The 54,053-nt window shown below is 65.9% G+C and carries 60 protein-coding genes and 2 tRNA genes (1 of these 62 running past the window's edge); 34 read left to right on the top strand and 28 right to left on the bottom strand.

Annotated elements, in window-relative coordinates; translation table 11 throughout:
* From ACZYSP_RS31795 to ACZYSP_RS31775, 5 genes are all read left to right on the top strand, one after another.
* Window positions 1-295, top strand: partial view of a glycoside hydrolase family 73 protein gene (locus ACZYSP_RS31795; protein WP_489018458.1) — the 3' portion only. The gene continues 2,975 nt to the left of window position 1, outside the view; the window shows 295 of its 3,270 coding nt (coding positions 2,976-3,270); its start codon lies beyond the left edge, outside the window; its stop codon occupies window positions 293-295.
* A gap of 181 nt (window positions 296-476) precedes the next feature.
* On the top strand, window positions 477-1,130 hold the full coding sequence (locus ACZYSP_RS31790; protein WP_489018456.1) for a hypothetical protein: 654 nt from the start codon (window positions 477-479) through the stop codon (window positions 1,128-1,130).
* 113 nt (window positions 1,131-1,243) lie between these two features.
* Window positions 1,244-1,375 (top strand): hypothetical protein, encoded by a 132-nt coding sequence (locus tag ACZYSP_RS31785; protein ID WP_489018454.1) that lies wholly within the window; start codon window positions 1,244-1,246, stop codon window positions 1,373-1,375.
* Between the two features lie 451 nt (window positions 1,376-1,826).
* A complete protein-coding gene (locus tag ACZYSP_RS31780) occupies window positions 1,827-2,564 on the top strand; it encodes a hypothetical protein (protein WP_489018452.1) in 738 nt (245 codons plus the stop codon).
* Window positions 2,564-3,004 carry a hypothetical protein gene (locus tag ACZYSP_RS31775; protein WP_489018450.1) on the top strand — a complete coding sequence of 147 codons (441 nt, stop codon included), beginning with the start codon at window positions 2,564-2,566 and terminating at the stop codon, window positions 3,002-3,004. Before ACZYSP_RS31780 ends, ACZYSP_RS31775 begins: the two co-directional genes overlap by 1 nt.
* A gap of 138 nt (window positions 3,005-3,142) precedes the next feature.
* Here the strand turns inward: ACZYSP_RS31775 and ACZYSP_RS31770 are convergent, their stop codons facing one another.
* Both ACZYSP_RS31770 and ACZYSP_RS31765 read right to left on the bottom strand, forming a co-directional pair.
* Window positions 3,143-3,739: a DUF2569 family protein gene (locus tag ACZYSP_RS31770; RefSeq protein ID WP_489018448.1), complete on the bottom strand. Its 597-nt coding sequence runs from the start codon at window positions 3,737-3,739 to the stop codon at window positions 3,143-3,145.
* Between the two features lie 9 nt (window positions 3,740-3,748).
* Window positions 3,749-4,243: a hypothetical protein gene (locus ACZYSP_RS31765; RefSeq protein ID WP_489018446.1), complete on the bottom strand. Its 495-nt coding sequence runs from the start codon at window positions 4,241-4,243 to the stop codon at window positions 3,749-3,751.
* Window positions 4,244-4,402: 159 nt separating this feature from the next.
* Between ACZYSP_RS31765 and ACZYSP_RS31760 the strand changes: the two genes are divergently transcribed.
* The 3 genes from ACZYSP_RS31760 (at window position 4,403) to ACZYSP_RS31750 (ending at window position 5,586) form a co-directional block, all read left to right on the top strand.
* Window positions 4,403-4,735, top strand: a complete 333-nt coding sequence (locus ACZYSP_RS31760) for a phage protein NinX family protein (protein ID WP_489018444.1) — start codon at window positions 4,403-4,405, stop codon at window positions 4,733-4,735.
* 14 nt (window positions 4,736-4,749) lie between these two features.
* A complete protein-coding gene (locus ACZYSP_RS31755; RefSeq protein ID WP_489018442.1) occupies window positions 4,750-5,070 on the top strand; it encodes a hypothetical protein in 321 nt (106 codons plus the stop codon).
* A 303-nt stretch (window positions 5,071-5,373) separates the two neighbouring features.
* Entirely contained in the window at window positions 5,374-5,586 is a 213-nt protein-coding gene (locus ACZYSP_RS31750; RefSeq protein WP_489018440.1) for an excisionase, read from the top strand.
* Between the two features lie 335 nt (window positions 5,587-5,921).
* Here the strand turns inward: ACZYSP_RS31750 and ACZYSP_RS31745 are convergent, their stop codons facing one another.
* The 7 genes from ACZYSP_RS31745 to hrcA form a co-directional block, all read right to left on the bottom strand.
* Entirely contained in the window at window positions 5,922-6,374 is a 453-nt protein-coding gene (locus tag ACZYSP_RS31745) for a hypothetical protein (protein WP_489018438.1), read from the bottom strand.
* Window positions 6,375-6,442: 68 nt separating this feature from the next.
* Window positions 6,443-7,102: a TraB/GumN family protein gene (locus tag ACZYSP_RS31740; RefSeq protein ID WP_489018436.1), complete on the bottom strand. Its 660-nt coding sequence runs from the start codon at window positions 7,100-7,102 to the stop codon at window positions 6,443-6,445.
* Between the two features lie 37 nt (window positions 7,103-7,139).
* A complete protein-coding gene (locus ACZYSP_RS31735) occupies window positions 7,140-7,400 on the bottom strand; it encodes a pyocin activator PrtN family protein (RefSeq protein ID WP_489018434.1) in 261 nt (86 codons plus the stop codon).
* Window positions 7,397-7,612: a hypothetical protein gene (locus ACZYSP_RS31730; RefSeq protein ID WP_489018432.1), complete on the bottom strand. Its 216-nt coding sequence runs from the start codon at window positions 7,610-7,612 to the stop codon at window positions 7,397-7,399. Before ACZYSP_RS31730 ends, ACZYSP_RS31735 begins: the two co-directional genes overlap by 4 nt.
* Before the next feature lie 8 nt (window positions 7,613-7,620).
* Window positions 7,621-7,851, bottom strand: a complete 231-nt coding sequence (locus ACZYSP_RS31725) for a hypothetical protein (protein WP_489018430.1) — start codon at window positions 7,849-7,851, stop codon at window positions 7,621-7,623.
* Between the two features lie 184 nt (window positions 7,852-8,035).
* Window positions 8,036-8,112: transfer RNA gene (locus ACZYSP_RS31720), tRNA-Ile, on the bottom strand.
* Between the two features lie 31 nt (window positions 8,113-8,143).
* Window positions 8,144-9,151: a heat-inducible transcriptional repressor HrcA gene (hrcA, locus tag ACZYSP_RS31715; protein ID WP_093059694.1), complete on the bottom strand. Its 1,008-nt coding sequence runs from the start codon at window positions 9,149-9,151 to the stop codon at window positions 8,144-8,146.
* A 31-nt stretch (window positions 9,152-9,182) separates the two neighbouring features.
* Here hrcA and ACZYSP_RS31710 point away from each other — a divergent pair, with 31 nt between their 5' ends.
* The 3 genes from ACZYSP_RS31710 to rapZ are packed head-to-tail and all read left to right on the top strand — an operon-like array spanning window position 9,183 to window position 12,653.
* Window positions 9,183-10,094, top strand: a complete 912-nt coding sequence (locus ACZYSP_RS31710) for an NAD kinase (protein WP_093059696.1) — start codon at window positions 9,183-9,185, stop codon at window positions 10,092-10,094.
* A gap of 1 nt (window position 10,095) precedes the next feature.
* Window positions 10,096-11,778 (top strand): DNA repair protein RecN, encoded by a 1,683-nt coding sequence (recN, locus tag ACZYSP_RS31705; protein WP_093081836.1) that lies wholly within the window; start codon window positions 10,096-10,098, stop codon window positions 11,776-11,778.
* Entirely contained in the window at window positions 11,775-12,653 is an 879-nt protein-coding gene (gene rapZ, locus ACZYSP_RS31700; protein WP_093059700.1) for an RNase adapter RapZ, read from the top strand. The genes recN and rapZ overlap by 4 nt, the downstream gene beginning before the upstream one ends.
* A 32-nt stretch (window positions 12,654-12,685) precedes the next feature.
* Here the strand turns inward: rapZ and mutY are convergent, their stop codons facing one another.
* From mutY to mutM, 3 genes are all read right to left on the bottom strand, one after another.
* Complete coding sequence (gene mutY / locus ACZYSP_RS31695; protein WP_093081834.1) at window positions 12,686-13,720, bottom strand: A/G-specific adenine glycosylase; 1,035 nt, start codon at window positions 13,718-13,720, stop codon at window positions 12,686-12,688.
* Window positions 13,721-13,754: 34 nt separating this feature from the next.
* The gene (locus ACZYSP_RS31690; RefSeq protein ID WP_093081831.1) at window positions 13,755-15,716 is read right to left on the bottom strand and encodes a dynamin family protein; all 1,962 of its coding nucleotides are present in this window, start codon (window positions 15,714-15,716) and stop codon (window positions 13,755-13,757) included.
* A gap of 112 nt (window positions 15,717-15,828) precedes the next feature.
* Window positions 15,829-16,641 carry a bifunctional DNA-formamidopyrimidine glycosylase/DNA-(apurinic or apyrimidinic site) lyase gene (mutM, locus tag ACZYSP_RS31685; protein ID WP_093081828.1) on the bottom strand — a complete coding sequence of 271 codons (813 nt, stop codon included), beginning with the start codon at window positions 16,639-16,641 and terminating at the stop codon, window positions 15,829-15,831.
* Between the two features lie 80 nt (window positions 16,642-16,721).
* Here mutM and ACZYSP_RS31680 point away from each other — a divergent pair, with 80 nt between their 5' ends.
* The 8 genes from ACZYSP_RS31680 to ACZYSP_RS31645 all read left to right on the top strand — a co-directional run bounded on the left by ACZYSP_RS31680 (window position 16,722) and on the right by ACZYSP_RS31645 (window position 23,283).
* The gene (locus ACZYSP_RS31680; protein WP_307616590.1) at window positions 16,722-18,587 is read left to right on the top strand and encodes a tetratricopeptide repeat protein; all 1,866 of its coding nucleotides are present in this window, start codon (window positions 16,722-16,724) and stop codon (window positions 18,585-18,587) included.
* Between the two features lie 157 nt (window positions 18,588-18,744).
* Entirely contained in the window at window positions 18,745-19,122 is a 378-nt protein-coding gene (locus tag ACZYSP_RS31675; RefSeq protein ID WP_256329674.1) for a lipoprotein insertase outer membrane protein LolB, read from the top strand.
* A complete protein-coding gene (ispE, locus tag ACZYSP_RS31670; RefSeq protein ID WP_489018425.1) occupies window positions 19,119-20,000 on the top strand; it encodes a 4-(cytidine 5'-diphospho)-2-C-methyl-D-erythritol kinase in 882 nt (293 codons plus the stop codon). The genes ACZYSP_RS31675 and ispE overlap by 4 nt, the downstream gene beginning before the upstream one ends.
* A 70-nt stretch (window positions 20,001-20,070) precedes the next feature.
* A tRNA-Gln gene (locus ACZYSP_RS31665) sits at window positions 20,071-20,147 on the top strand.
* 140 nt (window positions 20,148-20,287) lie between these two features.
* On the top strand, window positions 20,288-21,262 hold the full coding sequence (locus ACZYSP_RS31660) for a ribose-phosphate pyrophosphokinase (protein WP_081269883.1): 975 nt from the start codon (window positions 20,288-20,290) through the stop codon (window positions 21,260-21,262).
* An 85-nt stretch (window positions 21,263-21,347) separates the two neighbouring features.
* Window positions 21,348-22,034, top strand: coding sequence for a 50S ribosomal protein L25/general stress protein Ctc (locus ACZYSP_RS31655; RefSeq protein ID WP_093059712.1), 687 nt, complete (start codon window positions 21,348-21,350; stop codon window positions 22,032-22,034).
* 82 nt (window positions 22,035-22,116) lie between these two features.
* Window positions 22,117-22,749 (top strand): aminoacyl-tRNA hydrolase, encoded by a 633-nt coding sequence (gene pth, locus ACZYSP_RS31650; RefSeq protein ID WP_093059713.1) that lies wholly within the window; start codon window positions 22,117-22,119, stop codon window positions 22,747-22,749.
* A 36-nt stretch (window positions 22,750-22,785) separates the two neighbouring features.
* Entirely contained in the window at window positions 22,786-23,283 is a 498-nt protein-coding gene (locus tag ACZYSP_RS31645) for a hypothetical protein (RefSeq protein ID WP_354338069.1), read from the top strand.
* Here ACZYSP_RS31645 and ACZYSP_RS31640 read toward each other — a convergent pair.
* Window positions 23,280-23,555 (bottom strand): YfhL family 4Fe-4S dicluster ferredoxin, encoded by a 276-nt coding sequence (locus tag ACZYSP_RS31640; RefSeq protein ID WP_093059717.1) that lies wholly within the window; start codon window positions 23,553-23,555, stop codon window positions 23,280-23,282. The genes ACZYSP_RS31645 and ACZYSP_RS31640 overlap by 4 nt on opposite strands.
* 103 nt (window positions 23,556-23,658) lie before the next feature.
* On the opposite strand from ACZYSP_RS31640, the gene ACZYSP_RS31635 reads away from it, so the two are divergent.
* The 7 genes from ACZYSP_RS31635 (at window position 23,659) to ACZYSP_RS31605 (ending at window position 31,994) form a co-directional block, all read left to right on the top strand.
* Window positions 23,659-24,609 (top strand): ABC transporter permease, encoded by a 951-nt coding sequence (locus ACZYSP_RS31635; RefSeq protein WP_354338068.1) that lies wholly within the window; start codon window positions 23,659-23,661, stop codon window positions 24,607-24,609.
* On the top strand, window positions 24,606-25,481 hold the full coding sequence (locus ACZYSP_RS31630; RefSeq protein WP_093079464.1) for an ABC transporter permease: 876 nt from the start codon (window positions 24,606-24,608) through the stop codon (window positions 25,479-25,481). The genes ACZYSP_RS31635 and ACZYSP_RS31630 overlap by 4 nt, the downstream gene beginning before the upstream one ends.
* A 5-nt stretch (window positions 25,482-25,486) precedes the next feature.
* Entirely contained in the window at window positions 25,487-26,476 is a 990-nt protein-coding gene (locus ACZYSP_RS31625) for an ABC transporter ATP-binding protein (RefSeq protein ID WP_093059880.1), read from the top strand.
* On the top strand, window positions 26,473-27,300 hold the full coding sequence (locus ACZYSP_RS31620; RefSeq protein WP_093059882.1) for an ATP-binding cassette domain-containing protein: 828 nt from the start codon (window positions 26,473-26,475) through the stop codon (window positions 27,298-27,300). Before ACZYSP_RS31625 ends, ACZYSP_RS31620 begins: the two co-directional genes overlap by 4 nt.
* A 111-nt stretch (window positions 27,301-27,411) precedes the next feature.
* Window positions 27,412-28,905, top strand: a complete 1,494-nt coding sequence (locus ACZYSP_RS31615; RefSeq protein WP_093059884.1) for an ABC transporter substrate-binding protein — start codon at window positions 27,412-27,414, stop codon at window positions 28,903-28,905.
* A gap of 216 nt (window positions 28,906-29,121) precedes the next feature.
* Window positions 29,122-30,609, top strand: coding sequence for an ABC transporter substrate-binding protein (locus ACZYSP_RS31610; protein WP_093079469.1), 1,488 nt, complete (start codon window positions 29,122-29,124; stop codon window positions 30,607-30,609).
* Window positions 30,600-31,994, top strand: coding sequence for an amidase (locus ACZYSP_RS31605; RefSeq protein ID WP_489018418.1), 1,395 nt, complete (start codon window positions 30,600-30,602; stop codon window positions 31,992-31,994). The genes ACZYSP_RS31610 and ACZYSP_RS31605 overlap by 10 nt, the downstream gene beginning before the upstream one ends.
* A 95-nt stretch (window positions 31,995-32,089) precedes the next feature.
* Here the strand turns inward: ACZYSP_RS31605 and ACZYSP_RS31600 are convergent, their stop codons facing one another.
* The gene (locus ACZYSP_RS31600) at window positions 32,090-32,716 is read right to left on the bottom strand and encodes a YitT family protein (protein ID WP_093059890.1); all 627 of its coding nucleotides are present in this window, start codon (window positions 32,714-32,716) and stop codon (window positions 32,090-32,092) included.
* Between the two features lie 40 nt (window positions 32,717-32,756).
* Complete coding sequence (locus tag ACZYSP_RS31595; protein ID WP_093059892.1) at window positions 32,757-33,617, bottom strand: LysR family transcriptional regulator; 861 nt, start codon at window positions 33,615-33,617, stop codon at window positions 32,757-32,759.
* Window positions 33,618-33,728: 111 nt separating this feature from the next.
* Between ACZYSP_RS31595 and ACZYSP_RS31590 the strand changes: the two genes are divergently transcribed.
* The 3 genes from ACZYSP_RS31590 (at window position 33,729) to ACZYSP_RS31580 (ending at window position 37,259) form a co-directional block, all read left to right on the top strand.
* Complete coding sequence (locus tag ACZYSP_RS31590) at window positions 33,729-34,127, top strand: tautomerase family protein (RefSeq protein WP_093059894.1); 399 nt, start codon at window positions 33,729-33,731, stop codon at window positions 34,125-34,127.
* A gap of 39 nt (window positions 34,128-34,166) precedes the next feature.
* Window positions 34,167-35,525, top strand: a complete 1,359-nt coding sequence (locus tag ACZYSP_RS31585) for a tetratricopeptide repeat protein (RefSeq protein WP_093079474.1) — start codon at window positions 34,167-34,169, stop codon at window positions 35,523-35,525.
* A 138-nt stretch (window positions 35,526-35,663) separates the two neighbouring features.
* Complete coding sequence (locus ACZYSP_RS31580; RefSeq protein WP_489018415.1) at window positions 35,664-37,259, top strand: N-acyl-D-amino-acid deacylase family protein; 1,596 nt, start codon at window positions 35,664-35,666, stop codon at window positions 37,257-37,259.
* A gap of 16 nt (window positions 37,260-37,275) precedes the next feature.
* Here ACZYSP_RS31580 and ACZYSP_RS31575 read toward each other — a convergent pair whose 3' ends face one another.
* Together ACZYSP_RS31575 and ACZYSP_RS31570 are read right to left on the bottom strand one after the other, a co-directional pair.
* On the bottom strand, window positions 37,276-37,974 hold the full coding sequence (locus ACZYSP_RS31575; RefSeq protein WP_489018413.1) for a histidine phosphatase family protein: 699 nt from the start codon (window positions 37,972-37,974) through the stop codon (window positions 37,276-37,278).
* Between the two features lie 76 nt (window positions 37,975-38,050).
* Window positions 38,051-38,632, bottom strand: a complete 582-nt coding sequence (locus ACZYSP_RS31570) for a Yip1 family protein (RefSeq protein WP_093059902.1) — start codon at window positions 38,630-38,632, stop codon at window positions 38,051-38,053.
* A gap of 125 nt (window positions 38,633-38,757) precedes the next feature.
* Between ACZYSP_RS31570 and ACZYSP_RS31565 the strand changes: the two genes are divergently transcribed.
* Window positions 38,758-39,471 carry an alpha/beta fold hydrolase gene (locus tag ACZYSP_RS31565; protein WP_489018410.1) on the top strand — a complete coding sequence of 238 codons (714 nt, stop codon included), beginning with the start codon at window positions 38,758-38,760 and terminating at the stop codon, window positions 39,469-39,471.
* Between the two features lie 18 nt (window positions 39,472-39,489).
* Here ACZYSP_RS31565 and pcp read toward each other — a convergent pair whose 3' ends face one another.
* From pcp to ACZYSP_RS31530, 7 genes are read right to left on the bottom strand one after another with little or no spacing between them, the layout of a single operon-like run.
* On the bottom strand, window positions 39,490-40,152 hold the full coding sequence (gene pcp / locus ACZYSP_RS31560) for a pyroglutamyl-peptidase I (RefSeq protein ID WP_426390297.1): 663 nt from the start codon (window positions 40,150-40,152) through the stop codon (window positions 39,490-39,492).
* A gap of 31 nt (window positions 40,153-40,183) precedes the next feature.
* Window positions 40,184-40,924 (bottom strand): 5-oxoprolinase subunit PxpA, encoded by a 741-nt coding sequence (pxpA, locus tag ACZYSP_RS31555; protein WP_093059908.1) that lies wholly within the window; start codon window positions 40,922-40,924, stop codon window positions 40,184-40,186.
* A 34-nt stretch (window positions 40,925-40,958) separates the two neighbouring features.
* Entirely contained in the window at window positions 40,959-41,957 is a 999-nt protein-coding gene (locus ACZYSP_RS31550; RefSeq protein WP_440532580.1) for a 5-oxoprolinase subunit C family protein, read from the bottom strand.
* Complete coding sequence (gene pxpB, locus ACZYSP_RS31545; RefSeq protein WP_093079491.1) at window positions 41,954-42,616, bottom strand: 5-oxoprolinase subunit PxpB; 663 nt, start codon at window positions 42,614-42,616, stop codon at window positions 41,954-41,956. Before pxpB ends, ACZYSP_RS31550 begins: the two co-directional genes overlap by 4 nt.
* A gap of 6 nt (window positions 42,617-42,622) precedes the next feature.
* Window positions 42,623-43,126 carry a pantetheine-phosphate adenylyltransferase gene (gene coaD, locus ACZYSP_RS31540; RefSeq protein WP_081269908.1) on the bottom strand — a complete coding sequence of 168 codons (504 nt, stop codon included), beginning with the start codon at window positions 43,124-43,126 and terminating at the stop codon, window positions 42,623-42,625.
* Window positions 43,127-43,169: 43 nt separating this feature from the next.
* Window positions 43,170-43,820, bottom strand: a complete 651-nt coding sequence (locus ACZYSP_RS31535; protein ID WP_489018406.1) for an RsmD family RNA methyltransferase — start codon at window positions 43,818-43,820, stop codon at window positions 43,170-43,172.
* A 33-nt stretch (window positions 43,821-43,853) separates the two neighbouring features.
* Entirely contained in the window at window positions 43,854-44,489 is a 636-nt protein-coding gene (locus tag ACZYSP_RS31530; RefSeq protein WP_489018404.1) for a LysE/ArgO family amino acid transporter, read from the bottom strand.
* A gap of 75 nt (window positions 44,490-44,564) precedes the next feature.
* On the opposite strand from ACZYSP_RS31530, the gene ACZYSP_RS31525 reads away from it, so the two are divergent.
* Window positions 44,565-45,482 carry a LysR family transcriptional regulator ArgP gene (locus ACZYSP_RS31525; protein WP_093079496.1) on the top strand — a complete coding sequence of 306 codons (918 nt, stop codon included), beginning with the start codon at window positions 44,565-44,567 and terminating at the stop codon, window positions 45,480-45,482.
* 7 nt (window positions 45,483-45,489) lie between these two features.
* On the opposite strand, the gene ACZYSP_RS31520 is transcribed toward ACZYSP_RS31525, so the two are convergent.
* Window positions 45,490-46,866, bottom strand: a complete 1,377-nt coding sequence (locus ACZYSP_RS31520) for a M16 family metallopeptidase (protein ID WP_093079499.1) — start codon at window positions 46,864-46,866, stop codon at window positions 45,490-45,492.
* 17 nt (window positions 46,867-46,883) lie between these two features.
* Entirely contained in the window at window positions 46,884-48,275 is a 1,392-nt protein-coding gene (locus tag ACZYSP_RS31515; RefSeq protein WP_371258856.1) for a M16 family metallopeptidase, read from the bottom strand.
* A gap of 77 nt (window positions 48,276-48,352) precedes the next feature.
* Here ACZYSP_RS31515 and ftsY point away from each other — a divergent pair, with 77 nt between their 5' ends.
* On the top strand, window positions 48,353-49,576 hold the full coding sequence (gene ftsY, locus ACZYSP_RS31510) for a signal recognition particle-docking protein FtsY (protein WP_093079503.1): 1,224 nt from the start codon (window positions 48,353-48,355) through the stop codon (window positions 49,574-49,576).
* Window positions 49,577-49,708: 132 nt separating this feature from the next.
* Here the strand turns inward: ftsY and ACZYSP_RS31505 are convergent, their stop codons facing one another.
* Window positions 49,709-51,511: an ATP-binding response regulator gene (locus ACZYSP_RS31505; RefSeq protein ID WP_489018599.1), complete on the bottom strand. Its 1,803-nt coding sequence runs from the start codon at window positions 51,509-51,511 to the stop codon at window positions 49,709-49,711.
* A 2-nt stretch (window positions 51,512-51,513) separates the two neighbouring features.
* The gene (locus tag ACZYSP_RS31500; protein ID WP_307616573.1) at window positions 51,514-52,224 is read right to left on the bottom strand and encodes a response regulator transcription factor; all 711 of its coding nucleotides are present in this window, start codon (window positions 52,222-52,224) and stop codon (window positions 51,514-51,516) included.
* Between the two features lie 185 nt (window positions 52,225-52,409).
* On the opposite strand from ACZYSP_RS31500, the gene ACZYSP_RS31495 reads away from it, so the two are divergent.
* Both ACZYSP_RS31495 and rpoH read left to right on the top strand, forming a co-directional pair.
* A complete protein-coding gene (locus tag ACZYSP_RS31495) occupies window positions 52,410-52,874 on the top strand; it encodes an Mpo1 family 2-hydroxy fatty acid dioxygenase (protein WP_489018401.1) in 465 nt (154 codons plus the stop codon).
* Window positions 52,875-52,972: 98 nt separating this feature from the next.
* Entirely contained in the window at window positions 52,973-53,914 is a 942-nt protein-coding gene (rpoH, locus tag ACZYSP_RS31490) for an RNA polymerase sigma factor RpoH (RefSeq protein WP_093079510.1), read from the top strand.
* Window positions 53,915-54,053: the final 139 nt, after the last annotated feature.

Raw genomic sequence — 54,053 nt, 5'->3', positions numbered from 1 at the left:
GCAGAACGCCCTGAGCCTGGGGGCGCTCGATAACAAGTTCGTGAAAGCGCTGATGAACCGCACGCCGATTGTCGGCCGGTTCACCGGCCCGATGCTGGAAGCACTGCAGAACACGGCCAGGGCTGGCAAGGTGGCGCAGATTGGCGGCTTGCTGTCGGATCCTGCTGCATTCGATACGGCGCTGGCTCAGTATCTGAGCCAATCCAGCCGCGCGCCTATCGGGATTCTCGATCCCGGATGGCTGGGGCTTGCTCGTGCCGTTCCTGTTTTGCCAGCAAATTCCGGTCGTCCGTGAGGTTGCGACCAGTTTTCAGGGTGTAAACAAAATTTACGATGAACGCCAAGACAGCCAAGCCAACCAGCTTCAGAAGCAGGAAAGCGGGGATGGAGAAGCCAAAAAGCTCGATGCTCATGGGGGTGGATCTTAGTTCGCCTTCCACTGACGGGCTACATGACCGCAATGAAGGAAACACCCTATGACCGGGCACACGCTGCAACTGACGCAAAGAGAGCGCAAGGACGGGACCAAGGAGGATGAGGCCGAAGTGGTGGGTCGCTCTCTTGCGGACCCGGCTATCAGCGCTGGATTGATGGCGATGACCTACGGCTCGCACATCGGCGGCGGAGGGTCGATCAACGCCAACATTGCAGAAGTGCGGCGCATCACCGAAGCAGTCAAGGCAGGCGACCTGTCCGACTTGGAGGGAATGCTAGTTGGCCAGGCCATCGCGCTGCAGACCATGGCGGCGAACTTCGCGCACCGCGCCCAGCTGCAGAGCAGCCAGCGCAACCTCGAAGCGTTCTACGGCATGGCATTGAAGACGCAGGCGCAGAGCCGCGCAACGATTCAAGCGCTGGTGGAGCTGAAGTTCCCGCGCCAAGTCGTGTACTCCAAGAACGCGAACATCAACAACGGTCAGCAGCAGATCAACAACGGCGCTCCCCTCCCCGCTCAGGCGCAGGCGGGTGCCGGCGAAACCACGCAAAGCAAAATTTTGGAGAACAGCAATGGCGAATGGATGGACACAAGAGCGCCGGGAGCGGCAAGCATTACTTATCCGCACCTGGCGACCGTGGGAGAAAACCACCGGCCCCAAAACACCCGAAGGAAAAGCCAAGGTGGCGCGTAACGCCTATACCGGTGGAGCATGGCGGGAGGTGCGCCAGCTCACCAAGGAAACGAATGCACTGCTCCGGGAACAGCGGGATGCAGTGGAAGCCATCATTTAAAGGAGACAGGGCAATGTTTTTTGAAGTGAAGAAGACCAACGCCCCCGTTCAGGGCCTGCTGGCTATCAAGGTTGACGCGGCCAAGAAGAAGATCGCGACCATCCCTAGCAAGCCGAAGAGGCGGGCCAAGCCGAAGCGCGACTAGATGCGTGGGAAGCGGGCGCTCGGTCCGGCTGCTGAAGGCTTTGAGGAACGGTGGACGCGCGAGCACGGAATGAAAGATGTTGTTTGCTTGCGACTTGGTCGTCTAGGTCCGTCAGGCTTGTAAAGAGATCGGATTCGCTCATCGCTCTTTGGCGGCCTTTTCCGCCAAGGATGCCGGTCGGATATTAATCAGACTGTTTGGCCCCTTCCAAGAGCCTTAGGCGGGTCTCCGCGCCGACGTTCGAGCGTGGAAAGAAGACCACAGGAACTGAAAGAGAAGGTATTTTCCACCCGCTCTGTCTTGACAATCCCGCGTTGACAACGAGCACGTGTGGGCGAAAAATCAATCGTCTTTCCTAACTTTCTCAGGGCGAAAGCTGCGCACCATCAGTCGTGTGCACTCACTTTCCATGATCCAAAAGCCTCAAACAATCGGCTCAGACATCTCGTCAATGATTCGCGAACTTGCGAAAAATGCGGGGTCGCATGAGCGTGCGAAGGAGCTTTCAACACCGATTCTGGATGAATGCGCGAAACTCCAGAAGGTGGATGTCGTAGAGGCAAGCCTACTGAAAGCCAACGTCTATGCACTGACCGGCGAGACCGCAGAGGTTGAGCGCTGGATCAAGAACGCCGAGCAAAATCGGGCTCCCAAGAATCGGATCGCGATGGTGCGAGAGATTTGTTACTTTCTTACTGGGCAGATCTCCAAGGCATATCTGTACTTTGATGAAGCGACTGCCGATGGCTACTATGACCTGACTGCATCCCTAAATAAGTGCATGGCGTGCGGCTGGTTTGAGAAAGCGGTTCATATCTTGGAAAGCACTCCTCACATGGCAGTGCCTCCAGCCGTGGTTGAAACGGCGAAGCAGGCGCTTGAGCTTGCGAAGGAATCGGGTCTTGACGACAAGACGGCCAGCATGATCATGGATCACGTACACGGAACCATGGTCAACCATGGTCTTATTTGGCTTGACGTGGCACCGAGCTTTACTCTGCTTGGGGAGCGGCACGGTGGGCCTGCGATCCACATGTCGTTTCGAATCGCTGAAACCCCGTCAGTTGCAGCAGAACTTAGTTGGGAGCTTGCAACTGCGCTTTCAGCTCGGAAACTCGACAGCAAGGGTCTCCTCGTTTCCTTCCGGGGAACGATGTTGGAGGACATCAAAGCTCCAGCGTTCGCCTGATGCCGGTCGTTTGTGCAGACTTCATCGCCTTTGCAGAAGGCGTCAGGAATGACAGCGACGAGATCGCGCTGCGAGCCGCGATCAGTCGCGCCTACTATGGCGCATATCACTCATGTTCCGAATGGCATGAAACGAAACTGCCGACTCCGGGACACGACATTGGATTGAAGGGCGGGGTCCACCAAACGCTGATCAATCAACTGACCAATCCGGATGCGTCGTGCGGGAAGGATCTGGGTCTCCGTTCGACCAGTATCGGGTACATGCTGCGGGACCTCAAGGTAGTCCGCACAGGTGCTGACTACGACCTTGGCAGAGTGGTCGATAGGGAGAGTTTGGCAAATGCCATTGCCAGTGCCAAGTTGCTTATCAAGAAAACTGAGGAGGCGTTGCCACCGCAAGCGCCTTCAGGGCCATTGCCTCTGACGCGGATTCGATGAGCCCATTCAGTCCTTTTGGCTCCCACCAGTCCTTCATGCGATTGGGAATGACTACTCAGTGTCAGTGATGCCAAAGACGCGAGTCAGCGACGGCAAGGACAGGTATATCAATTCATGCGCATGCTCGCATGGTCAGCGTTAAGGGTTCAGCACGTAGGTGTCGCGCACTCTCTTGGAATTCGCCAAGTAGACCGTCCAAATGATCGCAACGACTGTAGAGCCGAGCACGCCCCCAAGCACCTCGCTGTCGCCAAACACGTCCTCAGCCTTCAGATAGGCGCCAAAGGTGAGCAGCGGCACCGCGATCCCAATGGCGACAGCCGACACAGGGCCGCAGAGCCATAGGGCGGCGATTGCATATTTGACGACAGATGCTTCCCGCGAAATGCTCAGGCGGGCTCCTGTAAATATGCTGAGAGCAGCCGAACTGAGGACGATAGCCCACGTCCAGGTTTTGTAGCTTTCCCAAATCGGATGCGTCGCGAGTTGGGGCGTCGCAGCTTCCAAGGAAGACAAGGCTTCGCTGATTTGCTGAACGGAACGCAATGGTCCGAGCAGCACCAGGCCAACAACTAAGAGCGCGAGCCATCCGCCGACGCCCGTTCCAGGTGGGGTGACTGGCTTCGTTAAAGCAGTCATAGATGCCGTTGGCTCAACAGCCTTCTTATTCATCCTGGTCGCGCCCCACACGAACGCCGCAACGATGATAAGAACCAACCAGTGCCAGATCGTCATGAGCACCCCTCAAAGTCCGGTCACTTGTCGCACAAATCCGATGGCATCTGGGATGTTTTCCAATCCCGCGGCGACCAACTTTTTCGTCACTTCCTTCAGGGCCTCGTTGGAGAGTGCAGAGATTGCTTTTTTGATCTTCGATTTCTCTGGCGCTGGTAGCGATGACGCATCGACTTTTGCCAACATCAAGTCCCGGATCGTGTCGGCGTGAAGCCTTACGGTGACCGCGCCCAAGATGGCAGTCAACCCGCCGTCGTCCTCCAAGAAATCCATCCCTGCGGCAGTGATCTTGGCGCCAGAGTACATCGGCTCATTGCTTAGGGAAAAAGTGATCCCGCTCTCGACCAGTCCATGCTCTTCCAAGTAAACAAGATTGGCCACGATGCGCTGGTCTTCATCGGACCCGTCTTGAACGTCTGCAAACAGCTTTCGGTGATCGGGTAAAGGGTAGTCATCGCGAAGGCCTTCAAGAATCTTTCGCTGCAGGTCGCGATCCAGCTTCATGTTTTCGGCCCTCAACTTTCCGCAGTTCATGGAAATCAAGAATTTGGCGGGTGCTGCATTGTGTTTGCTGAGACAGACAAGATGCCCTCACATGAATATGGGACAGCGCTCGCAAACCCTCGTTACGCAGATCACCGAAAGCAGCAGTAGGATCGCGCCATGAGAACCGCTGAACTAACAGGCACATCGCTCGACTGTTGGGTGACCCGGGCAGAGGGAATCACTCCAAGCGTTGAGGTTCAGCTCAAGTTCATGCCGTCTACCGACTGGGGGCAGGCTGGTCCCATCATCGAGCGCGAGAAAATCATGATCGCGTGGAACGCCGATGAGTGGATCGCAGGAGTCGCCGCTTTTGTGGATGGCCCAAGCGGGCACGTGTCGAAGGGACCAACGGCACTGGTTGCAGCGATGCGTGCTTTCGTGACTTCGAAGCTGGGCGACGACGTGCCCGACGACGCACGCCTTGCTATCGACAAAAAGCGTAACGGCTGAGCGAGGATTCCTTGATGACCATTGAGATGGTTCTAACGTTGAGCATCGACAAGGAAGCGCCAGGCTTCTATGCGGCGTCGGTCTTGGATAGTAGCGGTGGCCGCGTCACTGCAGCGGTTGAGGCGTACAGTTCAATCGAGGACGCCATACAAGCGGAGGCACAAGGTGTGCCGGACGGCTTCGCTCATTTCATGGAGATCCGATACGGCGGCTTTTCCACTGGCACCTACTTGCTTGAAGCCATTCCAGGCCAAGCACGAGCGTTGGCTGATCGGCTGGTCGGTCTCGTCGCCGAAGCACATCGGATTTCGGAGCAGTGCGCGGTGCATCGCTAGATCGACACGGCGTCGTGGGCCCGGACCTTTCGTAGGTTTTGTAGCCCTGTCCCCCGGCCCTTTTCGAGAGAAAAGGAGAGTCTATTGGGCTTTCGTAGGTTTTGTAGCCCACCTGGGTGGCCCTTTTCCAGAAAATCAGGGGCGGTATAGAGAGAGCATGCTGCCCTCTCTGCCTGCAGCGGCACCCTATGAATTTCCAATTTCGCGCCATCCGTCTTTCAGAGGTGACATGCTGACACCCCCGAACGCCGATAGTTTTGTCATGCCCTAAAGGCCGACCACTATCCTCGCGAAGGAACTTCGATGAAGCCGAAAATTACGCTTCCGGCGTGGGCCGCAAGGCACTATGACCCACCGCCTGCAAATAACACCCTTCGCATCTGGGTGCGCGCGGGGCGTATCGTTCCCGCCCCGGTCAAGATTGGGCGTGCATATTACGTAGATCCGGACGCGCGGCACATTGCTGAAATTCCCTCTGTGCCTCGTCTGATAGATCGGCTCAGACGTGCCGGATAACGTGGCGGCACGTCGGACGAAGCTGGGGCGACCTTGCGGAGCGTTTGGCCGCTCAATATCCAGCCGTCTGACAGCTACTGTAGGGCGCATATCGTTCGCAGTTACTCGCGATGGGGTAGGACACACCGCAAAATCCTCTGCCTCAAAGCAGACCGACTGCCGTTGTGCGAGCAATTGCTAGTAGCCATGGCTACTAGCAATCAGGCGCACGGCCCAACAGCCGCGGTTTCCCAACTTGTTACCAGAATTCTTAGCAGCTATTAGCCACTTCGAGCGAAAACTGTCGTGTTGAAGGGCTCCGAGGGCAGCGATCAGCTACGGCGTGGCTCTCAAGGTCAGTCGCTCACCTTGTTTGTGGTGAAGAGGGCAGATGAGATGAGACCGCTGCCGTACCGCAGCTTTTGGAACGTCAGGTCTACCACGGAGATTTTTTCCGCGGCGGCAAACGTCGCAAAAACTTGAAAGTCACTCGCCGACACTGTGACAACCGCTTCCAATACGGGCTTCGAACGGAGGAATACACCGACAGAAGGAATTTCAGCTCTCCCGGCACTTGCGACGTCGGCGCTAGAAATCATGATCGCGAAATCTCTAACACCACCAACCGCTTCGGTGAATGCTCCAGTCAAGTGGAGGTAACGGCTATCGAGGCGATTTCGTTTATCCAACGCACCATCTTCTGCAGCCCAAGCGTGCAATTCGAAACCCCAACCCGTGACAACCCCTGCCCGAGAAATGATTTCCCGCTCAATACCGGCCTTGCGTTTACGTTGAGCGGTCTGAAGCATGATTGGTTTCGTGGATTGGGAGGCGGCTGCCTTGCTTGAACGGTGGAAACGTGTTGGCGACCCTCCCGCTAATTCGTCAATGGCGCCGCAGCCTTTCCTTTCTTAGCCAAACGATCCAATAGATTGCCCGGCCCCACCAAATGGTGAGCACCGACGACAAGCAACTGTCTCTTCCTAGAGGCTCCGCGGGCAGCAATGGTATTCGCCCAGTTTTCGTTGCGGGCGGTGAAAAACGCGTGCCGTAGAGATGGCACAGATGCCAAGGGACTTGCTTTTTGGAGCTGCAAAAGCGCCACATAGTCGCACGCCTCCCACGCCGAGTGCAGCGCAGCAATCTGTTCGGCTGCTACAGGCGCAAACTGGTGCATCGCCGCTTCTGCTGTTGCCAGATCACGGGCAGGCACCGAATCAAACAGTTCGGATACGGCCCGTCCAGTCTCGATGTAGGTCATCGGAGGCCGGTCGGCTTCCCGGAGCGCGCTGGCAAATATCTGTTCCACGCCAGGCTGAATAGCCGCCTGTGACAAGGCCTGCCGCATCTTGTCAAACAGTAGGGCCCAAGGCTTCAGAGTCTTGGCATCGGCTTCGAAGCGGCAAGCATCCAGTTCCGCGTGGTCGTGCTCCATCTCAATCAATTCTGAGCCGTTGAACGCATCAAGGACCCACCAAGGCATCGACGTTGTGCCTGATGGGAAGACGTGCACCGCGCCGAGGATACGCGTGTTCATGCCAGTGATTTCGTAATACAAGGGTCACCTCAACTCTTTAGGAAGACTCACACCGCATCCCCAAGCGAGCCAAGGTTTCCTCAGCGTCCCGCTTTTGCGCATCAATGTACGCAGCAACATCAGATACGTGCGCAACCCAGCCGCCAGACTCCAGCATCTTGAACATCGGGAACGGTAATTCACGGCGATAGATCTTGTTCTGCAGCGACCTGGGGTCGAGGCTCAGCAAGTTGGCGACCTCATGAAGACGCAGCACCGGTCTATTGACCAGTAACAGGAGCATCAGCTCAGTTTTCACGGACCAAGGTCGTATTCGTCCCGCACGGCGTCGATGATGCTGCGGATTGCTGGCGACGGCGCAGGCTCCGCGGTATCCCATGAGCGCCCCTCAGCGTCGATTGGGTGCGCCTCCACCGGTAAAGGAATCCCCACGCGTCCGCCCTTCATGTCTCCGACGCGTTCCGCAATGATTGCAGCAAGGTCGTTGCTCGATTTCTTCTGCTTTGCCATGGGGCACCTCAGTGGCTCAACTTGCGCGGCTTGCGTGCGGCGGCGCCGAACAACCAGCAGGTAGCCCGGTGCATGAGGTAGCAGATACCCAGCGCCACCGCGATCAACGCCCACGCCTTGGATGTTTCCCCAGCAGATAGCGCCGGGCCGCTGAACGCCGCTCCGGTCAGCAGCCACAACACCAGTAGGCCGACGAAGGCCCACACCACCGCGCTGAATCGCCCGAGACCTGTAAGCATGCCGACCCCTCTTTGTTGAGAGATCGATTGTCCGGCGCCTAGTGTCGTCCGGCAAACGCGCTACGGCGCAAAACCGTGTACCGGCGGCTACATGGCGGCTACATGGCCTCACCAAAGTAGTGAGAAAAAGAAAAGGCGCTATCGATTAAATAGCGCCTTGTTCAATGCCCATGCGGCTTGCGGGTGGTAGGCCGTGAGTGGCTTGAACACTCGACCAACGGATTATGAGTCCGCTGCTCTAACCAACTGAGCTAACGGCCCACGCGGCACGATTCTATTCGCGCTGCGGCGCCTACTTGCGATGGCTCAGCGCATTGCTCACCAGGCGCGACGTGATGTCGACGATCTGGATCATGCGCTCGTAGGGCATGCGCGTCGGCCCGATCACGCCCAGCGTACCCACGACCTGTCCATCGACCTCGTAGTTGGCGCTGACGATGGAGAGTTCTTCGAAGGGCACCACCTGGCTTTCGCCGCCAATGAAGATGCGCACCCCTTCGGCCTTGCTCGACACGTCGAGCAGGCGCATCAACTGGGCCTTCTGCTCGAAGAGTTCGAAGGCACGGCGCAACTGCCCCATGTCGCTGGAGAAATCGCTCACCGCCAGCAGGTTGCGCTCACCGGAGATCACGACGTCGTCTTCCTGCGCCTCGTTCAGCACTTCGGAACTGACCTGCACCGCGGCCTGCATCAGCGCAGCGATCTCGCCACGCAGCTTTTCGACCTCGGACTGGAGACGATCGCGCACCTGCTCGATAGTCAGGCCCGCATAGTGCGCATTGATGTAGTTCGAGGCCTCGACCAGCTGCGACTGCGAATAGTCGGCCTCCGGAAAGATCACCCTGTTCTGCACGTCGCCATCGGGCGAGACGATGATCACCAGCAGGCGCCGGTCAGAGAGCTTCAGGAACTCGATCTGCTTGAACACCGAAGCGCGCCGCGGCGCCATCACCACGCCAACGAACTGCGACAGGTTCGACAACAGATGCGCCGCATTGGCGATCACTTTCTGCGGCTGGTCGGGCGCGAGGCTCGGCGTGCTCATCTGTTCGCGCTGCGCGGTCAGCATGGTGTCGACGAAGAGGCGGTATCCACGGTGCGTCGGAATGCGGCCGGCCGAGGTGTGCGGGCTGGCGATCAGCCCCAGCGCCTCGAGGTCGGACATGACGTTGCGGATGGTCGCTGGCGACAGATCGAGCCCCGAGGAACGCGACAGCGTGCGCGAGCCGACGGGTTGCCCGTCGGCGATGTAGCGCTCGACGAGCGTCTTGAGCAGCAACTTGGCACGGTCGTCCAGCATTGCAAGATTTTAGTGTTGTAATTTGTGAGATATGACCTCTCGCTTTCGTCACGTCGCCCTGATCGGCAAATACCAGGCTTCCGGCGCCCGGGCGCAGGCGGACTCGCGCGACGGCGTCATGGAAGGCATTGGCGCCTTCCTCGAATCGCAAGGCTGCACGGTGTTCGTCGAGCGCTCGACCTGCGAGGAAGACGATGACGGCGCCCCTGCCCATCCACGCTACGAAGCCCTGAGCGTCGAGGAAATCGGCCAGCGCTGCGACCTCGGCCTGGTAGTCGGCGGCGACGGCACCATGCTCGGCATCGGCCGGCAGCTCGCCAGCTATGGCATCCCGCTGATCGGCATCAACCGCGGCCGGCTCGGCTTCATCACCGACATTCCGCTCGACAACTACCAGGCCACGCTGATCCCGATGCTGGCCGGCGAGTACGAGGAAGACCACCGCAGCCTGATGCACGCACAGGTCGTGCGCGACGGCGCCTCGGTGTTCGACGCGCTCGCCATGAACGACGTGGTCGTCAACCGCGGCGCCACCTCCGGCATGGTCGAGTTGCGCGTATCGGTGGGCCGCCATTTCGTGGCCAACCAGCGCGCCGACGGCCTGATCATCGCCACGCCCACAGGCTCGACGGCCTACGCACTGTCGGCCGGTGGGCCGCTGCTGCATCCGGCCGTGCCGGGCTGGGTGCTGGTACCGATCGCACCGCACACGCTGTCGAACCGCCCCGTGCTGCTGCCCGACGCCGACGAGATCGTGATCGAGCTGGTGGGCGGGCGTGACGCCAGCGCCAATTTCGACATGCAGTCGCTGGCCTCGCTCGCAATCGGCGACCGCGTGGTGGTGCGCCGCTCCGATTTCCGCGTGCGCTTTTTGCACCCGCGCGGCTGGAGCTATTTCGACACCTTGCGCAAGAAACTTCACTGGAACGAAGGGGGCTCCTGAAATGGCGCTGCGACGCATCGCACTGCGCGACTTCGTGATCGTGCGATCACTCGAACTCGACCTGTCCGGCGGCTTCACGGTATTGACCGGCGAAACCGGCGCGGGCAAATCCATCCTGATCGACGCGCTGCAACTGGCGCTGGGCAACCGCGCCGACGCTGGCGCGGTGCGCGAAGGGGCCGAACGGCTCGACGTGAGTGCCGAATTCGACGCCGACCCCGCCCTGGACACCTGGCTCGACGAAGGCGGCTTCGAAGCCGGCGACGCGCTGCTGCTGCGCCGCACCGTCGACCTGCAGGGCCGCAGCCGCGGCTGGATCAACGGCAGCCCAGCCACGGCCACGCAGTTGCGCGAGCTCGGCGACCGCCTGCTCGACATCCACGGCCAGCACGCCTGGCAAAGCCTGACGCGGCCTGAGGCAGTGCGCGGCCTGCTCGACGCCTACGCAGGCGTGCGCACCGATGCGCTCGACGCCGCGTGGCAAAGCTGGCGGCAGGCACTTTCCGCACTCGAACACGCGCGCTCGGCGCAGGACTCGCTGCAGCGCGAACGCGAGCGGCTGCAATGGCAGATTTCCGAAGTCGCCAAGCTCGCACCGGGCGTCGACGAGTGGGAAGAGCTGTCGACCAACCACTCGCGCATCTCCAACGCGCAGGCCCTGATCGACGCGGCCCAGGGTGCCAGCCAGGCACTGGAAGACGACGACAACGGCGCCCTCCCCGCGCTTACGCGCGCGCTCACGCTGCTGCAGAACTGCGAGCACATCGAGCCCGAGTTCCGCGCGCTGGGCGAAGTGCTCGCCTCATGCGTGGCCCAGGCCTCCGACGCTGCCCACACGCTGCACGGCTACCTGCGCGATGCCGACACCGATCCGCAAACCCTGGCCGAGCTGGACGAGCGCATGGGCCTGTGGATGTCGCTCGCGCGCCGCTACAAGCGCCCGCCCGCCGAACTGCCGGCGCTGCTCGCCGGCTGGCAGGCCGAACTGCAGGCGCTGGATGCGCAAAGCGATCTCGAAGGGCTTGAGCGCGCAGAACAGAACGCACAGCAGGCCTACATGAAGGAAGCCAAGGCGCTCGGCAAGGTCCGCAAGCAAGCTGCGCCGCGCCTCGCTCAAGCCGTCACCGATGCGATGCAGGGTCTCGGCATGCAGGGCGGACGCTTCGACGTCGAACTGCAGCCGCTGGCGCAGCCCAGCCGTGCCGGCCTCGAAGACGTGGCCTTTCTCGTGGCCGGCCACACCGGCAGCACGCCGCGCGCCATCGGCAAGGTGGCCTCGGGCGGCGAACTGTCGCGCATTGCGCTGGCCATCGCCGTCACCACCAGCCAGCTCGGCGCGGCGCAGACGCTGATCTTCGACGAGGTCGATGCCGGCGTCGGCGGTGCGGTCGCCGAGACCGTCGGCCGCCTCATGAAGCAGCTCGGCCGCGACCGCCAGGTTCTCGCCGTGACCCACCTGCCCCAGGTGGCCGCCTGTGCCGACCATCACCTCGTTGTGGCCAAGCGCCAGACGGCAGCAGCCGGCAAGGACGGCCCGCGCACCGAGAGCGGCGTGTCGCGCCTCGACGATGACAACCGCGCCAAGGAAATCGCCCGCATGCTGGGCGGTGAGAAGGTCTCGCAAACCTCGCTCGCGCACGCACGCGAAATGCTCGGCCACAAGACCTCGGTGACCGCGCCATGAACCTCGACCTCGTGCTCATCACGGGCATGTCGGGCTCCGGCAAGTCGGTGGCCCTGCATGCGCTGGAAGACGCTGGCTACTACTGCGTCGACAACCTGCCGCCCGAACTGCTGACATCCTTCATCGCCTTGCAGCACGAACAGCAGACGCCGCGCGTGGCCATTGCCATGGACGTGCGCAGCGGCGTCTCGCTACCAATCGTTCCACAGCAGCTCGAAGCGCTGCGGCGCGACGGCGAGATCTCGCTGCGTTCGCTGTTCCTCGACGCGACCACCGACGCCCTGCTGCGCCGCTACTCGGAAACCCGCCGCCGCCATCCACTCTCGCGCCAGGAAGGCCGCACCGACGTGCCCGAGCAGCACCGCGTGCTGATGCAGGCCATCGAGCTCGAACGCGAATTGCTGGCCGACCTGCGCGACGGCGCGGACGTGATCGACACGAGCCTGATCCGGCCGGCGCAGCTGCAGAGCTACATCAAGTCGCTGATCTCCGCGCCGCAAAGCGCGCTGACGCTGGTGTTCGAATCGTTCGCCTTCAAGCGCGGCGTGCCGCTCGATGCGGACTACGTGTTCGACGTGCGCATGCTGCCCAACCCGCACTACGTGCCCGCGCTGCGCCCGCTCACGGGCCGCGACGAGCCGGTGATCGAATGGCTGCGCGAGCACGACGACGTAGCGCGCATGTACAACGACATCGAACAGTTCCTCACGCATTGGCTCGATGCACTGGCGCGCGACCATCGCAGCTATGTGACGGTGGCCATCGGGTGCACGGGCGGGCAGCACCGTTCGGTGTTCCTGGTCGAGCAGCTGGCGCGCTCGTTCGGTGCGCGCTGGGGTGCGCTCAAGCGGCACCGCGAACTCGACGCGGCCTGACTGGACTGATCCGCCGACTAAAGATCGGCTGATTAAGCCTCGCTACCTTCCAGCAGCTTGCGCATCGGCGCCGGCAGGCCCAAGCGGCCCCACTCCTCGGCCTCGACCCATCGCGCGCCATCGCCTTGCGGCTGGCCGCCCTGAAGCTGCACCGGATGCAGATGCAGGTCCTTGTGGGTCAGCACATGCACGAAGGCCGGCAGGTCCTGCACGCCGCGTCGCGCGGCCGTCGGCAGTGCAGCCAGAAGATCTTCGCGGCTGTCGAACACGGGCAGGCAATAGAGCCCGGCCCAGATGCCCTTGGACGGCCGCTTCTCCAGCCACACGCGGCCTTGCGCATCGCGCGCCAGCAGCACCCAGAGCGACTGTGCACTGCGCTTGAGCTTGCGGGTCTTGACGGGGTAGCGCTCCGGCGCGCCTTCCCGCAGGGCCGCGCAGGTCTTGTTGACCGGGCAGATCATGCAGCTCGGCTTGCGCGGCAGGCACACCGTGGCGCCCAGGTCCATCACGCCTTGCGTGTAGCTCGCGATGGCTTCTTTCTGCTCTGCTGGCGGCAGCAATTGCGTTGCCAGGTCCCACAGCGCACGCTCCTGCGCCGCCGAAGACATGTCGCCCGCAAAGCCAAGCACGCGCGTCAGCACGCGCTTCACGTTGCCGTCGAGGATCGCCACGCGCTCGCCGAAGCAGAAGGCGGCAATGGCGGCCGAGGTCGATCGGCCGATGCCGGGCAAGGTGACGAGTTCGGCGGCCGTGCGCGGAAACTCGCCGCCGAAGCGCGCGACGACTTCCTGCGCGCAGCGATGCATGTTGCGCGCGCGGCTGTAGTAGCCCAGCCCGCTCCAGAGCCCGAAGACCTCGTCCTCGGTGCCGGCGGCCAGCGCCTTCACGTCGGGAAAGCGTTCGAGAAAACGCGCGAAGTAGCCGAGCACCGTCGTCACCTGCGTCTGCTGGAGCATCACCTCCGACAGCCACACGCGGTACGGGTCGCGGGTGTTCTGCCAAGGCAGCTGGCTGCGCCCGTGGCTGCGCTGCCAGCTCACGATCTGCGCTGCGAAATCCGGGGGCAATTGCAAGCCAGCAACCGCCGTGGAGGCGGAAGCTTCAGGCCGCACGCAGCTCGCCGACAGTCGCCGCGGCCTGCAGCTTTCCGTGCTGCGCGATCAGCGAAGTGAACTCGCGCAGCTGCACATGAAGCTCGGCGAGATTGCTTTCCTGCGCGGCCAGTTCGATCAGCCGTTCGTCGAGATTGCCCGCCGCGCTCTGGATGCGCTCGATCGCCTCGATGCGCTTGCTGAAGTTGCGGCGGCGCTCCTTGAGCTGCGCGTCGATCTGCGCGCTCGCGCCCTTGCTCCAGCGCTCGACCTCGGTCATGGCTGCTTCGTTGACGAGCCGCAGCCGGCTGGCCAGCGCGCGAACCAGCTTGTCGCAGAAATCGGCCTGCGCGAGCTTCAGCAGGTTGCCCACGCCCAGGTAGTGGATGTGGCTGCGTTCGATCTGTCCCAGCTCCTGCTCGAAGCCCGTCAGGTCGGGCTCGGCCGGCGCCTGCAGGGTGAAGCCCTGCTCGGCATTCAGCTGGCGGAAGGTGGCATGCAGCATCGACTGGATCTCGGCCGTGGTCGCCTGCACCTCGCGCAGGTTGTTGCGCAGCGAATCGAAAGTCTCGCCGTACACCTTGCGGACGTTGAACTTGACGCCCGGGCGCTTGAGCGCGGCCGACAGCCGCACCATGTCGGCCTTGAGTGCAGTGCGGCCGAGCACGGCATACACCTCGCGCAGCAGCTTGCCCTGCACCGAGCGCAGCGCCAGGATGCGCGTGTTGCTGCCTTCGAACTCGGCATGTTCCTGGTCGATGCGCGCACGCATGTGGCGGATCACCGAGACGTTCTTGCCGCGCAGCCCCTGCAGTTCGAGCGCCTGCTCGGCCAGGTCGCGCTGGCGCACTTTCAGGATGCGCTCGGCCTCGGCGCGCAGCGCGGTCATGCCCGCGTCGACCGCGAGCCGCAGCATGGTTTCGCGCTTGCCGAGCACGCCTTCGGCCAGCAACGATTCAAGCGCCGGCAGGCGGCTGGCCTGCAGCAACTGGCCGTCGTGCTGGATCTTGGCCTGCAGCCCCTTTTGCGCGGACACCGGCAGCACCTGCGCCAGCGGCACTTCGAGCAAACGGGCCGCGCCTTCGCGCTGGCGTTCGATCTGCTGCTCGATGTGCGAGGGCGTGCTCAGCGTGTCCCACATCGTGTCGATCTTGTTGAGCACCACGAAGCGCGTGTCGTTGCCTTCGTCCTCGGTGATCAGGTGCTCGCGCCAGATCGAGAGATCGGAGCGCGTCACGCCGGTTTCGGCGCCCAGGATGAAGACCACGGCGTGCGCCTGCGGAATCAGGCTCACCGTGAGTTCGGGCTCGGCGCCGATCGCGTTCAGGCCCGGGGTGTCGAGAATCACCAGCCCCTGCTCCAGCAGCGGGTGCGGCATGTTCAGCACCGCGTGGCGCCAGCGCGGAATTTCGACGCGGCCTTCGGCGTCCTGCACCGGGTTGTCGTCGGGGGTGTCGTCGTTCCAGAAGCCCAGCGTGCGCGCTTCATCCTTGGCGACCCAGCGCACCTCGGCCACCTTGCTCATGGCCTGCGCCAGATGCTCGGCGTTGCCGACGTCGATAGCTATCTCGGTCCAGCGCGTTGGCTTTTCGCGCCAATGGGCCAGCGAATGCGGCTCCAGCCGGGTCTCGATGGGCAGCAGGCGCAGCTTGGGCGCGAGCGCGGCGTCGTAGCCCAGCTCGGTCGGGCACATCGTGGTGCGGCCGGCGCTCGCGGGCATGATGCGCCGCCCGTAGCCGGCAAAGAAGATCGCGTTGATCAGCTCCGACTTGCCGCGCGAGAACTCGGCCACGAAGGCGACCATGACCTTGCTGGTACGGATCTGCGTTTCGAGCCCGCGCAGGCGCTCCGCCACTGCCTGGTCGAGCAGCTCGTTCTCGGTCAGCCAGCGGGACAGCCACTGCAGCCGGTGGGCGAAATTGCTCCGCCACGCACCGTGCTGATCGAGTTGTTGGTTGAAGGAGCGGCTCAAGGGAAATATGTAAGAAACAATTTACAAATATAGCATCGGGAGGCGAACAACCAACGTCTCCAAATTGTTTCTCCTGAGATCCACGTCTGAATCCGACATCCGGACCAGGCGCCTACTTCTGGCAATTGGGGCAATAGTAGGTGGAGCGCTGCCCCTGGCGTAGCTGCCGGATCGGCGTTGCACAAACCCGACAGGGCTCGCCGGCACGGCCATAAACGGTCGCTTCGAGCTGGAAATAGCCATTCTGTCCGTCCACATTGGAGAAATCTCGTAGCGTGCTGCCGCCCTTCTCCACCGCCCGGGCCAGGATTTCGCGCACGGCCGCATGAAGCTTGGCCGCCCGCGGACGGCTGATACGTGCCGCCGACAGCGTTGGCCGGATGCCCGCCTGGAACAACGCCTCCGACGCATAGATGTTGCCCACGCCCACCACCACGTCGCCCGCCAGCAGCACCTGCTTGACGGCGCTCTTGCGCTTCTTCAGGCCGGCGTGGAAGGCGTCGAGGTCGAAGGCATCGCCCAGTGGCTCCATGCCAAGGCCGCCGAGCAGCTTGATCGCCCATGGGGCGGCCTCGTCTTCCACGTAGACCACGGCGCCGAAGCGGCGCGGATCGTTGAGCCGCAGCGTGCCTCGGTCCGTGACCAGGTCGAAATGGTCGTGCGGCCCGGGCGGCGGCAATGCAGCGTCGAAACGCAGGCTGCCCGACATGCCCAGGTGCAACAGCAGGATGCCGCGATCGAGATCGATCAGCAGGTACTTGCCGCGCCGCCGCACCTCGCGCACCTGCCGCCCGACCAGCGCCTCGGGCAGCACCATCAGGGCCCAACGCAGAGGCTTGCCGATGCGCACCGCGTCGATGCGTGCGCCCGCGATGCGGTCGGCAAAGCCGCGACGGGTGACTTCGACTTCGGGAAGCTCAGGCATGAAAAGTAAATCTCCGGCAAATGCGGCGTTGACTAAGCCCCACGCAAGGTTCGTTCAAAAGCCTGGATTATTATGGTCGGATGAATCTTTCGCCCCGCCGACACCGCCTTGCGGCGGCCGCGTCTCTCGCCTTGCTGGCTTGTGCGGTTCACGCACAATCTTCCGCCCCTGCAACCCCCAACGGCCCTGCGCTGACCATCGAACAATCGGCACAGCCGAAGCCCTCGACAAGGCCCAAGCCCATTACAGCCAAGGCCGCCAGCGAACCCGCGCCGCAGCCCTCCGCGCTGACGGCCGACCTGTTCTACGAGATCCTGATGGGCGAGATGACCGCCCGCTCCGGAGATCCCGGCTCCGGCTACGCGCTGGTGCTCGATGCCGCCCGCCGGCTGCGCGACGGCAAGCTGTTCCAGCGCGCGGTCGAGATCGCCCTGCAATCGCGCTCCGGCGACGCGGCCCTCGCCGCAGCACGCGCCTGGCAGGAAGCCCTGCCGACTTCGCGCGATGCACGCCGCATCGAACTGCAGATCCTGATCGCACTGAACCGCATCAGCGAAACCGTCGAGCCGCTGCGCGCCGAAGTGGCGGCCACGTCGCAGATCGAACGCCCGCTGCTGATGGCCGTGATCGTGCGCAATTACTCGCGCGCCGCCGACAAGAAGCTGGCCGCCTCGGTGGTCGAGCAGGCCCTGGTCGACGAGCTGAAGAACCCGACCACCGGCGGACTGGCCTGGGCCACCGTCGGCCGGCTGCGCCTGAATGCAGGCGATGCTTCCGGCGCACTGGAAGCCGCGCGCAAGGGCCAGGAGATCGACCCGAGCTCCGATGCACCCGCTGCATTGGCGCTCGAAATGATCGACCCCGGCCAGCCGCTCGCCGAGCCAATCGTCACGCGCTACCTGAACAACAACCCGAAGGCCACGCCCGACCTGCGCATTGCCTATGCCCGCGCGCTCGTCGAGGACCGGCGCTTCAACGATGCCACCACGCAACTCCAGGCAGTGACCACCTCGCGGCCCGAGCTGGCTGAGCCATGGCTGCTGCTCGGCAGCCTGCAGATGCAGGCCAAACAGGACGCCGCGGCCGAGACTTCGATCAAGCGCTTCATCGAACTGTCGGGCAGCCGCAGCGCCAACAAGGACGCCGATGGCGATGCCAATGACGCCGCCGACCGCAAGCGCGGTGTATCGCAGGCGTACTTCGCGCTGTCGCAACTGGCGGAACGGCGCAAGGACTTCACGGCGGCCGAGCGCTGGCTCGCGCGCGTCGACGGCCCGGACGAACTGGTGGCCGCGCAAACCCGTCGCGCAGCGCTGCTGGCCCGCCAGGGCAAGCTGCCCCAGGCGCGCGAGATCATCCGCGGCCTGCCCGAGCGCACGCCCGACGACAAGAAGCAGAAATTCCTTGCCGAAGTGCAACTGCTGCGCGACGCGAAGCAATACCAGGCGGCCTACGACATGCTCGCCCAGGCCTCGGTGGCGGCGCCGGACGATGGCGACCTCGTCTATGACCAGGCCATGGTCGCCGAGAAGCTCAACCGCCTCGACGACATGGAGCGCCTGCTGCGCCGGCTCATCCAGCTCAAGCCCGAGAGCCAGAACGCATACAACGCGCTGGGCTATTCGTTCGCCGATCGCAAGATCCGGCTCGACGAGGCGCGCACGCTGATCCAGAAGGCTGTGCAGCTGGCGCCGGAAGATCCGTTCATTGCCGACAGCCTGGGTTGGGTCGAGTTCCGGCTCGGCAACACGGCCGAGGCGATCCGCATCCTCGAAGCGGCCTACAAGACGCGGCCCGATCCCGAGATCGGCGCGCATTTCGGCGAAGTCCTGTGGAGCACCGGCCAGAAAGACCGCGCGGTCACGATCTGGAAGGAAGCCCTGCTGAGCGATGCCGAAAACGAGACGCTGCAGGAAACGCTGAAGCGCCTGCGAGTGAAGCCGTAGCATGGCTCACGCTGGGGCATTCGTGCCAACGCAGGCCGGCCACGGCCGCCGTACCCTTTTGGCGGCAGGTGGAGCCGCCTTTCTCCTGATGACAGGCTGCGCGCAGCTGTCTGGCGGCTCTTCCGCACCGAAGACTTCGGACAGCTGGAGCGGCCGGATGTCGCTGCGCATCGAGAGCGAGCCGGTGCAGACCTTCGCTGCGCTGTTCGAGCTGCGCGGCTCCGCCGACTCGGGCGACCTCACACTCACGACACCCATCGGCAGCACGCTGGCGCAACTGCACTGGGCACCGGGCGAGGCCCTGCTGAAAGACGGCAGCAAGACACGTCGCTTCGACTCCGTCGACGAACTGATCGAGGCCGCTACCGGCGCTGCAATTCCGGTCGGCGCCTTGTTCGGCTGGCTCGCGGGCCGCAACGACCCCGTTCCCGGCTGGAAGCCCGATCTTGCGCAGCTCGGCAACGGACGGCTGCAGGCCGTGCGCGAATCGCCGAGCCCCCGGGCCGACCTGCGCATCGTGTTCGAACGGTCATGAAGGCGATCTACGACCTTCCCGCGCCGGCCAAGCTCAATCTCTTCCTCCACATCACCGGCCAGCGCGACGACGGCTACCACCTGCTGCAGTCGGTCTTCATGCTGATCGACTGGTGCGACACGCTGCATGTCGAACTGCGGCGCGATGGGCAACTGAGCCGCGAAGACCTGACGACCGAGCTGCCCGCGGACGACCTGATCGTGCGCGCGGCACGCGCCCTGCAGGCTTTCGCCGCGCCCGGCCAGGGCGCGCATATCAGCGTGGCCAAGCACGTGCCGGCACAGGCGGGCATGGGCGGCGGCTCTTCGGATGCCGCCACCTGCCTGCTCGCACTGAACCGCCTGTGGGGACTGAATCTGCCTCTGTCGCGGCTGGCCCACATCGGCCTGAAGCTGGGCGCGGACGTGCCCTTCTTCCTTGGCGGCCGCAATGCGTGGGTCGAGGGCATCGGCGAGGAAATCACACCGGTTACACTGCCGTCGGCGCGTTTCGCGGTGGTCAAACCACCCGAGGGACTCGATACCCGATTAATTTTTTCGGCTTCCGATCTTCAACGCGCCACACCTGTTGCTATAATCTCGGGCTTTGCTGCAGATAGCGAATCGCTGGAAGCGACGAACCTGGGAAACCCGGTTTTCGACTTCGGCCACAACGACCTGCAGCCGGTTGCCCAGCGACTTTGCCCCGCCGTCACCGACGCCATCGAATGGCTCGGTGCCCAAGGGTTGAAGGCCCGGATGACCGGCTCCGGAAGTTCGGTGTTCGCGAAGATGCCGCAAGCGCCGCAGGAAGCGGAACTGCTCGAAGCCCCCGAAGGCTGGCAGGTTCGTCAATGCAGCAACCTGGAAGTCCATCCGCTCTTGGGATGGGCAACCTGAAGATAATCGGACCGTTCATTCGGTTCGATGCGACATATATCGGTTGATGGTGAAAACCATCGACCCGTGTAGGGGAGTCGCCAAGCTGGTTAAGGCACTGGATTTTGATTCCAGCATGCAAAGGTTCGAATCCTTTCTCCCCTGCCAAATCTTCAACGACTGCGGCCCAACGGCCGCAGTCTTCTTTTGCAGCCCACCCGCTGCAATAATCGGCGGCTCACCGGCCGCCACGCATCACAAACCTTTTGGCGGCTTCCTAAGCCAATTTGCACTGCCGGGACGCGCTCATGCAGGCTAATCACCCTGATTTCATGGTTTTCACCGGCAACGCCAATCCGGGCCTTGCTGCAGAAATCGCGCACAACCTCGGCACCTCGCTGGGCGCCGCTCGCGTCGGTCGCTTCTCCGATGGTGAAGTCACCGTCGAGATCAACCAGAACGTCCGGGCGCGCGATGTGTTCGTGGTGCAGTCGACCTGCGCACCGACCAACGAAAACCTGATGGAACTGCTGATCATGGTCGACGCGCTCAAGCGCGCTTCGGCCGAACGCATCAGCGCCGTGATTCCCTATTTCGGCTATGCCCGCCAGGACCGCCGCCCGCGTTCGAGCCGCGTGCCGATCTCGGCCAAGGTCGTGGCCAACCTGCTGGAAACCGTCGGTGTCGAGCGCGTGCTCACGATGGACCTGCACGCCGACCAAATTCAAGGCTTCTTCGACATTCCCGTCGACAACATCTACGCCTCGCCGGTGCTGCTCGGCGACCTGCGCGCCAAGAACTACGAAGACCTGATCGTGGTCTCGCCCGACGTCGGCGGCGTGGTCCGTGCCCGTGCGCTGGCCAAGCAGCTGAACTGCGACCTTGCCATCATCGACAAGCGCCGTCCGAAGGCCAACGTCAGCGAAGTCATGAACGTGATCGGCGAGATCGACGGCCGCAACTGCGTGATCATGGACGACATGATCGACACGGCCGGCACGCTGGTCAAAGCAGCCGAAGTGCTGAAAGAGCGCGGCGCCAAGAGCGTCTACGCCTACTGCACGCACCCGATCTTCTCGGGCCCGGCCATCGAGCGCATCACGCAGGGCTCGGCCCTGGACGAAGTGGTCGTGACCAACACCATTCCCCTTTCCGACGGCGCCAATGCCTGCGGAAAGATCCGCCAGCTCTCCGTGGCACCGCTGATCGCCGAAACGATCCAGCGCATTGCCAAGGGCGAGTCGGTGATGAGTTTGTTCTCGGACCAGGACAACCTGTTCTGACCCGAGCCAAAGAGCGGGCTTCTTTTCTGAAGCCTTTTTGAACCGGAGTCGCACTGGTCGCGGTGGACTCTCACAGGAGCTAGTTATGAAATTCGTCGCTTTTGAGCGCGCAAAGCAGGGCACGGGTGCGAGCCGCCGTCTCCGCATCTCGGGCAAGACCCCCGGCATCGTCTACGGTGGTGACACCCAGCCGCAACTGATCGAAATCGATCACAACGCGCTGTGGCACGCCCTGAAGAAGGAAGCCTTCCATTCGAGCGTGCTCGAAATGGAACTGGGCGGCAACGTCAGCAAGGTTCTGCTGCGCGACGTGCAATACCACCCGTTCCGCCAGCTGGTGCAACACATCGACTTCCAGCGCGTCGATGCCAAGACCCGCATGACCCTGAAGGTGCCGCTGCACTTCAAGGGTGAAGAAGAATCCGAAGCCGTCAAGATCGACCTGAACCTGGTCAATCACGTGACGACCGAACTCGAACTGAACTGCCTGCCGACCGACCTGCCGGAGTTCATCGAAGTCGACCTATCGGGCCTGAAGAAGAACGGCACCGTCACGCTGAAGGACATCAAGCTGCCCAAGGGCGTGAAGTGGGTCAGCCACGGCAAGGTCAACCCGGTGCTGGCTTCGGCCGTGTCGCCGGCGGCTGAAGAAGTCGACGCCCCCGCTGAAGGCGCTGCCGATGCAGCCGCCGCAGCAGCGCCAGCCGGCAAGGGTGGCAAGGCCGCTCCTGCAGCCAAGACCCCCGCTGCCAAGACGCCTGCCAAGAAGTAATTCGCTTTTTCGCATTCGTTGCTGCAGAAGGCCCGCCCCGTGCGGGCCTTCTGCTTTTCCGGCGACGGGATAATCCACGACCATGATCAAGCTGTTTGTCGGCCTCGGAAACCCGGGCCCCGAGTACGAAGCCACGCGGCACAACGCGGGCTTCTGGTGGATCGACGCCCTCGCGCGCGAGTGGAAACTCAATCTCGTGCCCGAGCGCAGCTACCACGGCCTTGCCGCACGCGCCAACATCGGCGGCCAGAGCATCTGGCTGCTAGAGCCGCAGACCTTCATGAACCTGTCTGGCAAGTCGGTGGCCGCCCTCGCCCGTTTCTTCAAGATCGCGCCCGAGGAAATCCTCGTGGCGCACGACGAGCTCGACGTGGTCCCGGGCCAGGTCAAGCTCAAGTTCGGCGGCAGCCATGCCGGCCACAACGGACTGCGCGACATCCACGCGCAGTTGGGCACCGGCGACTACTGGCGCCTGCGCCTGGGCATCGGGCATCCCGGCGTGAAGTCGGAGGTCGTCAACTGGGTGCTCAAGAAGCCGCTGAAAGAACAACGTGAAGCCATAGAGGACGCCATCACTCGCACCCTGCACGCGATCCCCGCGCTGGTGGCGGGCGAGATGGAGAAGGCGACCTTGGTCATTCACACGAGCAAACCGCCCCGGCCCAAACCGCCGCGGCGGGAGCCCGGCGACGGGGGCACGCCTGCCGCCACCTAGCCGGCCATCGCAGTGCAGGAGGGAGAGAAATAAAAAATGAGTGAAAAGAAGAAAAGAAGAAAAAGAGTAGGAGCGACGGTGATTGCTATCTTTTCAATAGCAATTTGCACCGCATCCATGGGATCCTCAGCCCAGAACGCCGCTCAAACTTGGCGTTGCGGCAGCACCTATTCCGACCAGCCCTGTGAAGGCGGCAAGACGGTGAAGGTGAACGACCACCGCAGCGACGAAGACCGCCGGGCCGCCGACGCCGGCACACGCAGCACCCAGACTCAGGCCGATCGCCTCGAACGCAGCCGGCTGTCGCTGGAGAAAGCAGCCTACGACCGCGACCAGCGGGCTGCGCGGGAGGCCAGGAGCGCAGCCCTTGCGGAAAGACGGCTCGCCATGGCTGAGCAAAGGGAGCACGACCGCGCACGCAAGGCGGCCAGCGAGCCGCGCAAATCCAGCATGAGTTTCAGCGGCGGTCAGAACGCGAAGGCAGCCGGCGACGCGCCTGAACGCAAGAAAAAGAAGCGGAAGTCGGCCGACTAAGCGCCGGTCGAAGCAGCCGTCACCTTGATCGCCGTGAGGCGCTGGTACTTCTGCATCAGCGTCTCGCGGCTTTCCACGTGCTCTGGATTCAGGGGAATGCAGGCCACCGGGCAGATCTGCACGCACTGCGGCTCATCGAAATGGCCGACGCACTCGGTGCACTTGTGCGGATCGATCTCGTAGAACTCCGCGCCCATGTAAATCGCATCGTTCGGGCACTCGGGCTCGCAGACATCGCAGTTGATGCATTCGTCGGTGATCATGAGGGCCATCCCCCGATTATCGCGGGCTCGGCCAGGCGGGCCGCCTGTGAATGACAAAGGCCACATTCAGGGCACACTTGTTGCAGGAGTCAGTTATGCTGCGCCCCGCCCCATGAGTCTGTTTCTATTCAAGCGCCTCGCCACGCTGATCGGCACGTTGATCGGCGCCTCGGTCATCGTTTTCCTCGTCCTCGAGATCTTGCCCGGCAACGCCGCGCAGATGCTCATGGGCCCCGACGCCTCACCCGAAGCCGTCGCGGCGCTGGCCACCAAGCTCGGCCTCGACCAGCCCGCATGGACACGCTACTGGCACTGGATAGGCGGCCTGCTCACCGGCAACCTCGGCGACAGCTACGCCTACAGCTCGCCGGTCCTCGACCTGATCCTGGAGCGCCTCGCGCTCACCGTGCCGCTCGCCATGCTGGCGATGGCCCTCACCGTCGTGATTGCGCTGCTCGTCGGCGTTACGGCCGCTGCGCGCCACAACAAGCTCGGCGACGTCGGCCTGATGGGCATGGCCCAGGTCGGCATCGCCATTCCGAACTTCTGGTTCGCCATCCTGCTGATCCTCGTGTTCTCGGTGCAGCTGCAGTGGTTCTCCGCTGGCGGCTTCGAGGGCTGGGGCGAAGGCATCTTCTCGGGCATCAAGTCGCTGCTGCTGCCGGCACTGTCTCTTGCCGTCGTTCAAGCCGCGATCCTCGCGCGCATCACGCGCTCGGCCGTGCTCGAAGTGATGCGCGAAGACTTCGTGCGCACCGCCCGCGCCAAGGGCGTCTCGCAGCGCGCGGTGCTGTGGACCCACGTGCTGCGCAACGCCATGATCCCCGTCATCACCGTGATGGGCATGCAGTTCTCCGAGCTGCTGGCCGGCACCATCGTGGTGGAGAACGTGTTCTACCTGCCGGGCCTGGGCCGGCTGATCTTCCAGGCCATCAGCAACCGCGACCTGATCGTGGTGCGCAACTGCGTGATGCTGCTGGCGGCCATGGTGGTCATCGTGAACTTCGTGGTCGACGTGCTGTATGCCGTGATCGACCCGCGCATCAAGGCCAGCGACATATGAACGCGATCACAGCTCCGAGCGCTGCTGCGCTCAAGGTCCCCGGCTTCTGGCGCCGCGCGTTGCACCACCGCAGCTTCGTGCTGGGCGGCGCGCTGACGCTGCTCCTGCTGCTCGCCGCTGCCGTTTCGCTGGTCTGGACACCCTGGTCGCCCTACGACATGGACATGGCCAACAAGCTGAAGCCGCCGACGGGCGCGCACTGGCTGGGCACCGACACCTACGGGCGCGATGTGGCCTCGCTGCTGCTGGTCGGCGCGCGCGCGTCCATCCTCGTAGGCGTGATCGCGGTCGGCATCGGCCTCGTGGTCGGCACCGCGCTGGGCCTGCTGGCGGCGGCGAAGCGCGGCTGGGTCGAGGAAGCCATCATGCGGCTCACCGACTTCTCGCTCGCCTTCCCCGCGATCCTCTCGGCCATCATGATGACGGCGGTGTTCGGCGCGGGCATCGTCAACGCGATCATCGCGATCGGCATCTACAACATCCCGACCTTCGCGCGCATCACGCGCGCTTCTGCCAACGCGATCTGGTCGCGCGAGTACGTCGCCGCCGCACGCGCCTGCGGCAAGGGCCCGTTCGCGATCACGATGCAGCACGTGCTGCCCAACATCTCGGCCGTGCTGATCGTGCAGATCACGATCCGCTTCGCCATCGCCATCCTGGCCGAAGCCGCTCTCTCCTACCTGGGCCTGGGCACTCAGCCACCGCAACCCTCGTGGGGTCGCATGCTCAGCGAGGCGCAGACGATGATGTTCCAGTCGCCCCTGCTGGCCGTCTTCCCCGGCATGGCCATCGCACTCGCGGTGCTGGGCCTGAACCTGCTCGGCGACGGCTTGCGCGACCTGCTCGATCCGCGGCTGGCACGCGCAAGGTAAGCAAGATGCCCCTGCTCGAAGTCAAAGACCTGCACATCGAACTGCAGACGCAGCGCGGCCCCGCCGAGGCTGTGCGCGGCATCGGCTTCACGCTGGAGCGCGGCGAAACGCTGGGCATCGTTGGCGAATCGGGCTGCGGCAAGTCGATCACCGTGATGTCGCTGATGGGCCTGCTGCCCTCGACCGCGAAGGTCACGGGCAGCATCCGTTTCGACGACACCGAGCTCATCGGCCGCGACGAGAAAGCCATGTGCCAGATTCGAGGCAATCGCATCGGCATGATCTTCCAGGAGCCGATGACGGCGCTGAACCCGGTGCACACCATCGCGCGCCAGGTCGGTGAACCGCTGCGGCTGCACCGCGGTCTCTCGAAGGCTGACGCTCGCAAGGAAGTGCTCGCGCTGCTCGACCGCGTGGGCATTCCCGACGCGGCTTCGCGCCTGGACGCCTATCCGCACCAGTTCTCCGGCGGCCAGCGCCAGCGCATCGGCATCGCGATGGCGCTCGCCTGCGGGCCCGACCTGCTGATTGCCGACGAGCCGACGACCGCGCTCGACGTCACCATCCAGAAGCAGATCCTCGAACTGATCCAGAGCCTCGTGGCCGAGCGCGGCATGGCGCTGATCCTGATCTCGCACGACCTCGGCGTGATCGCGCAGACGGTCTCGAAGATGCTGGTGATGTACGGCGGCAGCGTGGTCGAGAGTGGCCCGACGGAGGCGGTGTTCGCGCGCCGCGCCCATCCCTACACGCAGGGCCTGTTCGCCGCACGCCCCGCCATCGGTGCACCGCGCGGCCTGCGGCTGGCCACCATCAAGGGCAGCGTGCCCGAGCTGGTCGACCTGCCGAAGGGCTGCCCCTTCGCGGGCCGGTGCAGCTACACCGTCGAGGCCTGCAAGACCACCCGGCCGCCAGCCACGATGCTGCCGCAGGATCACGCGGTGCGTTGCATCCGGCTCGAAGAGATCGCCACGGAAGGGGCCATCGCACCATGAGCACGGCCACCACTCCACCGCTGCTGCAGGTCACCGATCTCGTACGCCACTACGCGCTGCCGCGAGAAAAGCTCTTCGGCCCGCCGCCCACCGTGAAGGCGCTCAACGGCGTGAGCTTCGAGGTGCAGGCCGGCAAGAGCGTGGGCATCGTCGGTGAATCGGGCTCGGGCAAGTCGACCATCGCGCGCCTCGTGATGGCGCTCGACACGCCCACCTCGGGCAGCGTGCGCCTCGAAGGTCGCGATCTGCATGCGCTGCCCAAGGCCGAGCTGCGCACCGCGCGGCGCGATTTCCAGATGGTGTTCCAGGACCCCTACGGCTCGCTCGACCCACGCCAGACCGTGGCGCGCATCGTCGCCGAACCGCTCGAAGCGCTGGCCGAAACCAGCCGCGCCGTGCAGCGCGAACGCGCTTCCGAAGCATTGGCAGCGGTCGGCCTGCGCACCACCGACATGGACAAGTACCCGCACGAGTTCTCGGGTGGACAGCGCCAGCGCATCGCCATCGCACGCGCCCTCATCACGCGCCCCAAGCTCATCGTCGCCGACGAGCCGGTGAGTGCGCTCGACGTATCCGTGCAGGCCCAGGTGCTCAACCTCATGCAGGACCTGCAGCAGCAGTTCGGCATCAGCTACCTGCTCATCAGCCACGACCTCGCGGTGGTCAACCACCTGTGTGACGAGGTCTGTGTGGTGTGGAAAGGCAAGATCGTCGAGCAGGGTCCGCCCGCCGAGCTCTTCCATCACGCCCAGCACGAGTACACGCGCACGCTGCTCGATGCAGTGCCGCGCACGCCCACGGGCGGCACGCTGCTGCCGGCCTGACACCGAAGCGTCGCCCGCAGTCTCTAGGATGAGTGGGTCATAAGCATCTGGTTGCGCTGGCGCCCTGCTCTCGCGGATGATGCTTGCCCCCTGTTCCGAGGACACCGCTTCATGCTCAAACGACGCACCCTGCTCGCCACCGGCGCCGCAGCCCTGACACCGCTGGCCCTGCCGACCATCGCGCTGGCGCAGAGAAAAAAAGATTCGCTGGTGCTCGGCCTCACGCTGGAGCCTACGGGCCTCGACCCCACGGCCAAGGCCGGCGCCGAGATCGCCGAGGTGGTGCTCTACACCGTCTTCGAAACCCTCACCAAGATCAACTCCGACGGCAGCGTCACGCCGCTGCTGGCCGACAGCTGGGAGGTGTCGCCCGACCTGAAGACCGTCACCTTCAAGCTCAAGCGTGGCGTGAAGTTCCAGAACGGCGAACCCTTCAACGCGCAGAGCGTCAAGTTCTCGTTCGACCGCGCGGCCGCGGCCAACAGCACCAACAAGGACAAGCGCACCTTCACCAACATCGCGACGCAGGCGGTCGACGAGCACACGGTGGTGCTCATCACGAAGGAGATCGAGCCCGACCTGCTGTTCCTGCTGGGTCAGGCCTCGGCAATCCAGGTCGAGCCCAAGACCGTAGAGACCAACGCCACCAAGCCGGTCGGCACCGGGCCCTACAGGCTCGACAGCTGGTCCAAGGGCTCGGGCATCGTGCTCGCCAAGTGGGACGGCTGGCGCAATGCCGACACGGTGCAGATCCGCAAGGCCAGCTTCCGCTTCATATCCGAGCCGGCCGCGCAGACCACCGCGCTGCTCTCGGGCGACATCGACCTGTTTCCGCATGCCTCGGTGTCGCGCAGCCTGCCGCAGTTCCAGAACGACAAGCGCTTCCAGGTGGTGTTCAACGCCTCGCGCGGCAAGACCATCCTGGCCATCAACAACAAGCGCAAGCCGCTGGACGACGTGCGCGTGCGCCGCGCGATTTCCGCGGCCATCGACCGCAAGGCGGTGATCGAAGCCGCCGTCGACGGCCGGGGCGTGCCCATCGGCAGCCACTACGTGCCGGGCGCGCCGGGATACATCGACACCACCGGCATCAACCCCTACAACGTCGAGAAGGCCAGGCAGCTGCTGGCCGAAGCCGGCGTGAAGACGCCGCTCGAACTCGAGCTCGTGCTGCCGCCCCCGCCCTATGCACGCCAGGGCGGCGAGCTGATCGCCGCGCAGCTCGCCAAGGTGGGCATCGTCGCGAAGATCCAGAACGTCGAATGGGCGCAATGGATCAGCGGCACCTACGGCAACAAGAACTACGACCTCTCGCTGATCCTGCACGTCGAGCCCTTCGACCTGGTGAACTACACCAAGCCCGAGTACTACTGGGGCTACCAGTCGGCCAGGTTCAACGAGGTCTTCGACAAGGCGCGCAACGCCGCGCGCACCTCCGACCGCCTGCGCTACCTGGGCGACGCGCAGCGGCTGCTGGCGGAAGACGCGGCCAACGTCTTCCTGTACCAGCCGCAGTTCATTACCGTGGCGGCGCGCAACCTGCGCGGGCTGTGGAAGGACACGCCGATCTTCGTGAACGACATCGCGGCCCTGTCCTGGGGCTGACCCGGCTCTATCGCCTACGGGAACGTCCCGAGGAAAAACCGCCCCGCGGGCCGCGCACCGGCTCGCCCCCTGCGAGAGAATGACCGGCTGCGCACGTGGCATCTTTCGTGCTGCGTGTCGTGTCTTTCGCGGCGTCGCGCCTCCCTTCGGGGCATGGCGCACGCCGGAGCAGTCGTCATTCGAACCTGGCTTGTTGTCTATCCGGAGATCACACGTATGTTGAACCGTCGCACCCTTCTCACCACCGCTGGCGCCACCGTTGCGCTGGCCACCCCGCTCGCCGGCATGGCGCAGGGCCGGAAGGACGCCATCGTGATCGGCATGGCGCTCGAACCGCCGGGGCTCGACCCGACCACCGGCGCCGCCGCCGCCATCGCCGAGGTGGTGCACTACAACATCCTCGAGACGCTCACCAAGATCAATGCCGACGGCAGCGTCACGCCGCTGCTGGCCGAGAGCTGGGAAATCTCGCCCGACCTGAAGACCTACACCTTCAAGCTGCGGCGCGGCGTGAAGTACCAGAACGGCGAGCCCTTCAACGCGGCCACCGTGAAGTTCTCGTTCGACCGCGCAGGCGGCGAGAAGAGCACCAACAAGGACAAGCGCACCTTCGCCAACCTCGCGACCCAGGTGGTGGACGACTACACCGTCGTCATCATCAACAAGGAGATCGACCCCGACCTGCCCTTCGTGCTGGGCCAGGCCACGGCCGTGATCGTCGAGCCCAAGAGCGCCGATGGCAACGCCACCAAGCCGGTCGGCACCGGCCCCTACAAGCTCGACAGCTGGGCCAAGGGCTCGTCGATCACGCTGAGCAAGTGGGAAGGCTTTCGCAGCCCCGCCACCGCGAAGATCAGCAAGGTCACGTTCCGCTTCATCTCCGACACCGCTGCGCAGGCCGCTGCCATGCTCTCGGGCGACGTCGACGTGTTTGCGCGCATCGGCACGCGCGTGGTGCCGCAGTTCAAGGCGAACCCGCAGTTCCAGGTGATCCTGGCGGGCTCGCGCGCCAAGACGATTCTCTCGATCAACAACAAGAAGAAGCCACTCGACGACGTGCGCGTGCGCCGTGCCATTCTTGCCGCCATCGACCGCAAGGCCGTGATCGAAGGCGCGGCCGACGGCTTCGGCGTGCCCATCGGCAGCCACTACGTGCCGGGTGCTGCGGGCTATGTCGACACCACCGGCATCAACCCCTTCGACATCGAGAAGGCCAAGAAGCTGCTGGCCGAAGCCGGCGTGAAGACGCCGCTCGAACTCACCATGACGCTGCCGCCGCCGCCGTATGCCCGCCAGGGCGGCGAGGTGATCGTGGCCCAGCTCGCCAAGATCGGCATCGTCGTGAAGGTGCAGAACGTGGAATGGGCCCAATGGCTCAGCGGCACCTACGGCAACAAGGACTACGACCTGTCGATCGTCTCGCACGTGGAGCCCTTCGACCTCGGCAACTACGCCAAGTCGGACTACTACTGGGGCTACCAGTCGAAGGCCTTCAACACGCTGTTCGACAAGATCAAGTCCACGGCCAGCGCCACCGAGCGCAACAAGCTGCTCGGCGACGCGCAGAAACTGCTGGCCACCGACGCTGCCAACGGTTTCCTGTACCAGCCGCAGTTCCCGACCGTCGCAAAGAAGAACGTCAAGGGCATCTGGAAGGACAACCCGATCTTCGTGAACGACCTGTCGGCGCTGTCGTGGGGTTGAACGACCTGTCCGCACAGGAGCTTGCCGCGGCCTACCGCGACCGCAAGCTCTCGCCGGTGGAGGTCACGCAGGCCGTGATCGCGCAGATCGAGCGCTGGGAGCCGCACCTGCAGGCCACCTGGCTCTTCAGGCCCGAGGCCGCGCTCGAGCAGGCGCGCGCTTCGGAAGCGCGCTGGCAGCGCGGCGATGCACTCGGCCCGCTCGACGGCGTGCCGGCCACCATCAAGGAAAACATCGCGACGCGCGGTGATCCGATGCCGGCCGGCACCGCCGCCGTCGACCTGAAGCCCGCGGCTGCCGATGCGCCACCGGCCGCACGCTTGAAAGAAGCGGGCGCGGTGATCGTGAGCAAGACGACGATGCCGGACTACGGCATGTTGTCTTCGGGCCTGTCGAGCTTTCACACGCTGGCGCGCAATCCGTGGGACCTGCGCCTGACGCCGGGCGGCTCCAGTGCGGGTGCAGGTGCTGCGGCCGCCGCCGGCTATGGCCCGCTGCATCTGGGCACCGACATCGGCGGCTCGCTGCGCTTGCCCGCGAGCTGGTGCGGCATCTTCACGCTCAAGCCGAGCCTGGGGCGCATCCCCATCGATCCGCCGTACATGGGCCGTGCCGCAGGGCCGATGACGCGTACCGTTGGCGACGCGGCTCTGCTGATGCAGGCGCTGTCGAAGCCCGATGCGCGCGACAGCATGAACCTGCCGCCGCAGGACATCGACTGGGCCGGCTTCGACGTATCACCCGACCATCTGCGCGGCTTGCGCATCGGCCTGCTGCTCGACGCGGGCTGCGGACTGGCCGTGGAACCTGAAATCCAGGCAGCGGTCGAACACGCGGCACGCCTGCTGGAGAAGGCCGGTGCCATCATCGAACCGATGCAGCCTTTCATGTCGCAGGCAATGCTCGACGGCATGGACCATCTGTGGCGCATGCGCTCGCTGGTGGACATGAAGGGCCTGCGAGCCGACCAGCGCTCGAAGGTGCTGCCCTACATCCGTGAATGGGCCGAGAGCGCGGCGGAGTTCAGCGGCGAGCACGTGTTCCGCAGCTTCAGCCAGTTCCATGCGACGCGCGTGGCGGCGGTGAGCGCCTGCGCGCGCTTCGACTACGTGATCTCGCCGGTGTCGCCGAACATGCCCGCAGCGGCGGAGGCGCCTTCGCCCACGAACGATCCCTTGAGGCCGCTGGAGCACATCGGGTTCACTGTGCCGTTCAACATGTCGGAGCAGCCGGCGGCGTCGGTCAACTGCGGGTACTCGGCGGGTGGATTGCCGATTGGTCTTCAGATTGCGGGGCAGCGCTTCGACGATCTCGGAGTGCTGCGCGTTTCGCGTGCGTTCGAGCAGATTCGGGAGCCTCAGCGGCCCTGGCCCGTTGCGCCTTGACTCTGGTGTTGTTCGGGGAGCGATCACGCCGACGGGAGACATTCGCGGAGGGGAGTACCCGGTGCCATTCGCGCGCACCCCGGAGAACAGCAAGCTCAAGTCGCCGCATACCTCCCAGGCTTGTGGTTGATCCAGAGAAAGAGCCCCATCACCACAGCGGCCAGCACCGACCACCCCACACGCTGCGGCGGAATCACGAACAACGCGAGCAATACAACCGTGCAATCGATCCCGATCTGCACCTTGCCAGCCGGCCACCCGCGCTTTTCCTGCAGGTACAGCGTCAACACCGTCGCACCACCCAGGCTCGCGCGGTGGCGGGCGAGGAACAGACAGCCAGTGCCCAGCAGCAAGCCACCGAGCACGGCCGCAAAAGCCGGGTGCAGTGAATCGATCGACAGGTAGCGCGGCGCCCAGTCGGTCATCAGCGAGAGCAACGCAATGGCCGAGAAAGTCTTGATCGTGAACGCCCGCCCCATATGGCGCCATGCGAACCAGTAGAACGGCAGGTTGACCAGGAAGAACAGCTTTCCAAAGCTCACGCCAGTTGCGTAGTGCAACAGAAACGCGACGCCGGCCGTGCCGCCCGTGAGCAAGCCCGCCTGGCCGAACAGCATCATGGCAATGGCAACGAACAAGGTGCCCGAAAAGATCGCCTGCGCGTCATCGAAACGGGAATGGCGCAGCCATTCCGGTGGGGTTGTGGGAGGTGGCGCATCCATGGCAGACGTGACGCAAATCCCGCGCCACCCCGGGCCGGACTCACACCAGATGGGTAGCCAGCAGCTCCCGGGCCCGGGTCACGAACGCCGTTTCTCCCCTGCGACCGGGCAAGAACTCGAAGGCGACACGCGGCAGCGCCGGCAGCCCGTGGGGGGTGGCCAGCCGCGCCACGCCATCGCTGATGGCCGATTCGTTGAGGCAGGCCACGCCCAGCCCGGCGGCCAGCGCCGATTGCAGCCCCGCCACGCCCGAGGCCACGTGCGCCAGCGCGTAGGGCACCCGCCGGCGCCGCAGCAGCGCCACGGTGAACTGGTGCAGCGAACAGGTGTCCGGCAAGGCCAGCAGCCGCACCGGCTCGCCACGCACGAGCCGCATGCCCGCCGCGCCCAGCCACACCAGCGATTCGCGCCGGATCACCGACGCCCGGGGTTGCGCGGCGGAAACGCCGGCGATGTTCATCGCCACTCCCACATCGAAATCTCCCCGCGCATATGCAGCGCGCAGATCGTCGCTCTTCAGGATGGTGACGTGCAGCCGCACTTGCGGATAACTCTCGCCGAGCCGCCCCAGCAGGCGCGTCAGGTCCCCGGGCCGGAAGTAGTCGGTGACGGCGAGGCGCAGCTCGCCCTGCAGCGTCTCGCCATGCAGGTCACGAAACGCCTCGTCGCTCAGCGACAGGATGCGCCGCGCATAGCCCAGCAGCCGCACGCCCGCCTCGGTGGGTGAAACGCCCGCCTTGCTGCGGGTGAGCAGCGACTGCCCGGCCCGCTCTTCCAGCTTGCGGATCTGCTCGCTGACCGACGACTGCGAAAGAAAGACGCGCGGCGCGGCGGCCGTCAGGCTGCCTGCGTCGACGACCGCCGCCAGCGTGCGCAGCTGCTCCAGATCAAAGCCTTGCATGACTCACCCATCCGTTAATCCGATGGAATCCATCATATCTTCCCGCTTTTCCGATTGATAGGGAGTTCCCACAATCACCCCATCGACCACTCATTCACCCAGGAGTCCACCATGCCCCACATCGTCGTCCACCTCTCCGGCCAACCCGACGCCGCCCTCACCCGCAAGACCGTCGACACGGTCGCCGAGCTCACCCAGAGCGTGCTCGGCAAGCAATTGCCGGTGATCGCCATCACTGTGCAGTACATCGCCGCCGACGCCTGGTTCATAGGCGGCCAGACGCTGGCCTCGCTGGGCAAGTCGGCCTTCCACCTCGACATCAGCATCACCGACGAGACCAACACCAAGGCCGAGAAGGCGCGCTACCTGCGCGAGGTGCACGCGGCCATGGCGAAGATCCGGCCGGACTTGCACGAGGTGTCTTACATCCACGTGATCGACGCGCGCGGCGCGGCCTACGGCTACGGCGGCAAGACGCAGGAGTACCGCCACCAGCAGGCCGGCGTCTGAGTCGTTGAAGCATCTCCGGGGGCATGGCACCATGCCGCCATGCCCTCCGGAAAACCGCTCGCCGACAGCCTCGGCAACCCGCTCACCCTCGACGACCCCACCAGCCTGCCGCTGGTCGACGACTTCGTCATGGGGTTCATCTCGACAGAGGCTCGCGCCGTCAACCTGATCGCCGTGGCCGGCACCGATGCGAGCCCCATCGTGCAGGCCTACTGCGCCACGCTGCACCTGTTCGCCGAATCGCGCGAGGCCGTGGCCAACGCCCGGCCATTTCTCGACAAGGCCCGCGCCGGCGCCGCACGCGCGACGCCGCGCGAGCAGCGCTACATCGCGGCCGTCGAGGCCTGGGCCGAGGGCGACATCGCCCGCGCGATCGCACTGCATGCCGAGCAGGCCCGCGAACATCCGCGCGACCTGGTGTCGGTCAAGCTCGGCCAGTACCACTGCTTCAACACCGGCGACTGCCCCGGCATGCTCAAGCTCGCGCTGGCGGTGCTGCCGCACGCGGCCGACGTGCCCTACGTGCACGGCATGGCGGCCTTCGGCTACGAGCAGTGCCACCTGATGCGCGAGGCCGAGGCGAGCGCACGCCGCGCCATCGCCATGTGCCGCAAGGAGCCGTGGGCGCACCATGCGCTGGCGCACGTGATGCTCACCGAGGGCCGGCTCGCCGAAGGGCTGGCGTTCATGCAGAGCGTGAGCGACACCTGGACCGGCCTCAACTCGTTCATGGTCACGCACAACTGGTGGCACATGGCGCTGTTCCTCATCGACCTGGGTCGCGATGCCGAAGCGCTCGCGGTGTACGACGAGCGTGCCTGGGGCGTGGTGAAGGACTACTCGCAGGACCAGATCGGCGCCGTCTCGCTGCTCGCACGGCTGGAGCTCGCGGGCATCGACGTGGGCAGGCGCTGGGAGGACGTGGCCGGCTACCTGCGGCAGCGCCAGGCCGACCACGTGCTGCCCTTTCTCGACCTGCAGTACCTCTACGGCCTGGCGCGCGCCGGGCACCCCGAGGCGGAGGTTCTGCTGTGCAACATAGTGGCCTTCGCGCCGAACGCGCCGGCATCGACGCGCGCGGCATGGCAGCGCGTGTGCGTGCCGGCCGCGCATGGACTGGTGGCGCATGCGCGCGGCGATCTCGCGGCAGCCATCGAAGGGCTCGGCACTGCCCTGCCGCGCATGATCGAGATCGGCGGCAGCCACGCGCAGCGCGACCTGTTCGAGCAGGTGTATCTCGATGCGCTGGTGCGCAGCGGCACGGAGGCTTCGCTGTCCGCTGCCCAGGGCATCCTCCAGCAACAGCTCAATGGCCAGCCCGAGTCGCTGCGCCTGCGCCGGCAGACGGCGGCGGTGTACGAGCGCCTCGGCCTCGGGCAGCTTGCGACGCACGCCTGAGCGCATCTGCGAGCACCGCCCGGCAGCCCATGCCTTCAGGTCATGGGGCATGGTGCAAAAGGAATTGGCGATGACCCGGAGGCGGCTCCTAAACTGGCCGCTCCCTATCGACAAGAAGCCTTCAAGGCCCCATCGCCCATGCGCAAGTCTCTCGTCACGCTGGCCGTTCTCTCGGCCCTCGCACCCTTCGCACCCACCCTGCATGCCGCCGAGGGAACGCCCGTCGCGCTCGACCTGCTGCTGCGCGGCGGCACCGTCTACACGGGCGACTCCGACACGCCGGTGGTGGGCGATGTCGGCATCGCGGGCGACCGCATCGTGTTCGCGGGCAAGGCGGCGCCAGCGCAGTTCACGGCAAGGCGCGTCATCGACGCCACGGGCATGGTGGTGGCGCCGGGCTTCATCGACGCCCACACGCATGCGGATGCCGACCTGCACTCGAACGATCCGAAGAAGCGGCTGAACATCCCGTTCATCACGCAGGGCGTGACCACCGCGGTAATCGGCAACGACGGCTTCGGCGGCTTCGACATCGCGGCGCAGGCGCAGAAGCTGCGTGCCGCGCCGGTGGGCACCAACGTGGCCATGTACGTGGGCTTCGGCCCGGTGCGCATGAGCGAGCTGGGCGAAGCCAACCGGGCACCGACGCCCGAGCAGCTCGAGGCGATGAAAAAGCGCGTGAGCCAGGGCATGTGCGAAGGCGCGCTTGGCCTTTCGACCGGGCTCTTCTACACGCCGCAGAACTTCTCGAAAACCGAGGAGGTCATCGAGCTCGCGAAGGTGGCGGCGCGGCACGGCGGGCTGTACGACAGCCACATCCGCGACGAGTCCATGTACAACATCGGCCTCAAGGGCTCCATCGACGAGGCGATCCGCATCGGCCACGAGGCGAAGCTGCCAGTGCATGTGGCGCACATCAAGGCGCTGGGCGTCGACGTGCAGGGCCAGAGCGGCGACATCATCAAGCGCATCGAGAAGGAACGCGCGGGCGGGCTGAACATCACGGCCGACCACTATCCGTGGACCGCGTCGAGCACGCGCTTCTCGGCCGCGCTGCTGCCGCCCTGGGCCAACGAGGGCGGCCGTGCGGCGACGCTGCAGCGCTTCGACGACGCCTCGCAGCAGGAGCGCCTGCGCAAGGACATGCGCGAGAACCTGCGGCTGCGCGGCGGCCCCGAGGCCATCCTGTTCTCGGCCGGCAGCACGAAGTACGTGGGCAAGACGCTGGCCGACGTGGCCAAGGCATCGAACGCCGATCCGGTGGAAGCCGCCATCGCGGTGCTGCGCGACGGCGACCTGATGATCGCCTCGTTCAACCAGAGCGACGACGACGTGCGCGCCTTCATGAAGCGACCGTGGGTCATGACCTCGTCCGACTCGTCGCTGGGCCATCCGCGCGCCTACGGCACCTTCGCGCGCAAGTACGACCAGTACGTGGTGAAGGAGCACACGATCTCGCTGGCGCAGTTCATCCGCAGCAGCTCGTCACTCACGGCCGACACGCTGGGGCTGAAGCAGCGCGGGCACCTGCGCCCGGGCTACTACGCCGACGTGGTGGTGTTCGATCCGGCGCGCTATGCGGCGAAAGCCACCTACACGCAGCCGACGCTGCTGTCGGAAGGCGTGAGCACGGTGCTGGTGAACGGGCAGCTCGCCGTCGACGGCGGCAAGCCCACGGGCGTTGGCGCCGGCCAGCCGCTGCTGCGCACGCCGAAGGCGGGCAGCTGCGGCTGAGGTCGAGGGCCCTTCCTCAATCCTTGTTCTTCAGGTGCCGCGTCTGGTCGTAGGTCGGCTGCGGCGGCAGGTCGGCCAGGTGTCGCGTGTCGGCCCATTCGACGATCTCGATGTCGTCGGGCCGGGCCGCGTCGGCGATGCGGATGCGGTTGAAGCCCGCGTTGGGAATGTCGCTCTGGCGCGGCCCGCTCAGGCTCAGGCCCCTTGCAGTGCGCCACACCATGTCGAGCACGCCGCCGTGGGTGACGACGATCAGGTGCTGCCCCTTGTGCGCGGCGGCGATGCTGCCCAGCGCCGCGATGATGCGCGTGTGGAATTCGCGCGCCGTCTCGCCTTCGGGCATGGCGTGGTCTTCGCGAAACTCCAGCCACTCTTCCCAGGCGCGCGGATGCAGGCTCTGGATTTCGTCGGAGCGCATGCCCTCGACCACGCCGAAGAACTGCTCGCGCAGCCCCGCAGAAGTGACCACCGGCAGCGACAGCTGCGACGCCGCGGGCGCTGCGGTCTGCTGCGCCCGCATGAGGTCGCTGCTGATGATGTGTTGCACCACCGTCTCGCCGGCCAGCCGCAGGCCGAGGCGGCGGGCTTGCTCATGGCCGATGTCATTGAGCGGAACATCGGCGTGCCCCTGAAAGCGCAATTCGCGGTTCCAGGCGGTTTCGCCGTGGCGGATGAGGATCAGGTCGGTGGTGGTGTCGGGCTTGGGCGTTGGCATTGACGCCCATTTTCCACCGTGCGCGTGACGCTCGGGCTTTTGTGGCCCGCAAGCTGTTGCTCGACCGCCACCGAGCCTAGATCCGCACCGGCGACGGCGTGAGCAGCGCCAGCACCCACGCGATGATGAAGCCGCCGACGATGGCGCAGACCACCACCACTGCGGTGTACGCAATGGCCTTGTCGGGCGGGCACTTCATGAGCACCGGCAGGCCGGTGTAGAGCAGGTACACGCCGTACAGCGCCGCCAGCGCACCAAGGACCGACAGCGAAGGCAGCAGGCTGAAGATGCCGCCAACGAAGGCCGCGGTGCTGGCATAGGCCGACAGCTTGAGCGCGCCGATCTGGCTCCTGGTGCCCTCGAAGGTCGGCGCCATTGCGTCGATGATGAGTGCGAGCACGAACACCATCACCAGCGACAGCACGTAGCCCACGACCATGTTCGCGAGCCCCGAGACGATCGGCACGCGAAAGCTCACACCGAAGGCGCCAATGCCGATCAGCGACAGGCCGATGAAGCTCGCCACCGCCGGGATCAGCGCGAGGATCATCACGTAGTTCTTGTAGAGCGAAGCAGCGTCGGCCGGCTCCGCGTCGATCTCCGGCCATGTGGCCTTGGGCTTGAGCAGGATGGATTGCGCGCGTTCAACCAGGTTCATTGAGAGTCCTCGGCATGGGTCTCAAAAGTATGCCGAGGTCGCGCTCGGATGACTGCTGGCCAGGAAGCCTATGCCATGCGCCATGCCGCGACGCTGGTTGCCGCATTCGCGCAAAATCCGTCTCCATGCCCAATCTCATCCTGCTGCCCGGCCTCGCCTGCGACGAGCGCATCTGGGAAGCCCAATTGCCCGCCCTTCCCTCCGCCTTCGGCGCCCGCGTGAGCGACGTCCAGCGGCACAACGACTCCATCGAGGGCATGGCCGCAGCCGTGCTGCGCGACAACGAGGGGTCGCTGATTCTGTGCGGCGCCTCGATGGGCGGCATGGTCGCCATGGAGGCGGCCCGCCAGGCGCCCGGGCGCATTGCCGGGCTCGCGCTGCTCGGCACCAGCGCACGGCCCGAGACGCCCGACATGTTCACGCTGCGCGAGGGCGCCATCGAATACTTCGAGCGAGGCGAAGTGCGCGACGTGATCGAGCCGAACGTCTACTTCGCCTTTCACCCCACGCAGGCGGCCGACCCGGTGATGGTTCAGCGCTACCTCGACATCGTGCTGGGCGCGGGCGCCGAGCAGCTCATCCGCCAGAACCGCGCGGTGATGCGGCGGCCCGATGCGCGGCTGCACCTCGCGTCGCTGCGCGCGCCGGTGCTGCTGGTGTGCGGCGACGAAGACCGGCTCGCGCCGCCCGAGTGCACGAGCGAGATGGCGGCGCTGCTGCCGCAGGCGCAAGTCGTGTGGGTGCCCGAATGCGGCCACATGCTGACGATGGAAAAGCCCGAGCTCGTCAACGCCGCGCTCAACGGCTGGCTGGCGAAGCACTTCCCGGCTGCCGCCTGAACGCGCTGGCCGGCCGCCTCAGTGCAGCTGGCCGCCGGTTTCGGCAACGTCGCGCTTCACCGCGAGCGCGGTCGTCACGGCGATACGCAAGGCCTTGACCATCGTTTCAAGCGACATGCTCGGCGCACCCGGAAAGCGCGCTGCCTGCTCCGGCAGGTAGGGAATATGGATGAAGCCGCCGCGCTGCCCCAGCACCGGATGCGTCGCGATGCGGTGCATCAGGCCATAGAAGATATGGTTGCAGACGAAGGTGCCCGCGCTGTTCGACACCGAGGCCGGCACACCGGCCGCGCGCAGGTCACGCACCATGGCCTTGATCGGCAGCGTCGAGAAGTACGCGGCGGGAGCCCCCGGCACCACGGGCACGTCGATGGGCTCGCGGCCCTTGTTGTCGGCCGTGCGGGCATCGTCGATGTTGATGGCGATGCGCTCCGGCGTGAACTCCGCACGCCCGCCGGCCTGGCCGATGCACAGCACCAGCTGCGGCTGGAGCTCGTCCATCGCGCGGACGAGCGCATCGATGGCATCGCCGAAGACGCAGGGCACCTGGCGTGCATGCACTGTCGCGCGACCGCTCTTCCAGCCGTCGAGCGCATGCACCGCTTCCCATGACGGATTGATCGCCTCCTGCTCGAAAGGATCGAATCCGGTCAGCAGGACGTTGATGGGCTTTGCTGCCACGGCACGGCCCGTTGCGTGTTCAGGCCGTCCGTCAGGCCATGGCCTGGACGGCAATGCCTTCCTGCTGCAGCCGCTCTCGGATGCGGCGCGCAAAGGCCAGCGCGTGGGCGCCGTCGCCATGCAGGCACACGGTCTGCGCGTTGACGGGCACGACGCTGCCGTCGATGGCGGTCACTCGGTGGTCGCGCACCAGCGAGAGCGTTTGCGCGATCGACTGCTCTTCGCTCTCGATCAGCGCGCCAGGCTGGCTGCGCGGCACGAGGCTGCCGTCGGGCATGTAGCCGCGGTCGGCGAACACCTCTTCGACCGGCGCGAGGCCGGCCCGACGGGCCGCGTCGATCATGTTGCTGCCCGCTAGGCCGAAGAACTTGAGCGAAGGGTCGAAGCGGCGCACGGCTTCGCACAGCGCATCGGCGAGCTCGGGCTCCTTCACGGCCTGGTTGTAGAGCTGGCCATGCGCCTTCACGTGCGAAAGCTTGCCGCCCTCGGCCTTCACGATGGCCGCCAGCGCGCCCACCTGGTAGAGCACGTTGGCCACGATCTCGTCGGGCGGCAGGTGCATGGTGCTGCGGCCGAAGTTCTCGCGGTCCGGAAAGCTGGGGTGCGCGCCGATGGCTACGCCGTTCTGTATCGCCCAGCGCACGCACTGCTGCATGGTCTTGGCGTCGCCCGCGTGCCAGCCGCAGGCGATGTTGGCGGAGCTGACGAGTGCGAGCAGGGCTTCGTCGCTGCCTGCACCTTCGCCGAGGTCGGCATTGAGGTCGATTTGCATGGTGGGGCTTCCTTTTCCGCGAGTTCCGCGGAGTCTATGCCGGGCTCGGCCAGCCTGCAGCAGCCAGCCCTTGCGCCACCTGCGACAGGTAGCGCTGCTGGTCGGCCCATGCGGCCAGCGCCTGCGGCTGGTCGACCTGCACGAGGCGCAGCCTGCCGTTGAGCGGCGCCTGCGCGAGCTTCCAGAGATCGGCGCGAATGACCACGCCGATGCGCGGATAGCCGCCGGTGGTCTGCGCGTCGCCCATCAGGATGATCGGCTGACCCGAGGGCGGCACCTGGATCGTGCCGGGGATCACGCCCGACGAGAGCATGTCGCCGCCGCGCTTGCGCTTGAGCTCGGCGCCCGCGAGCCGGCTGCCCATGCGGTTGCTCTGCGGCGTGATGCGCCAGCGCTCGCCCCACAGTTGCTCGCGCGCGGCCAGCGTGAACAGTTCGAACTCGGGGCCGGGCAGCACGCGCAGGGCGATGGCGCCGTCGTCTTCGTTGGGGCCCCAATCGGGACCGCGCAGGCCGAAGGCTCGGCGTTCGCGCTGCGCTGCGTTCAGCGGCGAAGTACCCGTCGGCAGCCGGTCGCCCTTGCGCAGCGCACGGCCTTCGTGCCCGCCGAAGCCGGCCTTGAGGTCGGTGCTGCGCGAGCCGAGGATCTGCGGCACGTCAATGCCGCCCGCCACCGCCAGCCAGCTGCGCAGGCCGACCTTCTTCACGCCAGGTGCATTGGCGCCCGCGAGCCTCAGCGTCTGGCCGGCCGCGACCGGCACGCTCCAGCAAGGCCACAGCGGCACGCCATCGAGGCTTGCACTGAAGTCGTCGCCGGTGAGGGCGATGCGCGTGTCGGCTTCGAACTGCAGCTCGCAGCCGCCCATCGTGAGTTCGAGGCCCGCCGCGCCATCGGCGTTGCCCACGAGCCGGTTGGCCAGCGTGAGCGCCAGCACGTCGAGCGCACCGCCCGGGCAGATGCCGAGCTGCCGATGGCCGTGCCGGCCCAGGTCCTGCACCGACGCGAGCACGCCGGGTTTGCGGATGACGATCATGTCTGCACGCTCTCTGCGACGAAGCGCACGCGGTCACCGGGACGCAAGAGCGTCGGCGATTCGGCCGTAGGGTCGAACAGCTCGAGCGAGGTGCGGCCGATCAGCTGCCAGCCGCCCGGCGACACCAGCGGGTAGATGCCGGTCTGCTCGCCTCCGATGCCGACCGAGCGCGCGGGCACCGCTGTGCGCGGCTCGGCGCGGCGGGGCGTGGCGAGTTCGGGCGGCAGGCCGCCCATGAAGGCGAAGCCCGGCAGGAAGCCCAGCAGGTAGACGATGTATTCACCGGCGCTGTGGCGCCGCACCACCTCGGCCGGCGTGAGGCCGGTGTGGGCGGCGACATCGGCCAGGTCCGGCCCGTGCTCGCCGCCGTAGGCCACCGGAATCTCGACCAGCCGGCCCGCCACGCCACCAGTCGGCAGCTTCGGCCATGCCTCGAGAACGTATGCAGTGAGCGCGTCGAGGTCGATCGCGGTCGGGTCGAAGGTGAGCGTGAGGTTGTTCATGCCCGGCAGCGTTTCGCCGACGCCGGGCCATTGCCGGGCGCGCTCCGCAAGGGCCCAGATGCGCTGCTGCTGCGCCAGCGTGGCCGGCGCGGGCAACTCGCAGAGCAGCGCTGCATCGCCCAGAAGATGCAGTCGGGGCGGCGGGGTGCCGCTCATCGCGGCTTATTCACGGCCGAGGCTGCGGACTTTGGCCGCCAGCTGCTGCTCCACGTTGGGAGAGACGAACTTGTGGACCTCGCCGCCGAGCATGGCGATCTCGCGCACGAAGGTGCTGGAGATGAACTGGTACTTGTCGCTGGGGGTCAGGAACACGGTCTCGACATCGGGCATCAGCGAGCGGTTCATGCCCGCGAGCTGGAACTCGTAGTCGAAGTCGGTCACGGCGCGCAGGCCGCGCACCATGGCCTTGCCGCCACGCGCGACGACGAAGTCGCGCAGCAGGCCCGAGAAGCTCTCGACGGTGACCTGGTCGCTGTAAGGCTTGACGGCCTCGCGGGCCATGTCCATGCGCTCTGACAGCGTGAACAGCGCCTTCTTGTGGTGGCCCGCCGCGACGGCGACGATCACCTTGGAGAAGAGCTGGGTGGCACGGCGCACCACGTCCTCGTGGCCGAGGGTGATGGGGTCGAATGTGCCGGGGTAAACCGCGATGACGTTGCTGGCCATGGTTGCTTCTTCCTCATGCTGCCGGTGCGGCTTGTTCGGCGGATTATGCAGTCCCCTCGGCAGCCAGCCGCAACAGGTGGGCGTGCACGGCGCCGGCCTTCAGGTAACGGAAGCCGACGAGGCCGAAGGCGGCCAGTTCTTCGTCGCTCCAACGGCGCGGCGCTTCGAGGTACACCGAGCCGCCCGCACGCAGCGCGCGCGCGGCGGCGCGCAGGGCCGGTTCGTAGAGGGCTGTGCTGTCGAAGGGCGGGTCGAGGAACACGGCATCGAGGCTGCCGGCCGGCGCGCGTTCGAGCGCGGTGACGCCGTTGCCGCGCTCGATGCGCACAGCCTCGGCGCTCAGCTTGGTCTTGGCGGCCTGGAGCTGCGCGACGAGCGCTGTGTCCTGCTCGCACAGCAGCACGTTCGCCGCGCCGCGCGAGGCGGCCTCGAAGCCGAGCGCGCCAGTGCCCGCGAAGGCGTCGACGCACTGCCATCCCGGCAGTTCGCCGCCACCGGCGCCGGCCAGGCTCGCGAGCCAGTTGAACAGGGTTTCGCGTACGCGGTCGGGTGTGGGGCGCAGGCCGGGCTTGTCGGCCACGGCGAGGCGGGTGCGCTTCCATTCGCCGCCGATGATGCGCACCTCGCTGGGCTTCGACGGGCGCTTGGGCTTGGGTGCGGCGGGACGGGAGGCGGGGGCGGCTTTCTGGGGCATGCGGCGAGCTTAACGCCGCCCGCATGCCCGCTTTCAGAGCCCTGCAAGCGCTCGCTGTGCCAGCATGGCGGCCAGCAGAAGCATGGTGCCGCCAATGAGCGCATCGAGCATCTGCCAGGCGCGCGGCCGCGCGAACACCGGTGCGAGCAGCCGCGCGCCGAAGCCCAGCGAGGTGAACCACAGCGCGCTCGCCGTGGCGGCGCCCGCCACGAACCAGACTTTGAGCAGCCCCGCGTACTGCGCGCCCGCGCTGCCCACGAGCAGCACCGTGTCGAGGTAGACGTGCGGATTCAGCAGCGTGAAGCCGGCCGCCTGCGCCACCACGGCCACGCGCGACAGCGAAACGCCCTGCGCCGTGGTCTGCAGCGCGGCGGGCTGCCGCGAGCGCCACAGCGCCTTGAGCCCGTAGCCGCAGAGAAAGGCCGCACCGAGCCCCGCGAGCACGGTGGCCAGCATCGGCCTCCCCTGCATTGCCTGTGCCATGCCGGCGACACCGGCGCCGATCAGCACCGCGTCGCTGGCCGCGCAGAACAGCACCACCGCGCCCACGTGTTCCCGGCGCAATCCCTGGCGCAGCACATAGGCGTTCTGCGCGCCGATGGCGACGATGAGGACCAGGCTCATGAAGAGCCCGTTGGCGAAGGCAGTGGTGACGTGTACGGCTTGCATGCTTCGAGGATGCCGCCCGCGCAGGATTAATTCAAACTAAACTTTCTTAATCTGATTCAGTTTTACTTCATCACCATGCTCGACTACGCCGCCCTGAACGCCCTTGCCGCCGTCGTACGCGAGGGCAGCTTCGAACGCGCCGCCCGCGCGCTGCACGTCACGCCCTCTGCGGTGTCGCAGCGCATCAGGCAGCTCGAAGAGCGCACCGGCGGCGCGCTGCTGGTGCGCGGCCAGCCCTGCGTCGCAACGGAGGCTGGGCTGCAACTGTGCCGGCACGTCGAGCGCGTGGGCATGCTGGAGCACGAGCTGCGCGAGGCCCTGCCCGCCCTCGGCATGGGCGGCGACGAAGCGGGTGGCGAGCGCGTCACGGTGCGGGTGGCCGTCAACGCAGACAGCCTCGCAACCTGGTTCGTGGCCGCCGCCGCAGCCTTCGCCACGCAGGAACAGGCTGCGCTGCTCGACCTCACGGTGGACGACCAGGACCATACGGCCGAACGGCTGCGCAGCGGCGCGGTGTTCGCGGCGGTCACCGCGCTGGCGCAACCGGTGGCGGGGTGCAACAGCGAGGCGCTGGGCACGATGCACTACGTGGCGGCCGCGAGCCCCACATTCGTGCGTGAACACTTCTCCAAGGGCGTGGGTGCCCGCACGCTGGCGGACGCCCCGAGCCTGGTGTTCGACCGCAAGGACCGGCTGCAGACGCGCTGGGTGCGGCGCATCTGCCACCGCAATGTCGAGACGCCGCGGCACTGGATTCCCTCGCCCAACGCATTCGTCGAGGCGGCGTGCGCGGGCATGGGCTGGGGCATGCACCCGGCCAGCATGGTGGCCGGTGCAATCAAAGACGGCAGGCTGGTTGAACTGGTGCCCGGCTCGACGCTGCCGGTGCCGCTCTACTGGCAGCAGGCGCGGGCGGCGCCGCGGCTGCTCGAACGGCTTGGGGCGGCGGTGCGGGCTGCCGCCAGCAGCGGCCCGCACGCCCTGGTGGTGTGACCGCCGGTCAGGGCTGCGCCTTGGCGGTCGTCTTGGCTTCCTTGCCGCCCACCACCACCGTCACCATGCGCTCGGGCTGCAGCTTGCGCTGGAAGGCCGCCTTGACGTCGGCCGCCGTAACCGCGTTCATGCGCGCGGTCCAGGTGTCGAGGTAGTCCAGCGGCAGGTCGTGCCAGGCGATGTTGGCAACGTTGCCGATCAGCTTGCGGTTGCTGTCCAGCAGCAGCGGAAAGCCGCCGATCAGGTTGTCCTTCGCGGCCTTCAGTTCGCTGGCGGTCGGGCCTTCGGCCACGAACTTCGCGAGCACTTCGCGCGACATCTTCACCGCCTCTTCGGCCTGGTCGGGCCGGGTCTGGAAGCCGACGCGGAAGGCGCCCGCCTCGAGCCCCGGCGCGAAGCCGCTGTAGATGCTGTAGGTCAGGCCGCGCTTCTCGCGCACCTCGTTCATCAGGCGCGAGACGAACCCGCCGCCGCCGAGCACGTAGTTGCCGAGCGTGAGCGCGAAGTGGTCCGGGTCCTTGCGCGGATAGCCGGGCTGGCCGATGAAGACGTGGGCCTGTGCCGAGTCGAAGGAAATGCGCTCGTCCTTGGGCGTTGTCAGCGCGGCCACTGGTGCAACGGCAGGCAGCGGCGTGCAGGCCTCGGGGCCGGGCAGGCGCGACAGCAGCGTGGTCGCGATCGTCTCGGCCTCGGCGCGCGTCACGGCGCCCACGATGCTGAGCTTGGCGCGGCACGGCACGATCAGCTGCTGGTAGCGCTGGCGCATGGCGGCGGTGTCGATGCGCGCGAGCGTTTCTTCTGTCACCTCCTGGCCGTAGGGGTGCACGCCGTAGACGGCTTGCGCGAAGGCGCGGCCCGCAACGGTCGCGGGCTTGGTGTTGGCTTCCTTGATGGCCGCGTTGATGCGTTCGCGCTCGCGCAGCCACACGTCGTCGGGAAATGCCGGCTCGCCGATCTCGCGCGATGCCAACGCCACCGCCTTGTTCAGCAACGCCGGATCGGACAGCGTGCGCAGCGAATAGCTGGTGCGATCGGTGCCGGCGCTCACGTCGAAGCTGGCGCCCAGATCGGCCCAGGCTTCGCCCAGGGCGTTCTGGTCGAGCGCCGGTTCGCCGCTCTTGCCGGCGCGTACGCCCTTCTCGACCATGGTCGCGGTGGTGCTGGCCAGGCCAGCCTGTGGTGCGGGGTCGCGGCGGCTGCCGGCGTCGAAGTCGATCTGCACGTCGACGATCGGCAGCGCGTTGGTCGACACGAGGTAGATTTTTGCGCCATTGGCCAGCGTCCACTGCTGGATGGGCAGCGCAGCCTGCGCGCTGGTGATGCCCACGATGGCGGTGACGCCCGCGAGCAGGGCGCACTGGGCGATCTTCTTGAGAGTTTTCATGGAACGGGACCTGTCTTTCAGCGCATTTCGCCTGCGGGCGCCGCGAAGCCACGGCCACGGGGCTTCGCTTCGGGCGGCAGGGGGCGCAGCGTGGCGACCGTGAGCTGGTCGTCACCGAAGTACTTGGCGGCCACGGCCTGCACCTGGGCGGCCGTGACGGATTGCAGCCGGGCGACGATGCGCTCGCTGGCGTCGAGCGGCAGGCCCTGGATCCAGTTGCTGCCGAGTTCGCGCGCCTGCGCCATCACCGAGTCGCGCTTGTAGGTTTCGCTCGCCACCCACTGGGTCTTGACGCGGGCCAGTTCGGCTTCGCCCACGCCGTCTTTGGCGACGCGCGCCAGTTGGGCGCGCAGCGCGGCCTCGACCACCTCGGCGCTCTTGCCGGCGGCTGGTACGCCGTCGAGCACGAAGAGCTGCGGGCCGCGGCCCATGAAGCCTGAATAGGCACCGGCCGAATCGGCGACGCGATCGGGCCCCTGGGTGAGTGCGCGGTCGAGCCGCGCGCCGGCATAGCCGTCGAGCACGGCGGACAGCACCACCAGCGCCCAGGCGTCGCTGTTCGCGTCGTCGATGCTGGCGAGCTGCGGCACGCGGAAGGCCAGCGACACATACGCCTGCTCGGCCGGCGCCTTCAGTTCGATGCGGCGGATGCCGCGCTGCGTCGGCTCGGTGCGCGGCTTGCGCGCAGGCACGGCACTCGACGGGATGCGGCCGTAGTACTTCTCGGCCATGGCGCGCACCTGGGCCACGTCGACATCGCCGGCCACCACGAGCACGGCGTTGGCGGGAACGTACCAGCGCTTGAAGAAGGCGCGTGCGTCCTCGGGCGTCATCGCGTCGAGATCGCTCATCCAGCCGACCACGGGGCGGTGGTAGGGCGAGGCGGTGAAGACGGCGGCGTTCTGCTGTTCGCCGAGCAGCGCGCGCGGCTGGTCTTCGGTGCGCAGGCGGCGTTCTTCCTTGACCACCTCGATCTCGCGCTTGAACTCGTCGTCAGGCCACTGGTTGTTGGCGAAGCGGTCCGATTCAAGCTTCATCACCTGTTCGAGGCTGCCGGCCGGAATCTGCTGGTAGTAGCCGGTGTAGTCGCGGGTGGTGAAGGCGTTTTCCTGGCCGCCGAGGGCCGCCACGCGGCGCGAGAACTCGCCGGGCTTGATGTCCTTGGTGCCCTTGAACATCATGTGTTCGAGCGCATGTGCCACACCGGAGGTGCCGTCGACTTCGTCGATGGAGCCGACGCGGACCCAGACCATCTGCACCGCCGTGGGCGAGCGCCGGTCGGGCTGGACGATCAGCGTCATGCCGTTGGCAAGCGTGAATTGCTGGGGGCCGGGCGCCGCGGCTGCGGCGGCGGAAGGTTGGGTAGTCTGGGCCTGCGCAGGCATGGCCCATGGCGCCAGAAGCGCCATCGCCAGCACCGCACCAGACGCAGCACGGCGTGGCGGGAGGTGTTTCATAGAATGGGTCGGATTGTAAAAAGCTCCTGATGTTCAGTTTCTTCAAGAAAAAACCGCCTGCCGAAACCCCCGATACGCCGGCGCCCACCCCGCCGGCCGCACCGGCGCCTGCCCCCGAAGCCGCGCCGGCGCGCTCGGTGTTCTCGCCTTCGAGCTGGTTCGGCTCGAAGCCGGCGGCCGAAGAAACGCCGGCTCCTGCTGCGCCGCCAGCACCAGCGCCCTCCCCGGCGCCAGCGCCTGTCGCAACTCCAGTAGCGGCACCCGCGCCAGCCCGCGTATTCGTTCCACCGCCTGTTCCGACCCCAGCTCCCGCGCCGGTTCCTGCACCCGCCGCCGAAATCGCCGTCGCCACTGAGCGCAAGGGCTGGTTCGACAAGCTCAAGACCGGCCTGCGCAAGACCGGCACCGGCATCCAGGCCGTCTTCGTCAACGCGCAGATCGACGACGCGCTTTACGAAGAACTCGAATCCGCCCTGCTGATGGCCGACACCGGCGTCAAGGCGACCGAATACCTGCTTGACGACCTTCGCGGCCGCGTCAAGCGCCAGATGGCCACCGACGCAGCGCAGGTCAAGGTTTTGCTGGCCGAGGCCGTGGCCGACCTGCTCAAGCCGCTCGAGAAGCCGCTGGTGATCGGCCAGTTCACGCCCACCGTCATCATGGTGGCCGGCGTCAACGGCGCGGGCAAGACCACCTCCATAGGCAAGCTCACCAAGCACCTGGCCACCGAAGGCGCCTCGGTGCTGCTGGCCGCGGCCGACACCTTCCGCGCCGCGGCACGCGAGCAGCTGCTGGTCTGGGCCGACCGCAACACGGTCGAGATCGTGAGCAACGAGGGCGGCGATCCGTCGGCCGTGAGTTTCGACGCGGTGAACGCCGGCAAGGCGCGCGGCAAGGACGTGGTGCTGGTCGACACGGCCGGCCGCCTGCCGACGCAGTTGCACCTGATGGACGAGCTGAAGAAGATCAAGCGCGTCGTCACCAAGGCCGACGCCACGGCGCCGCACGAGGTGCTGCTGGTGATCGACGGCAACACCGGCCAGAACGCGCTCGCGCAGGTCAAGGCCTTCGACGAGACGCTGGGCCTCACCGGCCTGATCGTGACCAAGCTCGACGGCACGGCCAAGGGCGGCGTGCTGTGCGCCATTGCGCGCGAACGGCCGATTCCGGTCTATTTCATCGGCGTGGGCGAGAAACTCGAAGACCTCGAAACCTTCAACGCCCGCGAATTCGCGCAGGCGCTGCTCGGATAAAAAAAACGGCCCCGGCTTGCGCCGGGACCGCTTCGCTTTTTCTCCCTCTCCCCTTTTCCTTCTCTTGCGGGAACGCAATGCAGCGAAGGTAGTGCGTGCAGCGAAGGCTCGCCAGTGCCGAAAGTCATGGGCTTATCTGGCAACGGCAACTTCGGCCATCGCCTGCAGCAGCGAATCGGCCACGACCGGCTTGAACAGCACCGGCACCTGCGACTCGCGAACCCGCTGCAGCCGGTCGGGCGAGGTCTCGCCGGTGATGAGCAGCAGCGGCGTCGTCACGCCCTGGCCCTGGCTGAGCCGCAGGCCCGCATCGAGCCCGTCGGCGCCGTCGGCCAGCCGGTAGTCGCACAGCAACAGGTCGAAGGGGCGGCCTTCGCCGCTCGCCTGCCGCAGGGCAGCGGCAGCGCCGGCCTCGTCCGCCACCGCATGGGCGTCGATTGCGTGGGAGCGCAGCAGGCCCATCATGGCTTCGCGGATTTCCAGTTCGTCGTCGAGCAGCAGCACGCGCCCGGGCAACACTGGCGCCGGACCGCGGCGCTGCCCGGTGGCAGCGTCGGCCGTGGCGGCCGGCGCCAGCGCCCCGATCAGCTCGCGCGCCGCCGCACTGACTGCCGGCACCACCACGCGAAAGTGCGTACCCCGCCCCAGCCGCGAATGCATCTGCACCGGATGCCCGAGCAGCCGCGACAGCCGCTGCACGATCGACAGCCCGATGCCGAGCCCCCGCGAGCGGTCGCGGCCCGGATTGTTGATCTGATAGAACTCCTCGAAGATCCGGCCCGACTGCTCCGGCGCAATGCCGATGCCGCTGTCGCGCACCTCGATCCACACCGCGTCGCCGCGCTCGCGCGCCATCACCGTCACGCCGCCGCGGGCCGTGTACTTGAGGGCGTTGTCGATCAGGTTGGACAGCATGCGGTGCAGCAGCTGCGGGTCGCTGTGCACCCACAGGCCGCTGGCGCGCACGCGCAGCTGCAGTTGCTTCTGCTCGGCGCGCGCCGCGAAGGTGTGATTGAGGGGCAGGAACAGCGCGTCGAGCTGCACCGGCTGCGGCGCGGGTGTGATCACGCCGGCGTCGAGGCGCGACACGTCGAGCATGGTGTCGAGCGAGGCGCCCAGCGCGTTCACCGCGCGCATCAGGCGCTCGGCATTGCGGCCCTCGGGGCGGTCGCGCAGTTCATTCTCCAGCGCGGCGCCGAACAGCGCGATGGCATGCAGCGGCTGGCGCAGGTCGTGGCTGGCGGTGCCCAGGAAGCGCGTTTTTTCTTCGCTCGCGCGCTCGGTGGCGGCGATCTGCTCGCCGAGCCGCGCGGCGAGCGCCTCGTTCTCGAAGCGCAGCATGAGCGACGCGGTCAGCAGCTTGTGCTGGCCGACGCCCGCGTGCAGCGTCAGCAGCAGGTAGGCCGCGCCGGCTGCCGCCAGGAACAGGTGCAGCCCGTCGCCCTGCCACGCCAGCGCGGTGATCATGCCCAGCGACATCGGCATCGTGTAGCCGAAGAGCGCCGGCTTCAGCGGCCACAGCGACTGCGCCGCCCGCGCGCAGCTGCCGACGATCACGGCCATCAGCAGCGAAGTCATGGGCAGGTTGTCGTGCGGCACGATGAGCCAGGGCACCACCGCCGTGACCATGCTCACCAGCGTGACCATGCGCGAAATCTTGCGCGCCCAGTACGCGCTTTCACGCACGGGCCGGGACGAATTCCAGCGCGGCGTGAAGAACACGTAGATGTCGGCCATCAGCAGCCCGGCCAGCCAGAACAGCAGGCTCGGGTCTTTCAGCTGCGAATAGATGATGCTGCCGAACACCACCACAAAGGCCATGTGCGTCAGCGTCGAGACGCCGTAGGTGCTGTAGACCGAGGCAACGTGCTCCCGCAGCACCCGCTGGCCGAGTGCGTGGTCGGCGGAGGGGTCGTTCGACGCGTCGGGCTGCACGCTCAATGCAGGGTGCTGATCAACTGGGCGCGCGAGCGCATGCCGAACAGCAGCAGGATGGTCGAGACATGGTTCTTCACCGTGCCTTCGCTCAGGTTCGCGAGCTGCGCGATTTCCTTGTTCGCCTTGCCTTCGAGCACCCATTGCAGCACCTGCATCTGCCGCGGCGTGAGTTCCTGCCAGGCGCTGGCGTGGGCGAACTCGGCATAGCCGGTGAGCGATTTGGGCACGGCCGGTGGCGGCACCTCCGCCGCGCCGGGATCGAGCAGGCCGCAGGCGCGGATGAAGCTCACCACTTCCTTCAGGTCGGCCGACTTCGGCAGGAAGGCTGCGGCGCCCAGCGCGAGCACGCCCTGCGCCAGCGTGCTGTTGCCAGTGCCCGAGAGCACCACGATCCGCGCGGCGGGAAAGCGCAGCCGGAACTCGGCCACGCCGCTCAGGCCGTGCGTGTCGGGCAGGGCCAGGTCGAGCAGCACGAGGCCGATGGAAGCCTGGTGGGTTTCGTACAGCGCGAGTGCGTCGGCGACGTTGGCGGCCTCGAAGACTTCGATGTTCGCGCCGGACGGGGTGGCCTGCGCCTGGACCAGCGCGCAGACACCCAGGCGCAGCAGGTCGTGGTCGTCCACAACCAGGATCGCCCTGGGCGTGCGGGTGGGCGCGCCAGTCTCCGCGGCCGGTGACAGAGGTGCGGGTGGGGAGTCGAAGGATGCCACGCGCCGATCTTAGCGATGTAACCTTCTGGTGACAGTGCATAAAGTCATGGCAGCCGCCGTGGCTGTAGTGCTTTATGCTACTTTTTTGATAGCAATTTCGCATCGCATGTGCGCTTGCCATCGGGCTTCTCTGTGGGCACCATCGAAAGTCTCGCCGCACCGAACGGCGCTCACGGAGACTTGTCATGACGCATACCGCCGCCGCCCCCCTTGAATCGACCGACCGCAAGGTCGACCGCCTGCTCGCCCACTACGAAGAGAGCCACCGCAACCCGACCAACGAGCTGATCCATTTCGTGGCCATCCCGGCCATCATGCTGAGCATCGTCGGCCTGCTGTTCGCGCTCCATCCTTGGGTGGCCTATGTTTTCGTGGCCGCCAGCCTCATCTACTACGCCCTGCTGCGCGCCCCGGCCTTCCTGCTGACCATGCTCGCGCTGACCGCCCTGGCCCTGGCGCTGGTGCATGCGATGGGCGGACTTGTATTGCCGATTTCAGCCGCTATCTTTGTGGTGGCCTGGATCTTTCAGTTCGTGGGCCACAAGATCGAAGGCAAGAAGCCTTCGTTCTTCGAAGACATCCAATATCTGTGGGTCGGCCCTCTGTTCGTGCTGTCCAAGCTTTTCCTAAAGCTGGGCGTGCGCTGGTAGCCATTGGCTATTCCGGCGATAGAAATTCAAGGGAACCCTTGGTTTAGCACTCCCTCTAACCGAGTGCTAATATGGCCCACACAAAGGAGTTTCCCCTGATGACAACGCTGTCTGGAGTCTCTGCCAACCAGCTGGCCGTCGCCAATCCATGGTCGATGGTTCCGCCGCTGGGCAACCTGGATGCCTACATTTCGGCCGCCAACCGCCTGCCGATGCTCACGCTCGAAGAAGAGCAGGGCTTCGCACGCAAGCTGCGCGACCAGAACGATCTCGAATCCGCTGGCGCGCTCGTGCTGTCGCACCTGCGCCTCGTCGTTTCCATTTCCCGCCAATACCTGGGCTACGGGCTGCCGCACGGCGACCTGATCCAGGAAGGCAACGTCGGCCTGATGAAGGCCGTGAAGCGTTTCGACCCCGACCAGGGCGTGCGGCTCGTGAGCTACGCCATGCACTGGATCAAGGCCGAGATCCACGAGTACATCCTGAAGAACTGGCGCATGGTCAAGGTCGCGACGACCAAGGCCCAGCGCAAGCTGTTCTTCAATCTGCGCTCGATGAAGCAGGGCTTCAAGGCCGACTCGGCTGCGGCCGACAACGGCACGCACCGCGAAACGCTGAGCCCCGACGAGGTGTCGCAAATGGCGACCCGGCTCAACGTCAAGCCTGAAGAAGTGCTCGAGATGGAAACCCGCCTGTCGGGCGGCGACGTCATGCTCGACCCGGGCCCGTCCGACGACGGCGACGAAACCTTCGGCCCGATCGCCTACCTGGCCGACGCCACGCAGGAACCGACTGCCCTGCTCGAATCGCAGCAACGCGACCGCCTGTCGAGCGACGGCATCGCCACGGCGCTCGAGGCGCTGGACGACCGCAGCCGCCGCATCGTGGAAGAGCGCTGGCTCAAGGTGAACGACGACGGCTCGGGCGGCATGACGCTGCACGACCTGGCCGCTGTGTACGGCGTGAGCGCCGAGCGCATCCGCCAGATCGAAGTCGCGGCGATGAAGAAGATGAAGAAGGCGCTTGCGGACTACGCGTAAGCCTGCCGCCCTTGACCCGTCCTGCCATAGGTTGACACCTATGAGGGACACAGAGCCGGCCTGTTCAAGCCGGCCAGAGACGCCCGATGGACCTCATCGGGCGTTTTCAATTTTAGGGATTGATGCGGTCGCTCCTGGT

Source organism: Variovorax sp. F042, from assembly GCF_057814215.1.
The sequence above is the reverse complement of the archived record's forward strand: the minus strand, read 5'-3'. Positions and strand labels throughout refer to the sequence as shown.

Coding starts and splice junctions, on each gene's coding strand:
- ACZYSP_RS31780 (WP_489018452.1), top strand. CDS start 1,827: ATGATTCGCGAACTTGCGAAAAATGCGGGGTCGCATGAGCGTGCGAAG.
- ACZYSP_RS31660 (WP_081269883.1), top strand. CDS start 20,288: ATGCAGGCTAATCACCCTGATTTCATGGTTTTCACCGGCAACGCCAAT.
- ACZYSP_RS31740 (WP_489018436.1), bottom strand. CDS start 7,102: ATGAACACGCGTATCCTCGGCGCGGTGCACGTCTTCCCATCAGGCACA.
- ACZYSP_RS31710 (WP_093059696.1), top strand. CDS start 9,183: ATGACCTCTCGCTTTCGTCACGTCGCCCTGATCGGCAAATACCAGGCT.
- ACZYSP_RS31595 (WP_093059892.1), bottom strand. CDS start 33,617: ATGCAAGGCTTTGATCTGGAGCAGCTGCGCACGCTGGCGGCGGTCGTC.
- ACZYSP_RS31750 (WP_489018440.1), top strand. CDS start 5,374: ATGAAGCCGAAAATTACGCTTCCGGCGTGGGCCGCAAGGCACTATGAC.
- ACZYSP_RS31580 (WP_489018415.1), top strand. CDS start 35,664: ATGCGCAAGTCTCTCGTCACGCTGGCCGTTCTCTCGGCCCTCGCACCC.
- ACZYSP_RS31520 (WP_093079499.1), bottom strand. CDS start 46,866: ATGAAAACTCTCAAGAAGATCGCCCAGTGCGCCCTGCTCGCGGGCGTC.
- recN (WP_093081836.1), top strand. CDS start 10,096: ATGGCGCTGCGACGCATCGCACTGCGCGACTTCGTGATCGTGCGATCA.
- ACZYSP_RS31760 (WP_489018444.1), top strand. CDS start 4,403: ATGAGAACCGCTGAACTAACAGGCACATCGCTCGACTGTTGGGTGACC.
- ACZYSP_RS31525 (WP_093079496.1), top strand. CDS start 44,565: ATGCTCGACTACGCCGCCCTGAACGCCCTTGCCGCCGTCGTACGCGAG.
- ACZYSP_RS31610 (WP_093079469.1), top strand. CDS start 29,122: ATGTTGAACCGTCGCACCCTTCTCACCACCGCTGGCGCCACCGTTGCG.
- ACZYSP_RS31590 (WP_093059894.1), top strand. CDS start 33,729: ATGCCCCACATCGTCGTCCACCTCTCCGGCCAACCCGACGCCGCCCTC.
- coaD (WP_081269908.1), bottom strand. CDS start 43,126: ATGGCCAGCAACGTCATCGCGGTTTACCCCGGCACATTCGACCCCATC.
- rapZ (WP_093059700.1), top strand. CDS start 11,775: ATGAACCTCGACCTCGTGCTCATCACGGGCATGTCGGGCTCCGGCAAG.
- ACZYSP_RS31495 (WP_489018401.1), top strand. CDS start 52,410: ATGACGCATACCGCCGCCGCCCCCCTTGAATCGACCGACCGCAAGGTC.
- ACZYSP_RS31765 (WP_489018446.1), bottom strand. CDS start 4,243: ATGAAGCTGGATCGCGACCTGCAGCGAAAGATTCTTGAAGGCCTTCGC.
- ACZYSP_RS31730 (WP_489018432.1), bottom strand. CDS start 7,612: ATGGCAAAGCAGAAGAAATCGAGCAACGACCTTGCTGCAATCATTGCG.
- hrcA (WP_093059694.1), bottom strand. CDS start 9,151: ATGCTGGACGACCGTGCCAAGTTGCTGCTCAAGACGCTCGTCGAGCGC.
- ACZYSP_RS31785 (WP_489018454.1), top strand. CDS start 1,244: ATGTTTTTTGAAGTGAAGAAGACCAACGCCCCCGTTCAGGGCCTGCTG.
- ACZYSP_RS31635 (WP_354338068.1), top strand. CDS start 23,659: ATGAGTCTGTTTCTATTCAAGCGCCTCGCCACGCTGATCGGCACGTTG.
- pxpA (WP_093059908.1), bottom strand. CDS start 40,924: ATGCAAATCGACCTCAATGCCGACCTCGGCGAAGGTGCAGGCAGCGAC.
- pxpB (WP_093079491.1), bottom strand. CDS start 42,616: ATGAGCGGCACCCCGCCGCCCCGACTGCATCTTCTGGGCGATGCAGCG.
- ACZYSP_RS31515 (WP_371258856.1), bottom strand. CDS start 48,275: ATGGCGCTTCTGGCGCCATGGGCCATGCCTGCGCAGGCCCAGACTACC.
- ACZYSP_RS31620 (WP_093059882.1), top strand. CDS start 26,473: ATGAGCACGGCCACCACTCCACCGCTGCTGCAGGTCACCGATCTCGTA.
- ACZYSP_RS31675 (WP_256329674.1), top strand. CDS start 18,745: ATGTCGCTGCGCATCGAGAGCGAGCCGGTGCAGACCTTCGCTGCGCTG.
- ACZYSP_RS31535 (WP_489018406.1), bottom strand. CDS start 43,820: ATGCCCCAGAAAGCCGCCCCCGCCTCCCGTCCCGCCGCACCCAAGCCC.
- ACZYSP_RS31530 (WP_489018404.1), bottom strand. CDS start 44,489: ATGCAAGCCGTACACGTCACCACTGCCTTCGCCAACGGGCTCTTCATG.
- rpoH (WP_093079510.1), top strand. CDS start 52,973: ATGACAACGCTGTCTGGAGTCTCTGCCAACCAGCTGGCCGTCGCCAAT.
- ACZYSP_RS31630 (WP_093079464.1), top strand. CDS start 24,606: ATGAACGCGATCACAGCTCCGAGCGCTGCTGCGCTCAAGGTCCCCGGC.
- ACZYSP_RS31615 (WP_093059884.1), top strand. CDS start 27,412: ATGCTCAAACGACGCACCCTGCTCGCCACCGGCGCCGCAGCCCTGACA.
- ACZYSP_RS31640 (WP_093059717.1), bottom strand. CDS start 23,555: ATGGCCCTCATGATCACCGACGAATGCATCAACTGCGATGTCTGCGAG.
- ACZYSP_RS31755 (WP_489018442.1), top strand. CDS start 4,750: ATGACCATTGAGATGGTTCTAACGTTGAGCATCGACAAGGAAGCGCCA.
- mutM (WP_093081828.1), bottom strand. CDS start 16,641: ATGCCTGAGCTTCCCGAAGTCGAAGTCACCCGTCGCGGCTTTGCCGAC.
- ACZYSP_RS31565 (WP_489018410.1), top strand. CDS start 38,758: ATGCCCAATCTCATCCTGCTGCCCGGCCTCGCCTGCGACGAGCGCATC.
- ispE (WP_489018425.1), top strand. CDS start 19,119: ATGAAGGCGATCTACGACCTTCCCGCGCCGGCCAAGCTCAATCTCTTC.
- ACZYSP_RS31745 (WP_489018438.1), bottom strand. CDS start 6,374: ATGCTTCAGACCGCTCAACGTAAACGCAAGGCCGGTATTGAGCGGGAA.
- pth (WP_093059713.1), top strand. CDS start 22,117: ATGATCAAGCTGTTTGTCGGCCTCGGAAACCCGGGCCCCGAGTACGAA.
- ACZYSP_RS31725 (WP_489018430.1), bottom strand. CDS start 7,851: ATGCTTACAGGTCTCGGGCGATTCAGCGCGGTGGTGTGGGCCTTCGTC.
- ACZYSP_RS31655 (WP_093059712.1), top strand. CDS start 21,348: ATGAAATTCGTCGCTTTTGAGCGCGCAAAGCAGGGCACGGGTGCGAGC.
- ACZYSP_RS31570 (WP_093059902.1), bottom strand. CDS start 38,632: ATGAACCTGGTTGAACGCGCGCAATCCATCCTGCTCAAGCCCAAGGCC.
- ACZYSP_RS31775 (WP_489018450.1), top strand. CDS start 2,564: ATGCCGGTCGTTTGTGCAGACTTCATCGCCTTTGCAGAAGGCGTCAGG.
- ACZYSP_RS31575 (WP_489018413.1), bottom strand. CDS start 37,974: ATGCCAACGCCCAAGCCCGACACCACCACCGACCTGATCCTCATCCGC.
- ftsY (WP_093079503.1), top strand. CDS start 48,353: ATGTTCAGTTTCTTCAAGAAAAAACCGCCTGCCGAAACCCCCGATACG.
- ACZYSP_RS31770 (WP_489018448.1), bottom strand. CDS start 3,739: ATGACGATCTGGCACTGGTTGGTTCTTATCATCGTTGCGGCGTTCGTG.
- ACZYSP_RS31645 (WP_354338069.1), top strand. CDS start 22,786: ATGAGTGAAAAGAAGAAAAGAAGAAAAAGAGTAGGAGCGACGGTGATT.
- ACZYSP_RS31680 (WP_307616590.1), top strand. CDS start 16,722: ATGAATCTTTCGCCCCGCCGACACCGCCTTGCGGCGGCCGCGTCTCTC.
- ACZYSP_RS31585 (WP_093079474.1), top strand. CDS start 34,167: ATGCCCTCCGGAAAACCGCTCGCCGACAGCCTCGGCAACCCGCTCACC.
- ACZYSP_RS31625 (WP_093059880.1), top strand. CDS start 25,487: ATGCCCCTGCTCGAAGTCAAAGACCTGCACATCGAACTGCAGACGCAG.
- ACZYSP_RS31790 (WP_489018456.1), top strand. CDS start 477: ATGACCGGGCACACGCTGCAACTGACGCAAAGAGAGCGCAAGGACGGG.
- ACZYSP_RS31550 (WP_440532580.1), bottom strand. CDS start 41,957: ATGATCGTCATCCGCAAACCCGGCGTGCTCGCGTCGGTGCAGGACCTG.
- ACZYSP_RS31600 (WP_093059890.1), bottom strand. CDS start 32,716: ATGGATGCGCCACCTCCCACAACCCCACCGGAATGGCTGCGCCATTCC.